General features: G+C 54.4%; 54 protein-coding genes, 1 riboswitch and 2 other annotated features. Of the genes, 47 read left to right on the top strand and 7 right to left on the bottom strand.

The genetic code is table 11. From position 1 onward, the window contains the following. Positions 1-8: 8 nt before the first annotated feature. Positions 9-689 carry a metal-dependent hydrolase gene (locus DI44_RS03320; protein ID WP_021322125.1) on the top strand — a complete coding sequence of 227 codons (681 nt, stop codon included), beginning with the start codon at positions 9-11 and terminating at the stop codon, positions 687-689. 116 nt (positions 690-805) lie between these two features. Next, positions 806-2,113 (top strand): CBS domain-containing protein, encoded by a 1,308-nt coding sequence (locus DI44_RS03325; RefSeq protein WP_011232223.1) that lies wholly within the window; start codon positions 806-808, stop codon positions 2,111-2,113. Positions 2,114-2,197: 84 nt separating this feature from the next. Here the strand turns inward: DI44_RS03325 and DI44_RS03330 are convergent, their stop codons facing one another. Beyond that, on the bottom strand, positions 2,198-2,506 hold the full coding sequence (locus DI44_RS03330) for a YtpI family protein (protein WP_013144507.1): 309 nt from the start codon (positions 2,504-2,506) through the stop codon (positions 2,198-2,200). Positions 2,507-2,606: 100 nt separating this feature from the next. Here DI44_RS03330 and DI44_RS03335 point away from each other — a divergent pair, with 100 nt between their 5' ends. Beyond that, complete coding sequence (locus DI44_RS03335) at positions 2,607-3,554, top strand: bifunctional oligoribonuclease/PAP phosphatase NrnA (RefSeq protein ID WP_021322126.1); 948 nt, start codon at positions 2,607-2,609, stop codon at positions 3,552-3,554. A gap of 321 nt (positions 3,555-3,875) precedes the next feature. On the opposite strand, the gene ytrI is transcribed toward DI44_RS03335, so the two are convergent. Next, positions 3,876-4,379 (bottom strand): sporulation membrane protein YtrI, encoded by a 504-nt coding sequence (gene ytrI, locus DI44_RS03340; protein WP_033025973.1) that lies wholly within the window; start codon positions 4,377-4,379, stop codon positions 3,876-3,878. Next, positions 4,376-4,717: a YtrH family sporulation protein gene (locus tag DI44_RS03345; RefSeq protein WP_011232219.1), complete on the bottom strand. Its 342-nt coding sequence runs from the start codon at positions 4,715-4,717 to the stop codon at positions 4,376-4,378. Before DI44_RS03345 ends, ytrI begins: the two co-directional genes overlap by 4 nt. Before the next feature lie 115 nt (positions 4,718-4,832). Between DI44_RS03345 and dnaE the strand changes: the two genes are divergently transcribed. The 6 genes from dnaE to pyk all read left to right on the top strand — a co-directional run bounded on the left by dnaE (position 4,833) and on the right by pyk (position 13,661). Then, entirely contained in the window at positions 4,833-8,114 is a 3,282-nt protein-coding gene (gene dnaE / locus DI44_RS03350) for a DNA polymerase III subunit alpha (protein ID WP_021322128.1), read from the top strand. 59 nt (positions 8,115-8,173) lie between these two features. Continuing rightward, entirely contained in the window at positions 8,174-8,857 is a 684-nt protein-coding gene (locus DI44_RS03355) for a GntR family transcriptional regulator (RefSeq protein ID WP_031206364.1), read from the top strand. A gap of 39 nt (positions 8,858-8,896) precedes the next feature. Next, a complete protein-coding gene (gene accD / locus DI44_RS03360) occupies positions 8,897-9,769 on the top strand; it encodes an acetyl-CoA carboxylase, carboxyltransferase subunit beta (RefSeq protein WP_021322130.1) in 873 nt (290 codons plus the stop codon). After that, positions 9,754-10,731: an acetyl-CoA carboxylase carboxyl transferase subunit alpha gene (gene accA, locus DI44_RS03365; protein WP_011232215.1), complete on the top strand. Its 978-nt coding sequence runs from the start codon at positions 9,754-9,756 to the stop codon at positions 10,729-10,731. Before accD ends, accA begins: the two co-directional genes overlap by 16 nt. A gap of 179 nt (positions 10,732-10,910) precedes the next feature. After that, on the top strand, positions 10,911-11,870 hold the full coding sequence (pfkA, locus tag DI44_RS03370) for a 6-phosphofructokinase (protein WP_025039132.1): 960 nt from the start codon (positions 10,911-10,913) through the stop codon (positions 11,868-11,870). 27 nt (positions 11,871-11,897) lie between these two features. Beyond that, positions 11,898-13,661: a pyruvate kinase gene (gene pyk, locus DI44_RS03375; RefSeq protein WP_014196527.1), complete on the top strand. Its 1,764-nt coding sequence runs from the start codon at positions 11,898-11,900 to the stop codon at positions 13,659-13,661. Positions 13,662-13,803: 142 nt separating this feature from the next. On the opposite strand, the gene ytvI is transcribed toward pyk, so the two are convergent. After that, a complete protein-coding gene (gene ytvI, locus DI44_RS03380; RefSeq protein ID WP_011232212.1) occupies positions 13,804-14,922 on the bottom strand; it encodes a sporulation integral membrane protein YtvI in 1,119 nt (372 codons plus the stop codon). Between the two features lie 93 nt (positions 14,923-15,015). Between ytvI and DI44_RS03385 the strand changes: the two genes are divergently transcribed. From DI44_RS03385 to DI44_RS03505, 24 genes are all read left to right on the top strand, one after another. Continuing rightward, positions 15,016-15,471 carry a DUF441 domain-containing protein gene (locus tag DI44_RS03385; RefSeq protein ID WP_021322131.1) on the top strand — a complete coding sequence of 152 codons (456 nt, stop codon included), beginning with the start codon at positions 15,016-15,018 and terminating at the stop codon, positions 15,469-15,471. A 293-nt stretch (positions 15,472-15,764) separates the two neighbouring features. Next, positions 15,765-16,883 (top strand): citrate synthase, encoded by a 1,119-nt coding sequence (citZ, locus tag DI44_RS03390; RefSeq protein ID WP_011232210.1) that lies wholly within the window; start codon positions 15,765-15,767, stop codon positions 16,881-16,883. Between the two features lie 72 nt (positions 16,884-16,955). Further along, positions 16,956-18,227, top strand: coding sequence for an NADP-dependent isocitrate dehydrogenase (gene icd, locus DI44_RS03395; protein WP_011232209.1), 1,272 nt, complete (start codon positions 16,956-16,958; stop codon positions 18,225-18,227). A 26-nt stretch (positions 18,228-18,253) separates the two neighbouring features. Beyond that, the gene (gene mdh, locus DI44_RS03400) at positions 18,254-19,192 is read left to right on the top strand and encodes a malate dehydrogenase (protein WP_014196524.1); all 939 of its coding nucleotides are present in this window, start codon (positions 18,254-18,256) and stop codon (positions 19,190-19,192) included. A gap of 84 nt (positions 19,193-19,276) precedes the next feature. Then, complete coding sequence (locus DI44_RS03405; RefSeq protein ID WP_011232207.1) at positions 19,277-19,744, top strand: MaoC/PaaZ C-terminal domain-containing protein; 468 nt, start codon at positions 19,277-19,279, stop codon at positions 19,742-19,744. Positions 19,745-19,952: 208 nt separating this feature from the next. After that, entirely contained in the window at positions 19,953-20,660 is a 708-nt protein-coding gene (locus tag DI44_RS03415; protein ID WP_015375585.1) for a response regulator transcription factor, read from the top strand. Further along, positions 20,653-22,401, top strand: coding sequence for an ATP-binding protein (locus DI44_RS03420; protein WP_014196522.1), 1,749 nt, complete (start codon positions 20,653-20,655; stop codon positions 22,399-22,401). The genes DI44_RS03415 and DI44_RS03420 overlap by 8 nt, the downstream gene beginning before the upstream one ends. Positions 22,402-22,554: 153 nt before the next feature. Further along, positions 22,555-25,191 carry a DNA polymerase I gene (gene polA / locus DI44_RS03425; protein WP_033025972.1) on the top strand — a complete coding sequence of 879 codons (2,637 nt, stop codon included), beginning with the start codon at positions 22,555-22,557 and terminating at the stop codon, positions 25,189-25,191. Positions 25,192-25,656: 465 nt separating this feature from the next. Beyond that, the gene (gene mutM, locus DI44_RS03430) at positions 25,657-26,481 is read left to right on the top strand and encodes a DNA-formamidopyrimidine glycosylase (protein WP_015375584.1); all 825 of its coding nucleotides are present in this window, start codon (positions 25,657-25,659) and stop codon (positions 26,479-26,481) included. 27 nt (positions 26,482-26,508) lie between these two features. After that, the gene (coaE, locus tag DI44_RS03435; RefSeq protein ID WP_014196518.1) at positions 26,509-27,114 is read left to right on the top strand and encodes a dephospho-CoA kinase; all 606 of its coding nucleotides are present in this window, start codon (positions 26,509-26,511) and stop codon (positions 27,112-27,114) included. Positions 27,115-27,230: 116 nt separating this feature from the next. Then, complete coding sequence (locus tag DI44_RS03440) at positions 27,231-28,259, top strand: glyceraldehyde-3-phosphate dehydrogenase (RefSeq protein ID WP_021322135.1); 1,029 nt, start codon at positions 27,231-27,233, stop codon at positions 28,257-28,259. A 314-nt stretch (positions 28,260-28,573) separates the two neighbouring features. Beyond that, positions 28,574-28,948 (top strand): adenosylmethionine decarboxylase, encoded by a 375-nt coding sequence (gene speD, locus DI44_RS03445; protein WP_011232199.1) that lies wholly within the window; start codon positions 28,574-28,576, stop codon positions 28,946-28,948. 123 nt (positions 28,949-29,071) lie between these two features. Next, complete coding sequence (locus tag DI44_RS03450; RefSeq protein ID WP_014196515.1) at positions 29,072-29,470, top strand: hypothetical protein; 399 nt, start codon at positions 29,072-29,074, stop codon at positions 29,468-29,470. Positions 29,471-29,537: 67 nt separating this feature from the next. After that, positions 29,538-29,999, top strand: a complete 462-nt coding sequence (nrdR, locus tag DI44_RS03455; protein ID WP_013144522.1) for a transcriptional regulator NrdR — start codon at positions 29,538-29,540, stop codon at positions 29,997-29,999. A 104-nt stretch (positions 30,000-30,103) separates the two neighbouring features. Further along, positions 30,104-31,489, top strand: coding sequence for a DnaD domain protein (locus DI44_RS03460; protein WP_025039135.1), 1,386 nt, complete (start codon positions 30,104-30,106; stop codon positions 31,487-31,489). 11 nt (positions 31,490-31,500) lie between these two features. Next, the gene (gene dnaI / locus DI44_RS03465; protein WP_013144524.1) at positions 31,501-32,442 is read left to right on the top strand and encodes a primosomal protein DnaI; all 942 of its coding nucleotides are present in this window, start codon (positions 31,501-31,503) and stop codon (positions 32,440-32,442) included. A 347-nt stretch (positions 32,443-32,789) separates the two neighbouring features. Continuing rightward, the gene (gene ytxC / locus DI44_RS03470) at positions 32,790-33,665 is read left to right on the top strand and encodes a putative sporulation protein YtxC (protein WP_011232194.1); all 876 of its coding nucleotides are present in this window, start codon (positions 32,790-32,792) and stop codon (positions 33,663-33,665) included. A 335-nt stretch (positions 33,666-34,000) separates the two neighbouring features. After that, the gene (gene thrS, locus DI44_RS03475; protein ID WP_033025971.1) at positions 34,001-35,959 is read left to right on the top strand and encodes a threonine--tRNA ligase; all 1,959 of its coding nucleotides are present in this window, start codon (positions 34,001-34,003) and stop codon (positions 35,957-35,959) included. Positions 35,960-36,185: 226 nt separating this feature from the next. Next, positions 36,186-36,319: a sequence feature (ribosomal protein L20 leader region), on the top strand. Then, the gene (gene infC / locus DI44_RS03480; protein WP_075261478.1) at positions 36,314-36,898 is read left to right on the top strand and encodes a translation initiation factor IF-3; all 585 of its coding nucleotides are present in this window, start codon (positions 36,314-36,316) and stop codon (positions 36,896-36,898) included. Its footprint overlaps the feature before it by 6 nt. A 13-nt stretch (positions 36,899-36,911) precedes the next feature. Continuing rightward, positions 36,912-37,112, top strand: a complete 201-nt coding sequence (gene rpmI / locus DI44_RS03485; protein ID WP_011232191.1) for a 50S ribosomal protein L35 — start codon at positions 36,912-36,914, stop codon at positions 37,110-37,112. A gap of 25 nt (positions 37,113-37,137) precedes the next feature. After that, complete coding sequence (rplT, locus tag DI44_RS03490) at positions 37,138-37,497, top strand: 50S ribosomal protein L20 (RefSeq protein ID WP_011232190.1); 360 nt, start codon at positions 37,138-37,140, stop codon at positions 37,495-37,497. A gap of 57 nt (positions 37,498-37,554) precedes the next feature. Further along, on the top strand, positions 37,555-37,806 hold the full coding sequence (locus tag DI44_RS03495; protein WP_013524295.1) for a DUF1294 domain-containing protein: 252 nt from the start codon (positions 37,555-37,557) through the stop codon (positions 37,804-37,806). A gap of 418 nt (positions 37,807-38,224) precedes the next feature. Then, entirely contained in the window at positions 38,225-38,710 is a 486-nt protein-coding gene (locus tag DI44_RS03500) for a dUTP diphosphatase (protein ID WP_011232188.1), read from the top strand. 93 nt (positions 38,711-38,803) lie between these two features. Beyond that, complete coding sequence (locus DI44_RS03505; RefSeq protein WP_011232187.1) at positions 38,804-39,892, top strand: M42 family metallopeptidase; 1,089 nt, start codon at positions 38,804-38,806, stop codon at positions 39,890-39,892. Positions 39,893-39,920: 28 nt separating this feature from the next. Here the strand turns inward: DI44_RS03505 and sspI are convergent, their stop codons facing one another. Further along, positions 39,921-40,130 (bottom strand): small acid-soluble spore protein SspI, encoded by a 210-nt coding sequence (gene sspI / locus DI44_RS03510; protein ID WP_013524294.1) that lies wholly within the window; start codon positions 40,128-40,130, stop codon positions 39,921-39,923. Positions 40,131-40,257: 127 nt separating this feature from the next. Here sspI and DI44_RS03515 point away from each other — a divergent pair, with 127 nt between their 5' ends. The 6 genes from DI44_RS03515 (at position 40,258) to pheT (ending at position 46,660) form a co-directional block, all read left to right on the top strand. Beyond that, positions 40,258-41,001, top strand: a complete 744-nt coding sequence (locus DI44_RS03515; RefSeq protein WP_033025996.1) for an HI0074 family nucleotidyltransferase substrate-binding subunit — start codon at positions 40,258-40,260, stop codon at positions 40,999-41,001. A 128-nt stretch (positions 41,002-41,129) separates the two neighbouring features. Continuing rightward, entirely contained in the window at positions 41,130-41,654 is a 525-nt protein-coding gene (gene msrA / locus DI44_RS03520; protein WP_013144533.1) for a peptide-methionine (S)-S-oxide reductase MsrA, read from the top strand. Further along, complete coding sequence (locus DI44_RS03525) at positions 41,651-42,406, top strand: RNA methyltransferase (protein ID WP_021322141.1); 756 nt, start codon at positions 41,651-41,653, stop codon at positions 42,404-42,406. The genes msrA and DI44_RS03525 overlap by 4 nt, the downstream gene beginning before the upstream one ends. A 41-nt stretch (positions 42,407-42,447) precedes the next feature. After that, positions 42,448-42,798, top strand: a complete 351-nt coding sequence (locus tag DI44_RS03530; RefSeq protein ID WP_033025969.1) for a hypothetical protein — start codon at positions 42,448-42,450, stop codon at positions 42,796-42,798. Positions 42,799-42,853: 55 nt separating this feature from the next. Then, positions 42,854-43,089 (top strand) — a binding site (T-box leader). 100 nt (positions 43,090-43,189) lie between these two features. After that, complete coding sequence (pheS, locus tag DI44_RS03535) at positions 43,190-44,224, top strand: phenylalanine--tRNA ligase subunit alpha (RefSeq protein ID WP_013144536.1); 1,035 nt, start codon at positions 43,190-43,192, stop codon at positions 44,222-44,224. A gap of 21 nt (positions 44,225-44,245) precedes the next feature. Then, a complete protein-coding gene (gene pheT, locus DI44_RS03540; RefSeq protein WP_021322144.1) occupies positions 44,246-46,660 on the top strand; it encodes a phenylalanine--tRNA ligase subunit beta in 2,415 nt (804 codons plus the stop codon). Positions 46,661-46,963: 303 nt separating this feature from the next. Here the strand turns inward: pheT and DI44_RS03545 are convergent, their stop codons facing one another. Continuing rightward, a complete protein-coding gene (locus DI44_RS03545; protein ID WP_033025968.1) occupies positions 46,964-47,887 on the bottom strand; it encodes a helix-turn-helix transcriptional regulator in 924 nt (307 codons plus the stop codon). A gap of 136 nt (positions 47,888-48,023) precedes the next feature. Here DI44_RS03545 and modA point away from each other — a divergent pair, with 136 nt between their 5' ends. The 3 genes from modA to crcB all read left to right on the top strand — a co-directional run bounded on the left by modA (position 48,024) and on the right by crcB (position 49,711). Continuing rightward, positions 48,024-48,815 (top strand): molybdate ABC transporter substrate-binding protein, encoded by a 792-nt coding sequence (gene modA / locus DI44_RS03550; protein WP_033025967.1) that lies wholly within the window; start codon positions 48,024-48,026, stop codon positions 48,813-48,815. A gap of 48 nt (positions 48,816-48,863) precedes the next feature. Continuing rightward, positions 48,864-48,926, top strand: a riboswitch (Fluoride riboswitch). Positions 48,927-48,971: 45 nt separating this feature from the next. After that, positions 48,972-49,361 (top strand): CrcB family protein, encoded by a 390-nt coding sequence (locus DI44_RS03555; RefSeq protein ID WP_014196497.1) that lies wholly within the window; start codon positions 48,972-48,974, stop codon positions 49,359-49,361. Beyond that, on the top strand, positions 49,361-49,711 hold the full coding sequence (gene crcB, locus DI44_RS03560; RefSeq protein WP_033025966.1) for a fluoride efflux transporter CrcB: 351 nt from the start codon (positions 49,361-49,363) through the stop codon (positions 49,709-49,711). The genes DI44_RS03555 and crcB overlap by 1 nt, the downstream gene beginning before the upstream one ends. A 311-nt stretch (positions 49,712-50,022) precedes the next feature. On the opposite strand, the gene DI44_RS03565 is transcribed toward crcB, so the two are convergent. Next, a complete protein-coding gene (locus DI44_RS03565; protein ID WP_033025965.1) occupies positions 50,023-51,303 on the bottom strand; it encodes an alkaline phosphatase in 1,281 nt (426 codons plus the stop codon). A gap of 277 nt (positions 51,304-51,580) precedes the next feature. Between DI44_RS03565 and DI44_RS03570 the strand changes: the two genes are divergently transcribed. The 5 genes from DI44_RS03570 to DI44_RS03590 all read left to right on the top strand — a co-directional run bounded on the left by DI44_RS03570 (position 51,581) and on the right by DI44_RS03590 (position 57,538). Continuing rightward, positions 51,581-52,033 carry a MarR family transcriptional regulator gene (locus tag DI44_RS03570; RefSeq protein WP_011232174.1) on the top strand — a complete coding sequence of 151 codons (453 nt, stop codon included), beginning with the start codon at positions 51,581-51,583 and terminating at the stop codon, positions 52,031-52,033. Next, positions 52,030-55,194, top strand: a complete 3,165-nt coding sequence (locus DI44_RS03575; protein ID WP_021322148.1) for an MMPL family transporter — start codon at positions 52,030-52,032, stop codon at positions 55,192-55,194. Before DI44_RS03570 ends, DI44_RS03575 begins: the two co-directional genes overlap by 4 nt. 359 nt (positions 55,195-55,553) lie before the next feature. Next, complete coding sequence (locus DI44_RS03580; RefSeq protein WP_021322149.1) at positions 55,554-56,081, top strand: matrixin family metalloprotease; 528 nt, start codon at positions 55,554-55,556, stop codon at positions 56,079-56,081. A 33-nt stretch (positions 56,082-56,114) separates the two neighbouring features. Continuing rightward, positions 56,115-56,741 carry a hypothetical protein gene (locus DI44_RS03585; protein WP_021322151.1) on the top strand — a complete coding sequence of 209 codons (627 nt, stop codon included), beginning with the start codon at positions 56,115-56,117 and terminating at the stop codon, positions 56,739-56,741. Positions 56,742-56,872: 131 nt separating this feature from the next. Beyond that, positions 56,873-57,538, top strand: coding sequence for a type 1 glutamine amidotransferase domain-containing protein (locus DI44_RS03590; protein WP_033010793.1), 666 nt, complete (start codon positions 56,873-56,875; stop codon positions 57,536-57,538). Positions 57,539-57,671: the final 133 nt, after the last annotated feature.

Below are 57,671 nucleotides of genomic sequence, written 5' to 3'. Positions count from 1 at the left end.
ATGTGACGATGAAAATCAGCTACCATGGCCATTCGGTCGTCCGCATTGAGACGAACGGAAAAACGATTTTGATCGACCCGTTCATCACCGGCAATACGACGACCGATTTGAACGCGGCGGATGTGAAAGCGGATGTCATTTTGTTGACGCACGGGCACGGGGATCATGTCGGCGATACGGTTGAAATCGCCAAGCGAAACAACGCCCTTGTCGTGGCCACATTTGAGCTGGCGACGTATTTAAGCTGGCAAGGCGTCGAGACGTTTGGCATGAACATCGGCGGGGCGCGCGAATTTGACTTTGGCACGGTCAAGTTCACGCAGGCGTTCCACAGCTCCGGGTTTGTGACGGACGACAAGCAAATCATTTATTTAGGCATGCCGACCGGCATTTTGTTCACGGCCGAAGGCAAAACGATCTACCATGCCGGCGACACTGGGCTGTTTTCCGACATGAAGCTGATCGGCGAGCGCCATAACATCGATGTCGCCTTTTTGCCGATTGGGGACAGCTTCACGATGGGGCCGGAAGACGCGGCGGTCGCCGCCGAGTGGCTCGGGGCGAAACTCGTCGTGCCGATCCATTACAACACGTTCCCGCCGATCGCCCAAGACCCCGAGCGGTTCGTCTCGCTCCTCCCGCCGGGCGTCGGCCGCGCGTTGAAACCGGGGGAAAGCATCGAGCTGTAACAGAGGCGCCCTTCCCGCTTCGGGAAGGGCGCTTTCTGATGGCCGGCGCGACCGTTGAATCCCCGCCGCTGCGCCCTGTATAATGGAGGTAACAATGCGTAAAGGGTGAAGAACCGTTGGCGACAAAACACGAGCAAATTTTGGAATACATCCACCGGCTGCCGATCGGCGAGAAAATTTCTGTCCGGCAGATCGCCAAGGAAATGGGCGTAAGCGAAGGGACGGCGTACCGGGCGATCAAGGACGCCGAGAACAAAGGGTATGTGAGCACGATTGAACGCGTCGGCACGATCCGGATTGAGAAGAAACGGAAGGAAAACATTGAGAAGCTTACGTACGCCGAGGTTGTCAACATTGTGGACGGCCAAGTGCTTGGCGGACGTGAAGGGCTGCATAAGACGCTCAACCGTTTTGTCATCGGCGCCATGCAGCTGGAGGCGATGATGCGCTATACGGGCGCAGGGGATTTGCTTATCGTCGGCAACCGGACGAAGGCGCACGAGCTGGCGCTTCAGGCGGGGGCGGCCGTGCTCATCACCGGCGGGTTTGACACGGCCGACCACGTGAAAAAGCTCGCCGATGAGCGGCAGCTGCCGATCATTTCGACGAGCTATGACACGTTTACGGTCGCGACGATGATCAACCGGGCGATTTACGACCAGCTCATCAAAAAAGAAATTGTGTTGGTCGAGGATATTCTCATTCCGCTTGACAAAACAGCGTACTTGCGCGTCCATGATCCGATTGAGCGGTGGTATGCGTTGAACAAAGAGACGCGCCATAGCCGGTTCCCGGTCGTCGATGATGAGCTGAAAGTGCAAGGGGTTGTGACGGCAAAAGACGTGCTGGATGTCGACCGGCAGCTGCCGATCGAAAAGGTGATGACGAAGCAGCCGATTACGGTGAACGGAAAAACGTCAGTGGCGTTTGCTTCTCATATTATGGTATGGGAAGGAATTGAGCTTCTCCCGGTGGTGGATGACTATAACCGGCTGCAAGGGATCATCAGCCGCCAAGACGTGTTAAAAGCGCTGCAAATGGCGCAGCGCCAGCCGCAAGTCGGGGAGACGATCGATGATCTCATCACCGCCCAGTTTCGTGAGTCAGGCGACAAAGAAACGCTGTTTCGCTGCACGATCACGCCGCAGATGACGAACTATTTAGGGACGCTCTCGTACGGCGTGTTTACGACGATCGTCACCGAAGCGGCGGCGCGCATGCTTCGCGCGTACAAACGCGGCGATTTGGTGATGGAAAATATCACGATTTACTTCATCAAGCCGGTGCAAATCGACAGCACGGTCGACGTGCGGGCAAAGCTTTTAGAGCTCGGGCGCAAGTTCGGGAAAGTGGATGTCGAAGTGTATAACGAAGGCGATCTTGTCGGCAAAGCCATGATGATGTGCCAGCTGATCGACCGATAAACGGTAAAGGAAAAAAAGGATGTCCACTTCCTTATGGGAACATCCTTTTCCTTTATCGTTGGCCGGCGCATACGCCAAACGGCATTACCCTTGTTTTGCCGCTTCCTTTGCCTCTTCGACCGCCTGCGGCAGATAGCAGCGGTAGGCGCGGTAGCCGGCCCAAACGCTCCCGAAGCCTAAGGCGATAAAAATGGCGCAGATGATATAGGTCACGGTTGTCTGATACAAAAACAATTGGTTGATCCCGAACAAGGCAACGAACAGTCCAAGCGCCATGCTCGATTTCGCTGAGAGAAAGCGGCGTTCCATCGGACGATGGGAGCGGACGTAGCGGATTTTATAATAGACGTAAAACGAAAAGGAAAATATAATGAAAATAACCAAGGCTGGCATGGTTGGGTCCCTCCGTTGTTCATTTCTTTTTTCATTGTACATAGAAGCAGGGAAAAATGCCAGCGGTTGAATATGACAGGTGACTAAAGGGGAAGAACGAATGAAACCGGTTCATCAACAAATTCTTGATGCGATTCGTGAATTTGACACGATCATCATCCACCGCCACGTTCGCCCGGACCCGGACGCGTACGGGTCGCAAGGCGGGTTGGCGGCGTTGCTTCGGGCGTCGTTTCCGAAAAAAAGGGTGTACGCGGTCGGAACGGACGATCCGTCGCTGTCGTTTTTGCGGAACATGGATGTCATTGATGATTCTGTGTACGCGCAGGCGCTCGTGATCGTCTGCGATACAGCTAATGAGGAGCGGATTTGCGACAGCCGCTATCGGCTCGGGCGAAAGCTCATTAAAATTGACCATCACCCGAACGACACGCCGTATGGCGACATTATGTGGGTCGATACCGCCGCCAGTTCGACAAGCGAGATGATTTATGAGTTTTATTTGGCGGGGAAAGAGGAAGGGTTGACGATGACCGTTGAGGCGGCGCGTCTCATTTACGCCGGCATTGTCGGCGATACGGGCCGCTTTTTGTTTCCGCGCACAAGTGAAAAAACGTTCCGCTACGCTGGGGAGCTCATTTCGTACGGTTTTTCGCTGACGGAATTGTACGACGGATTGTATCAGACGAGCTTGCCGCTCGCCCGCTTAAGCGGTTATGTGTTGTCGAACTTTATGATCGAGGAAGGGGTGGCGGCTGTGAAAATGCCGCGGGCGCTGCTTGAGGAATACGGCGTCACCCCGCTTGAGGCGTCGCAGCTCGTCAGTTTGCTCGGCAATATTGACGGCATTGTCGCCTGGGTGTTTTTCATTGAGGAAGAACGGGAAATCCGCGTCCGCTTCCGTTCCAAAGGGCCGGTCATCAATGTGGTCGCCAAACGCTACGGCGGCGGCGGCCATCCGCTCGCAGCCGGTGCGTCCATTGCTTCTTGGGAGGAAGCGGATCGCGTGATTGAAGACGTAAAAGCGGTCTGTCGGGCTGAGCGGTGACGGAAACGGGTGGTTTTAACATCTTTCCGAAAGAAGTCTCCCACTTCTAAACGAAGTGAAAGTGGGAGGTGAATTTCAGTAAAACCGTGGGGCACACGGGGATCGCTCGGTCAACTTCCCATCATGAGATGGGATTACCCGAGAAGCCCCCACCTCTAAGCGAAGCGTAGGTGGTGGGAGTATGTCACAAAGTTGTTGTTTCAAATGAAGCGTCATGTTGATAGGAGAAGGCGTCCCGAAGGCTTTCGGGACACCCTCTTTTCCCGCAAGACGCGCTTGTTTGGCACTCCACCGCGGCGGAATGGGGCGGCAAGGCGCGCTCTACGGAAGCGGCGTCAGTTTCACTTCGACGGCCAACAAGGTAAAGATCGTGAGTGTGTGAAGTTCAAGCCGGTATGTCTTCTCGTGGATCGTATACGTTTTGTTTTCAATTGCCCGCTCAATCAGTTCGCGGCTGTTGTACACTGTTTCGATATCTTTCGCAATCAAATGGGACAAATCTTCTTTGACGCTGTCTTCAATGCGAAACGTCGTGTATGAATCAAGTTTATATTGCTCGGCGTTGGCGAGATGGACGGAAACGTCCTGCACGGTCAGCTTTTTTTTCATTTCCTTATTGTAATGAATATAGTCTTCCTGCCAAATGCGAATTTCGTTTTGCAAATCGGCGATCTGTTCGTTGAGCTCATTGACGTGTTGCACTTGTTTTTCCTGCAAGACGCCGAACATATACAAAAAGACAAACCAACTGATGAGCGCTCCGATCGCCGCGCCGGCGAAAAAGCGCTGCCATGACGGGTATTGGTAATACGGAGGAATTCTCATGGCGAAATGTGCTCCTGCGTCAGCCACGTGATGATCGCCACTCCGGTCTGTGCTCCGCCCATGGCGGACAAAATGAGCAAAAATTGCCGCACGATGTCTTTCGTTTCCCCTAAAAACAGCCCTCGCTCAACGACGTAAAACGTGTCAAACGTCCCGCCGATGGCGGCGACGACCGCCCAAATGCGCAAATCGCCGGCAAATCGGTACATGGCCGTCAGCGGCTGGCCGCCGCTCAAAAACGCGCCGAGCGCGCCGATGATGGCGCCGCCAAGCAGCACGCCGACGGCGATAAAATAGCTTTGAATAAACGCCGGCAAGAAGGCCGCTTTTTCGTTCATGCGTTTCCCCGCCCTTTCTTTCTCTCTTATCTATGTATATCAATAGGGTGGACGGAGTATGTAGCCGAAAGAAAAGTTTTCGCCCGTCAAGCGCACGGATGAGGGAGGGATGGTCATGATGTTCGTCCACTTGCATGTGTTGAGCGGATACAGTTTGTTTCAAAGTGCGGCGGCGGTGGAGGCGCTTGCAGCGAGGGCGAAACAGCTCGGCTATCAAGCGCTCGCGCTTACGGACCGGAATGTGTTGTATGGCGCTATTCCGTTTTACCGGGAATGCAAGCAGAACGGCATTCGCCCGATTATCGGCGTGACGGCTGATGTCGCTCTTTCTGGGGAGGAAGCGTTCCCGCTCGTGCTGTTGGCCGCCAATGAAGAGGGGTATCGCCATTTGCTTGAAATCAGCACCATGATACAAATGGGGGAAACAAAGCATATGGAGGAAGCCGCTCTTGTGCGCTTAAGCGGCGGCATCATCGCCATCACTCCCGGAAGCGAGGGACGCGTCGAGTCGCTTGTGGCCGCCGACGAATGGGAGCGGGCGAAAGAGGCGCTTGGCCGCTATCATCAGCTGTTTCCAGGACGGCTGTATGTCGCCGTTCAGCGCGGCGAGCAAACGCGAGCCCCATATGAAGCCGGGTTGTTGCAGCTGGCGGAGGAAACCGGCGTCCCGATCGTGGCGACGAACGACGTCCGTTACGTGGAGCGCAGCGATGCCGTGGCGTGGCGTTGCTTGCAGGCCATCGGCCGCGGCGCGCTGCTCGCTGACATTGAGGACGATAACGGCCGCTATTTGGCGGGGCCAGAGGAGATGGCGCGCCGGTTTGCGGACTTGCCGGAGGCGCTCGAGAACAGCCTGGCGATCGCCGATCAATGCGAGTTGCAGATCGAGTTTGGCGGCTGGCGGCTGCCGGCGTATCCCGTTCCGGACGGAGAGACGGCCGACAGTTATTTGCGCCGCTTATCGGAACAAGGGCTCGCCCGACGCGTGCCGTCGGCCGATGAGCGCTACTGGCGTCGGCTTTCGCATGAGCTGGATGTGATTCAGTCGCTTCATTTCAGCGACTATTTTTTGATCGTCGCCGATGTGCTCGCCTACGCCCGCCGGCGCGGCATCTTAACCGGCCCGGGCCGCGGTTCGGCGGCCGGGTCGCTTGTCGCCTACGCATTGTCGATCACCGATGTCGATCCGATCAAGTATGGGCTTTTGTTTGAACGGTTTTTAAATCCGGAGCGGGCGTCGGTGCCGGATATTGACTTGGATTTTCCTGATGACCGGCGCGAAGAAGTGATTCGCTATGTGGCGGATAAATACGGGCGCGACCGCGTTGCGCAAATCATTACGTTCGGCACGTTCGGCGCCAAAGCGGCGCTGCGCGAGACGGCCAAAGCGCTTGGCGTCCCTGGGCGGGAGGCGGAACAGGTTGCGGCGCTCTTGCCGAGCAAACAAAGTGTGACGCTCCGCCAATGGCATGCCGAGTCCGCCGCTTTTCGGCGAGCGGTGGCAGCGGTTCCGCAAGGGAGAGAGTGGCTGGCTGTTGCGCAAAAACTGGAAGGGCTGCCGCGCCATACGTCGATCCACGCTGCTGGTGTCATCATCAGCCCGGAGCCGCTCGTTCGCTTCGTGCCGCTGCAGCCAAGCCATGGCGAATGGCCGCTGACGCAATACGCGATGGGGGCGCTTGAAGCGCTTGGATTGCTGAAAATTGATTTTCTCGGTTTGCGCACGCTCACGTTGATCGAGCAGATCGTGCGTTTGATCGAGCGGCAGACAGGAAAGCCGTTTGACATCCGCACGCTGCCGCTCAATGATGAAAAAACGTACGCGCTGCTTGGCGCTGGAGATACAAACGGCATTTTTCAGCTGGAATCAAGCGGGATGAAGCGTGTGCTCGCCGAGCTGCGGCCGTCGCAATTGGAAGATGTCGTCGCCGTCAATGCCTTGTATCGGCCAGGGCCGATGCAAATGATCCCCGTTTACATCCGGCGCAAGCGCGGGGAAGAGCCGGTGTCCTATGCCCATCCTGATCTTGAGACGATTTTGGCGCCCACATACGGGGTGTTGATCTACCAGGAGCAAATTATGCAAATCGCCGCCCGGCTTGCCGGATTTTCGCTCGGACAAGCGGACGTGCTTCGCCGGGCGGTGGCGAAAAAAGAGAAAGCGCTGCTTGCTGAGCAGCGTCAGGCGTTTGTCGCCGGCTGCGTGGCGAACGGCTATCCGAAAGCAGTCGCCGAGGAACTGTACCGACACATCGTCCGCTTTGCCGATTACGGCTTCAACCGAAGCCACGCGGTCAGCTATGCGCTGTTGTCGTATGCGATGGCGTATATGAAAGCTCATTACCCGCTTTGTTTTTATGCGGTCATGCTCACCAATGCTTCCGGCGACCGAGAAAAAGCGGCGGTATACTATTGGGAGGCGGCGCGAAAAGGGATCAACGTCCTTTTGCCGTCGGTCAACAAAAGCGGTTTTCGCTCTTCCGTGGAGGGGAGCGCCATTCGCCTTGGGCTCGCGATGGTGAAGCAAGTCGGCTCTGCGGCGAAGCTGATTGTCGAGGAGCGGAAAGCGAACGGACCGTTTGCCGACTTCTTTGATTTCGCTGCCCGCCTGCTGCCAAAAGGGCTCGGGCGCCCGGCGCTCGAGGCGCTCATTTCCGTTGGGGCGTTTGACGAGTTCGGTGCAGATCGGGCTTCGCTTCTTGCCAGCATTGACATTGCGATCGAACATGCGCAATGGGTTCAGGCGCTGCAAGCCGGAGGGCTGTCGTTAAAACCGAAATATGCTGCCGCACATTCGTGGCCTTTGTCCGAACGGCGGCGGCGGGAAGCGGAGTTTCTTGGCTTCGCCGTCACCCCGCATCCGGCGGCGGTGTGCCGCCCGTTGCTGCAAGCGGCGGGGGCGGTGTGTGTTGCCGATGTACAAGGTCCGTCAACTGTAGTCGGGGGAGCGGTCGTCCGCATACGGAAAACGAGAACAAAGCAGGGTGAAGAAATGGCGTTTTTCACCGTCGGCGATGAGAGCGGGGAATTGGAGGCGGTGGCGTTTCCGAACGTTTACCGCCGCGCGGCGGACATATTGAAAGAAGGGCAGTTTGTATTGCTTGCCGGAACGATTGAGGTGCGCGGCGGACGGCGTCAGCTCATCATTCGCCGCGCCGAGCGCCTGCTCGTGTCAGCGCTGTATATTAACGCAGGCCATGCGCTATCGGATGGACCGCGGCTTGCGGCGTTGAAGCAGCTGCTCGAACAACACCACGGAAGCATTCCGGTTTATTTATACGACGAAGCGAAGCGGAAGCTTCTCCGCCTGCCGGAACGGTATGCGGTTGACTTCACCGCGCCGCTTGTCGACGAATTGCTCTCTCTATTCGGTGCTGGGCGCGTCGCTGTCAAATAAGTCACCCTTTACTATTTCGCTATTTTGTTATATCGTATAACCATTAGGTGGTCAGACCAGTGGATGAAGCGAAGGAGAGGGGTCATTGTATCAAAGAGGAGAACGTGTATGCCGAGACGTTGAAACATATCCGCCGCATGATGGCGGAAGACAACTTAGCCCCTGGCGACAAGCTGCCGTCGGAGCGCGAGCTGGCCGAACGGCTCGGCGTCGGGCGTTCATCGGTGCGCGAGGCGTTGCGGGCGCTTGAATTTCTCGGCTTGATTGAAACGCGGCGCGGCGAGGGGAGGTATAGGCGTGAGGTCGGCAGCCACCAGCTGATCGACCTGTTGGCGATGTTTTTGTTGGAAAACGAACGGGCGAAGGCCGATTTGGCGGAAACAAAATGGCTCATCGAGCGCCTGTTGCTTGCCCTTGCGTGTCGGCGCCGGAGCGCGGAGGACGTAGACGAGTTGAAAAAAATCGTTCGTCAAAAACCGATTGATTTCGCGCGGTTTTTCGAGACGGTGGTGGAAGCGGCTGGCAATGTTTTGCTCGCCCGCATTTGGCGGGTGCTGTCGGGGTTTGCCGCTTCGTTTGCGCCCGATCCGCCCCTTGCCGACGCCGGTTATGAACAGCTGCTCGCCGCTTTGGAAAGGCAAGATCCGGCGGAGACTGTCGCCATTTGGGAGGCGCAACGGCCTTCGCCGTTGTCGAAACGGGCCGGACATCGTTTGACAAACAATGATGTCCATTTTCGATAAAGTAGTAGAGAGGCGAAAACGCAAAGGAGGGGCTCCCTCGTGTGGAAAGACTTGTTTGTGAAAAAGAAAAAGTATGCACCGCTGCCTTCAGAACAAGCGAGGCATGAAGTGCCGGAAGGCGTGATGACGAAATGTCCGCAATGCAAGAAAATTATGTATACAAAAGAGTTGATCAAAAACTTGCGCGTTTGCCTAAGCTGCGGCTACCATCATCCGATGCCGGCGCGTGAACGAATTGCAAGCCTTCTTGATGACGGCAGCTTCCGCGAGTATGACGCCGATATGATCTCGGTCAATCCGCTCGGCTTTCCGGGCTACATCGAAAAACTGGAAGAAGACCGGCGCAAGTCAGGGCTGAACGAGGCGGTCGTCACCGGCGAAGGAGCGCTTTATGGCCATCGGCTCGTCATTGCTGTCATGGATTCATCGTTTCGCATGGGCAGCATGGGCTCGGTCGTCGGCGAAAAAATCACCCGCGCCGTCGAACGAGCGCGCGAACAGCAGATGCCGTTTCTCATTTTCACCGCTTCCGGCGGCGCCCGCATGCAGGAAGGGGTGTTGAGCCTCATGCAAATGGCGAAAACAAGCGCGGCGCTCAAACGGTTCAGCAACGACGGCGGCTTGTTCATCTCCGTCATGACCCACCCGACGACCGGCGGTGTATCGGCGAGTTTCGCCTCGCTTGGGGATTATAACTTTGCCGAGCCGGGGGCGCTCATTGGTTTTGCCGGCCGCCGCGTCATCGAGCAGACGGTGCGCGAAGAGCTGCCGAACGATTTCCAGACGGCGGAGTTTTTGCTGAAGCACGGGCAGCTTGATGCCGTCATTCACCGCCACGAGCTGAAAGAAACGCTTGCGGTCGTCTTGGATCTTCATCAAAAAGGAGGGGAAGAGGGATGGTGGCGGAATTAGAATTCGAAAAGCCGCTTGTCGAGCTGCGCCGCAAAATTCAAGAGTTGAAAGAGTTCATGAAAACGGCGGACGTCGATTTATCGGCGGAAATCGAAAAGCTTGAGGCGCGCCTCGCCAAGCTGGAAAACGAGATTTATGCGAATTTGACGCCGTGGGACCGCGTGCAAATCGCCCGCCACCCGCAGCGGCCGACGACGCTCGATTACATCGAGCGGTTGTTTACGAACTTTCTTGAGTGCCACGGCGACCGCTGCTTTGGCGATGACGAGGCGATCGTCGGCGGCATCGCCAAATACGACGGACTCCCCGTGACGGTCATCGGTCATCAGCGCGGCAAAGATACGAAAGAAAACTTGCGCCGCAACTTTGGCATGCCGCATCCGGAAGGATACCGGAAGGCGTTGCGGCTCATGAAGCAGGCAGAAAAGTTTTCGCGGCCGATCATCTGCTTTATCGACACGAAAGGCGCCTACCCGGGCAAAGCGGCCGAAGAGCGCGGGCAAAGCGAGGCGATCGCCCGCAACTTGTTTGAAATGGCTGGGCTCACGGTGCCTGTCGTCTGCATCGTCATCGGAGAGGGCGGAAGCGGCGGGGCGCTTGCCCTTGGCGTCGGCAATCATATCCATATGCTTGAAAACTCGACGTACTCGGTCATCTCGCCGGAAGGGGCGGCGGCGATTTTGTGGAAAGACGCCTCATTGGCGCAGCGGGCGGCGGAAACGATGAAAATCACCGCTCATGACTTAAAGGCGCTCGGCGTCATCGATGAAATCATTCCAGAAGTCAAAGGCGGCGCTCATCGCAACGCCGACGAGCAGGCAAAAGAAATTGACCGCGTGCTGCGCCGTTCGCTCAAACAGCTGTTGGCGCTTGACGGCGAAGAGCTCGTCCGGCAGCGCTATGAAAAATTTAAACAAATGGGCCAAGTGTCGTTTTTGCCGGAAACGATTCGGGCAAGATAAGGAAAAAGCTGTCTCCGTCGCGGGACAGCTTTGTTCTATCGTGAAAAAATCCACTTTTGTAAGCCGTTTCAGCGATCGCTTCTATATTGTGTTCCGCTGTCGTTCATGGTACATTAGGGATGTTCAAGAAGACGTATGAGGTCGGACGTGTGCAATTCGATGCAAACGAGGTGGAAATGATGAAACGGATTGGTGTGTTGACAAGCGGCGGCGACTCGCCGGGCATGAATGCGGCCATTCGCGCTGTCGTCCGCAAAGCGATTTACCATGGGGTGGAAGTGTACGGAATCTACCACGGGTATGCCGGGTTGATCGCCGGCAATATCAAAAAACTGGAAGTCGGGGACGTCGGGGACATCATCCATCGCGGCGGCACCATCCTTTATACCGCGCGCTGCCCGGAGTTTAAGACGGAAGAAGGACAGAAAAAGGGGATCGAGCAGCTGAAAAAGCACGGTATTGAAGGGCTGGTCGTCATCGGCGGCGACGGGTCGTATCAAGGGGCGAAAAAATTGACGGAGCACGGCTTCCCGTGCGTCGGCGTGCCCGGGACGATCGACAACGACATTCCAGGCACCGATTTTACGATCGGTTTTGACACCGCGCTCAATACGGTCATTGACGCCATTGACAAAATCCGCGACACGGCGACGTCGCATGAGCGGACGTACGTCGTCGAAGTGATGGGCCGCCATGCCGGCGATATTGCGCTATGGTCGGGGCTTGCCGGAGGGGCGGAGACGATTTTGATTCCGGAAGCGGACTACGACATGGACGACATCGTCGCTCGCTTGAAGCGCGGCCATGAACGCGGCAAAAAACACAGCATCATCATCGTCGCCGAGGGAGTCGGCAGCGGCGTCGACTTCGGCCGGCAAATTCAAGAGGCGACCGGCTTTGAGACGCGCGTGACGGTGCTTGGCCACGTGCAACGCGGCGGATCGCCGACGGCGTTTGACCGCGTGTTAGCGAGCCGCCTCGGCGCCCGTGCGGTCGAGCTGCTCCTTGAAGGCAAAGGCGGCCGCTGCGTTGGCATTCAAAACAACCAAATCGTTGACCATGACATTGCCGAAGCGTTGGCGAAAACACATACGGTCGATCAGCGGATGTATACATTGTCGAAAGAGCTGTCGATTTAATTCCCGAGGGGAAAGGAAGAAGAAGTGATGAAGCGGAAAACGAAAATCGTCTGTACGATCGGGCCGGCAAGCGAGAGCGTAGACAAGCTCGTGCAATTGATCGAAGCGGGGATGAACGTGGCGCGCCTCAACTTTTCGCACGGAGATCATGAGGAACACGGGCGGCGCATCGCCAACATTCGCGAGGCGGCGAGGCGGACGGGCCAAACGGTCGCCATTTTGCTCGATACGAAAGGCCCGGAAATCCGCACGCACAATATGGAGAACGGCGCCGTCGAACTGAAGGAAGGGGCAAAGCTCATCATTTCGATGAGCGAAGTGCTCGGCACGCCGGAAAAAATTTCCGTCACCTATCCGGGGCTGATCGATGATGTGTCCGTTGGTTCGAAAATTTTGCTGGACGACGGGTTGATCGGCCTTGAAGTCAACGCGGTCGACAAGCAAGCTGGAGAAATTGTCACGACCGTCCTAAACAGCGGTGTGCTCAAAAACAAAAAAGGGGTCAATGTCCCCGGCGTGCGTGTCAATTTGCCGGGCATCACCGAGAAGGACCGAGCCGATATTTTATTTGGCATCCGCCAAGGCATCGACTTCATCGCCGCCTCGTTTGTGCGACGGGCGTCTGATGTGCTCGAAATCCGCGAGCTGCTCGAGGCGAATGACGCCTTACATATCCAAATTATCGCGAAAATTGAAAATGAAGAAGGCGTCGCCAACATCGATGAAATTTTGGAAGCCGCCGATGGCCTCATGGTGGCGCGCGGCGACCTTGGCGTTGAGATTCCGGCTGAGGAAGTGCCTCTCATTCAAAAAATGCTCATTAAAAAGTGCAACATGCTTGGCAAACCGGTCATCACGGCGACGCAAATGCTCGACTCGATGCAGCGCAATCCGCGGCCGACGCGGGCTGAGGCGAGCGATGTCGCCAACGCCATTTTTGACGGCACCGACGCCGTCATGCTTTCCGGAGAAACCGCAGCCGGCCAGTATCCGGTCGAAGCGGTAAGGACGATGCACCAAATCGCGCTCCGCACCGAGCAGGCGTTGGAGCATCGCGACATTTTGTCCCAGCGCACGAAAGAGAGCCGAACGACGATCACCGATGCCATCGGCCAATCGGTCGCCCACACAGCGCTCAATTTGGATGTCGCGGCGATCGTGACGCCGACGGTGAGCGGAAAAACGCCGCAGATGGTGGCGAAATACCGCCCGAAAGCCCCGATCATCGCGGTGACATCAAACGAAGCGGTCTCGCGGCGGCTGGCGCTCATTTGGGGCGTGTATACGAAAGAAGCACCGCATGTCAATACAACCGATGAAATGCTCGATGTGGCGGTCGACGCGGCAGTGCGCTCCGGCTTGGTGAAGCACGGCGACTTGGTCGTCATCACGGCCGGCGTGCCGGTCGGCGAAACGGGATCGACGAACTTAATGAAAGTGCACGTCATCAGCGACTTGCTTGCCAAAGGGCAAGGCATCGGCCGCAAGTCGGCATTCGGCAAGGCGGTCGTCGCCAAAACGGCGGAAGAGGCGTGCCGAAAAATGGTAGAGGGCGGCATTTTAGTCACCATCAGCACCGATGCCGATATGATGCCGGCGATCGAAAAAGCGGCGGCGATCATCACCGAGGAAGGCGGGTTGACGAGCCATGCGGCGGTCGTCGGCTTAAGCCTTGGCATTCCGGTCGTCGTCGGGGTGGAAAATGCCACAAGCTTGTTTAAAGATGGGCAAGAGATCACGGTCGATGGCGGCTTTGGCGCCGTCTACCGCGGCCATGCGAGCGTGTTGTAACGGACGTTGCAGCAAAACAGGGTGTCCCAAAAGCAGCGGGACACCCTTTCGCATCGTCCTATATACCCATTAAACATCTTTGTGAAACGAAAGATTGTATTCCTATTATAGAAAGCCGAGCTTTTGAGACAGCTCCCTTCGATTACGTGGTCGGCTTGCCGATAATAAAGCGCCAAAGATCACGAAAAACATTGGCGCTATGGAGCGTGCGGATGATGACAAGCGCGACGGGGCCGGCAATCAAGCCGAGAAAGCCGAGCAGCTTGAAGCCGACGAACAAGGCGATGAGCGTCGCGAGCGGATCGAGGCCGATCGTTGAAGAAAGCACTTTCGGCTCCATGATTTGTCGTTGGACGAGGACGACGACATACAGCACGCCCAATCCGATGGCAAACGGAATGTCGCCGCTAGCCATGGTGTAAATGATCCAAGGAACAAATACAATCCCCGTTCCCAAATATGGCAAAAGATCGACGAACCCGATGATCAATGCGATCGTAATGGCGTAATCGACGCGCAAAATAAGCAAGCCGATCAACACGATGACCGTCGTAATCGAAATGAGCGTCGCCTGCGCTTTGATAAAGCCAAACAGCGCCCGCTTTAAATCAAGAAACACCGTTTTTCCGCTTGTGCGGGCTTTCGTCGGCAGCCATTGCTGCGCCATGCGCATCAGACGGTGCCAGTCTTTGCTGATGAAAAACGTCGCCAACAGCGAAAAAATAAACACGGTCGCGGCATTCGGCAGCCAGGCGAGAAGCTGCGGAATGTTTTGCAGGATGCTCTGGACAAATTCACCAACCGTCGTCCCAATTTTTTTTCCGACGGCTTGAATGTTTTGCATAATCGTATCCTGTTGGGCGGCGCTTAAACTTTTAAACATCCCGGCCAAATCTTTGTAAATCGGGATGATTTGGTCGGCGACGAACGTCTCCATGTACGTGATCAATGCTTGAAATTTTTCCGGCACGACGCGGGCTAAATATTGCGTTCCCGAAACGATTTCGGCAACAAGAAGCGTGACCAAGCCGGCGACCGCGGCAAACAACATGATGAGCGTGACGCTGACCGCGAGCCAGCGCGGCATTTTCGCTTTCCGCTCCAAAGCATCGACGAGCGGGTTGATGATCATCGCGATGAAAAAGGCGATGATGAACGGATACGTCACCGTCGCGATGTAGTACATAGCGATGGCGCCGAGCGCGACAGCGGCGATGACAAGAAAAAAGCGCAAAAAGCGATCAACATAAACTCGGGACAATGTTTCACCTCCAACGACGTTCCATATTGATATATTACACGTTTTCTTACGGGGAAGCAAAAAGACAAGTTTCATAGGAAAGGACGGACGACCGTGAACGAACCGGTGTTGTTTTTATTGTTGTTGCTTGCGCTCGGCTTTCTTGCGAAAAACAAGTCGCTTATTGTCGCCGTCGTTGTGCTGTTGGCCATCAAACTTGTCGGCTTGGATCAAAAAGTGCTGCCGATCATTCAGTCCAAAGGGATCAACTGGGGAGTGACGGTCATTACGATCGCCGTGCTCGCTCCCATCGCTTCTGGGGAGATCGGCTTTCGGCAGCTTGTCGGCTCTCTGCAGTCGTTGTCGGCCTGGGTGGCGCTCGCATCTGGCATTTTTGTCGCCTTGATCGCCAAAAATGGAGTAACGCTCCTTGCCAATGACCCGCATATGACCGCCGCGCTTGCATTCGGCACCATCCTCGCGGTTTCGCTGTTTCATGGGGTGGCGGTTGGTCCATTGATCGGCGCTGGCATTGCCTATACGGTCATCAAAATGGTAGAATATTTTTGATCATCAGGCGGTGTGTGGGATCCTCCGTTTTGAGATGAATCGATTTCCATTTTATTCCTGATCATCATTTCTTTTGACGTGTGACAGCTGACAAAAGTCTGATAATTGTTTATAATAATAAACGTGAGTGAGTTTTCGGCCAAGCATTGTGCAGCTGTTGCGACGGGGCGGTTGTCGCCGGCGTCATGTAAGCACTTTCGCGCGCGCGTTTGTTTTTGCCTCCATTTCGAGCAAGCGCTCATCGGCCATCGGTCGTTATGGCCGGAACTTATGAAGAGAAGGGGAGATTGAACATGACAGTAACCCGTGGGTTAGAGGGAGTTGTGGCCACAACTTCAAGCATCAGTTCGATCATCGATGACACGTTGACGTATGTCGGTTATGACATTGACGATTTAGCCGAAAACGCTTCCTTCGAAGAAGTCGTTTATTTGCTTTGGCATCGCGAACTGCCGACGAAAGAGCAGCTTGAGGAATTAAAGAAACAGTTGGCGGAAAACGCTGAAATTCCAAATGAAATCATTGAACACTTCAAGCTGTATCCGATTGACAAGGTGCATCCGATGGCGGCTTTGCGCACCGCGGTATCGCTTCTCGGCTTGTATGACGAAGAGGCGGATGTGATGACGAAAGAGGCGAATTATCGGAAAGCCATTCGCCTGCAGGCGAAAATCCCGACGATTGTCACCGCCTTCGCCCGCGTGCGCAAAGGGTTGGAACCGGTTGCGCCGCGCAAAGATTTGAGCTTTGCCGCCAATTTCTTGTACATGCTGACCGGCAAAGAACCAGACGACATCGCCACGGAAGCGTTCAACAAGGCGCTCGTGCTGCATGCCGACCACGAGTTGAACGCGTCGACGTTCACGGCGCGCGTCTGCGTAGCCACGCTGTCCGATATTTATTCCGGCATCACGGCGGCGATCGGAGCCTTGAAAGGGCCGCTTCACGGCGGGGCGAACGAAGCGGTGATGAAAATGTTGACGGAAATCGGCACGGTCGACAACGTCGAGCCATACATCCGCAGAAAGCTCGCCAACAAAGAAAAAATTATGGGCTTTGGCCATCGCGTTTACCGAAAAGGCGACCCGCGCGCCAAACATTTGAAAAAAATGTCGGAAAAACTGACGAAGCTCGTCGGCGAGCCGCATTGGTATGAAATGTCGACAAAGATTGAAGAAATCGTCACATCGGAAAAAGCGCTGCCGCCGAACGTTGACTTTTATTCCGCTTCGGTTTACCATTGTTTAGGAATCGATCATGATTTGTTTACGCCGATTTTTGCCGTCAGCCGCACCTCGGGATGGTTGGCTCACATCTTGGAACAATACGACAACAACCGTCTCATCCGTCCGCGCGCTGAGTACACCGGCCCAGGCAAGCGGGCGTACGTGCCGATCGACGAGCGCGGCTAAAACAAGTGGACAAGGCGGTGAAGGCGCGCCTTCACGCCTTTTTATAAAAAAACTGCATTGGGGGTTTTGCTCGTGACGCAAGGAGAAAAAATTACAGTCCAAAATGGTGTGCTCAACGTTCCGAACAACCCGATCATTCCGTTCATCGAGGGGGATGGAACCGGCCCGGACATTTGGGCGGCCGCTTCGCGCGTGCTCGAAGCAGCGGTGGAAAAAGCGTACAAAGGTGAGAAAAAAATCGTCTGGAAGGAAGTGCTCGCTGGTGAAAAAGCGTACAAGCTGACGGGCAGCTGGCTTCCGGATGAAACGCTTGAGACGATCCGCGAATACATAATCGCCATTAAAGGGCCGTTGACGACGCCGGTCGGCGGCGGCATCCGCTCGCTGAACGTAGCGCTCCGCCAAGAGCTCGACCTGTTTGTCTGCTTGCGCCCGGTTCGCTACTTCCCAGGCGTTCCGTCGCCGGTGAAACGCCCGGAAGACACCGATATGGTCATTTTCCGGGAAAACACGGAAGACATCTACGCTGGCATTGAATATGCCAAAGGCACGCCGGAAGTGAAAAAAGTCATCGACTTTTTGCAAAACGAAATGGGCGTGCGCAAAATCCGCTTCCCGGAAACGTCCGGCATCGGCATTAAACCGATTTCCGAACAAGGGACGAAACGGCTTGTGCGCGCGGCGATCAACTACGCGATCGAACACGGCCGCAAGTCGGTGACGCTCGTTCATAAAGGAAACATTATGAAATTCACCGAAGGCGCGTTTAAAAACTGGGGTTATGAATTGGCGGAGGAAGAATTCGCCGACAAAGTGTTCACGTGGGCGCAATACGACCGAATCGTTGAAACGGAAGGCAAGGAAGCGGCGAACAAAGCGCTTGCTGATGCGGAAGCGTCCGGCAAAATCATTATCAAAGATGTCATCGCCGACATCTTCCTGCAACAAATTTTGACGCGTCCGCGCGAATTTGACGTCATCGCGACGATGAACTTAAACGGCGACTACATTTCCGACGCGCTGGCCGCTCAAGTCGGCGGCATCGGCATCGCGCCGGGGGCCAACATCAACTACGAAACCGGCCACGCGATTTTCGAAGCGACGCACGGCACGGCGCCGAAATACGCAGGGCTTGACAAAGTCAACCCGTCGTCCGTCATTCTCTCGGGCGTCATGATGTTTGAGCATCTTGGTTGGAACGAAGCAGCGAAATTGATCATCAAAGCGATGGAGAAAACCATCGCCGCGAAAATCGTCACGTATGACTTCGCCCGCCTGATGGAAGGGGCGACGGAAGTGAAATGCTCCGAATTTGCTGATGCGCTCATCCGCAATATGGACTAACCTTTGAAGGAAAGGGATGGCAAACGATGGCGATGAAACGGAAAAAAATCTCGGTGATCGGCGCCGGATTCACGGGGGCGACGACGGCGTTCCTTTTGGCGCAAAAAGAGCTCGGCGACGTCGTGTTGGTCGATATTCCGCAGCTTGAGAACCCAACGAAAGGGAAGGCGCTCGATATGCTCGAGGCAAGCCCGGTGCTCGGCTTTGACGCGAATATCATCGGCACATCGGATTACGCTGACACAGCCGATTCCGACATCGTCGTCATCACAGCAGGCATCGCCCGCAAGCCGGGCATGAGCCGCGACGATTTGGTGACGACGAACCAAAAAATTATGAAGCAAGTGACGAAGGAAGTCGTCAAATACTCGCCGAACTGCTACATCATCGTCTTGACGAACCCGGTCGATGCGATGACGTATACGGTCTTTAAGGAATCCGGATTCCCGAAAAACCGCGTCATCGGCCAGTCGGGCGTCTTGGATACGGCGCGCTTCCGCACGTTCGTCGCCGAGGAGCTGAACATTTCGGTAAAAGATGTCACTGGGTTTGTTTTAGGCGGCCATGGCGATGACATGGTGCCGCTCGTCCGCTACTCGTACGCCGGCGGCATTCCGCTCGAAAAACTCATTCCGAAAGATCGTTTGGACGCCATCGTTGAGCGGACGCGCAAAGGCGGCGGTGAAATCGTCAACCTGCTCGGCAACGGCAGCGCCTACTACGCACCGGCCGCCTCGCTTGTCGAAATGGTCGAAGCGATTTTGAAAGACCAGCGCCGCATTTTGCCGGCGATCGCCTACCTTGAAGGCGAATACGGCTATGAAGGCATTTATTTGGGCGTGCTGACGATCCTCGGCGGCAACGGCATCGAGAAAGTGATCGAGCTCGAGCTGACCGAAGAGGAAAAAGCGGCGCTCGCCAAATCCGTCGAATCCGTTAAAAATGTCATGCGCATGCTGGAATAGCGGCGAGGCAAAAATTCGGGCATTGCCCCGGATTTTTGCCCACAGTCAATGAAAGCGCTTTCTAGACAACGAAGGGGTGGGAACATGTTGAAAAAACGAAAGCTCGGGAGACGGATCGGGGAAATTCAAGCGGGGGAAAAGCTCGTGTTCCAAGCCGCCATCGAAGACAAAGACTTGCTTCTTTATCTTGGGCTGACGGATGATGCCAATCCGCTCTATATCCAGCATGATTATGCTTCACAGACGCCGTTTGGAAAACCGGTCGTGCCGCCGGTCATGTTGACGGGGATGATCACTTCCGCGGTCTCCAAATATTTGCCGGGCCCGGGCAGCTACATTACGCGGCAGGATCTTCGCTTTCTCCGCCCAGTTTATCATTATGAAACGCTCGAATTTTTGCTCGAAGTCGCCGATGTCGATGAGGCGGGCCATTGCGTGACGTTGTCCGTCATGGCGACGCGCGGTGCGGAGACGGTGCTTGACGGAACGCTGTCTGTCTGCCCGCCGCATACGTTGCCGCGCCTAGACGGGCGGGTGCTCGAGAACTTTTGACCTCATGTTGAAAGCAGTCCCCCACTTCGAAACAAAGGGGGAGTTTCATGCCGCTTTCCGCCAAAGGAAGCCAGCCAAACGCGAGGGGCAGTTTTCCGAGGGCAACCTGTCCGCAGGAAAACGCCCTTTTTTCTTTTTTTTGTCCGAATCAAGGCGTCAATTGTGGTATCATAAAGGCAGAAACCATTGGACGGGATGGAGGAGCGGCATGGGACGAAAAATTTTAGTTGTCGATGACGAACAGCCGATTGTGACTCTGTTGTCGTACAATTTGGAGAAAGCCGGATTTCACGTCGTGACCGCTCACGATGGCGAAGAGGCGCTCGTGAAAGTAGCGTCCGAGCAGCCGGCGCTCATTATTTTGGACTTGATGCTGCCGAAGCTTGACGGCGTTGATGTGTGCAAGCGGCTTCGCCAGCAGCAAATCATGACGCCGATTTTAATGTTGACGGCTCGCGATGATGAATTTGACAAAGTGCTTGGTCTTGAGCTTGGCGCCGACGACTATATGACAAAGCCGTTCAGCCCGCGCGAAGTCATTGCCCGCGTCAAGGCGATTTTGCGCCGCACGGAGATCGTTCAGCCGGCGGCTGAATCGAGCGAGCGGCTTGTTGTTGGCGAGCTGGAAATTTTTCCGGAACGCTATGAAGCAACGATCGACGGCAAGCCGCTTGAGCTGACGCCGAAAGAGTTTGAGTTGCTCCTTTATTTGGCTCGCCATAAAGGGCGGGTGTTGACGCGCGACCAGCTGCTCAGCGCCGTGTGGAACTACGAGTTTGCCGGCGATACACGCATTGTCGACGTCCATATCAGCCACTTGCGCGAGAAGATCGAAACCGATACGAAAAAACCGATGTACATTAAAACGGTGCGCGGCCTTGGCTACAAGTTGGAGGAACCGAAGCGGCATGAATAGCTTCCGCACCCGCCTTTTGTTTTGGCTCGTGACGCTCATCGCCACGGTGTTGATCGCCCTCGGGCTTTTGCTCGGGCAATTGCTGAAAGATTTTTACGCCGAGACGATGAACAAACGGATGGAAAAAGAGGCCCAAGCGCTTGCGATTTTGCTTGAAAATGAACCGCTCGAGCAAATCCGCGCCGATTTGCAGGAAATGGGGAATGAACTGTCGTCCCGCATCACCGTGCTCGATAAAGAAGAACGGGTGCGGTTTGACAGCGGTCGCGTCGCAGCGATCAGCGACAAAGACCATGAGCGCATCGTCCGCGCGATTTTGCGCAAAAAGCAGTTTCCCCGCTTTTCCGTGATTGAAAAAACAAACGATGTCTATTACTACATCGTCCCGTACGAGCGCGGTGAACGGAGCGGGTACGTCGTTTTAAGCACACCGACGAGCTCACTCCAAAAAGTAAACGAGCAAATTTGGGGCGTGCTCACGAGCAGCCTCGGGATGGCGCTCGTTGTCATCATCGCCCTCGTCTGGAAAATCGCCAATCAATATATGAAGCCGATTGAAGAAGCGACGAAAGTGGCGTTTGAGCTGGAAAAAGGCAATTACGCCGCCCGTGTGCCCGATGGTGAATATAACGAGGCCGGGATGCTTGTGCGCTCGATCAACCGGCTGGCCCGCCATTTGCAGGAGATGAGCAGGGCGCGGGAAATTCAGACCGATCGGCTTCACACGCTCATTGAAAACGTCGGCAGCGGCCTGTTGTTTATTGACCACCGCGGACATATTTCTCTCATCAATCGGGCGTTCCAGACTCAGTTTCATCTCGATCCGTCGGATTGTTTGTACCGTCCGTACGCCGATGTGCTGCCGCACCGCGACATCGTCCGGTTTATCGATGATATTTTCATCACCGAGACGACGATGCGCCGGCATATGCGGCTGACGATTGGCATCGAGCGGAAACATTTCGATGTATACGGGGCTCCCATCATTGGCACGAACGCCGAATGGAAAGGGATTGTCGTCGTGTTTCATGACATTACGGAGCTGAAGCGCCTTGAGCAAATCCGCAAAGACTTTGTCGCCAACGTTTCGCACGAGTTGAAAACGCCGGTGACGTCCATCAAAGGATTCGCCGAAACGCTATTGGATGGCGCTATGAAGGATGAAGCGGCGCTCGAACATTTTTTGACCATCATCTTAAAAGAAAGCGAACGGCTGCAAACGCTCGTTGAGGAACTGTTGGACTTGTCGAAAATCGAGCAGCACGGATTTCAGCTGCAACTCGAAGACGTGGATATCGCTCAAGTCATCGCCGAAGCGGCTGCTGTGTTTCGCCAAAAAGCGGCGGAAAAACAAATTGATTTGCATATCGAATCGCCATCCGGGCTTGTCATCCGCGGTGACAGAAATCGGATGAAGCAAATTTTGCTGAACTTGCTCGCCAACGCCATCACGTATACGCCGGAGCACGGACGGGTCGCTGTCGAGGCGGAAGAGACGAAGAAAGAAGTGCTGATCCATGTGAAAGACACCGGAATCGGCATTGAGGAAAAAGAAATCCCGCGCATTTTTGAGCGTTTTTACCGCGTCGACAAGGCGCGCAGCCGCGATTCCGGCGGAACGGGGTTGGGCCTGGCGATTGTGAAACATTTGGTTGAGGCTCACCATGGATATATTACCGTAGCGAGCAAAGTGGGGCGCGGCACCGTGTTCACGATCCATTTTCCAAAGCCGGGGCGGTAGCCGGCTTCTTTTTATCATCTCCAACTGAGAAGCCTGCCATTTTTCAGCGTGAGCGTAAGCACGGGATGAATCGGCGCCTCCCATCATGGTGGGAGAGCGTTCAAGGCAAGCCGCAGGCATGGTACAATAGGACAAGGAAGCATCCGAGGAGGGATGAGATTGAAAAAAAAGCTTGTTTTAATCGACGGCAGCAGCGTGGCGTACCGCGCCTTTTTCGCCTTGCCGCTTTTGCATAACGACAAAGGCATCCATACGAACGCCGTCTACGGGTTTACGATGATGTTGAATAAAATTTTGGCGGAAGAAGAGCCAACTCATATGCTTGTCGCGTTTGACGCCGGGAAAACGACGTTCCGGCATGAAGCGTTTCAAGAGTATAAAGGTGGGCGCCAACAGACGCCACCGGAGCTGTCGGAGCAGTTTCCGCTGTTGCGCGAGCTGCTGAGGGCGTATCGCATCCCCGCCTATGAACTCGAGAACTACGAAGCGGACGATATTATCGGAACGCTTGCCGCCCGCGCTGAGCAGGAAGGGTTTGAGGTGAAAGTCATTTCCGGCGACCGCGATCTGACCCAGCTCGCCTCCCCCCATGTGACGGTGGACATTACGAAAAAAGGGATTACCGATATCGAACCGTACACGCCGGAGACGGTCCGCGAAAAATACGGCTTAACTCCGGAACAAATCGTTGATTTGAAAGGATTGATGGGCGACAAATCGGACAACATCCCCGGAGTGCCGGGCATCGGGGAAAAGACGGCGGTCAAGCTGCTCAGGCAATTCGGCACGGTCGAAAACGTGCTTGCCTCCATTGACGAGATCAAAGGCGAAAAGTTGAAAGAAACGTTGCGCCAACACCGGGAGATGGCGCTGTTAAGCAAAAAGCTCGCCGCCATTCGCCGCGACGCCCCGGTCGAGCTCTCGCTTGATGACATCGTCTATCAAGGGGAAGACCGGGAGAAAGTGGTCGCTTTATTTAAAGAGCTTGGGTTTCAATCGTTTTTAGAGAAAATGGAATCGCCGTCATCAGAAGAGGAAAAACCGCTTGCCAAGATGGCATTTACGCTTGCTGACCGCGTGACGGAGGAGATGCTTGCCGACAAGGCGGCGCTTGTCGTTGAAGTGGTCGAGGAAAATTATCATGATGCGCCGATCGTCGGCATCGCTGTGGTCAACGAACATGGACGGTTTTTCCTGCGCCCGGAGACGGCGCTTGCCGATCCGCAGTTTGTCGCCTGGCTTGGTGATGAAACGAAGAAAAAAAGCATGTTTGACTCAAAGCGCGCGGCAGTCGCCTTGAAATGGAAAGGAATTGAGCTATGCGGCGTTTCCTTTGATTTATTGCTGGCCGCCTATTTGCTTGATCCGGCGCAAGGTGTTGATGATGTGGCTGCCGCAGCAAAAATGAAGCAATACGAAGCGGTGCGCTCGGATGAAGCGGTGTATGGCAAAGGGGCGAAGCGGGCCGTGCCGGATGAGCCAGTGCTCGCCGAGCATCTCGTCCGCAAGGCGGCGGCGATTTGGGCGCTCGAACGTCCGTTTTTGGATGAGCTGCGCCGCAACGAACAAGATCGGTTGCTCGTCGAGCTCGAGCAGCCGTTGTCTTCGATTTTGGCGGAAATGGAATTTGCCGGAGTGAAAGTGGATACGAAGCGGCTCGAACAGATGGGCGAAGAGCTCGCCGAGCAGCTGCGCACGGTCGAGCAGCGCATTTATGAGCTCGCCGGCCAAGAATTCAACATCAATTCACCGAAACAGCTCGGCGTCATTTTATTTGAAAAACTGCAGCTGCCCATCTTGAAAAAAACGAAAACCGGCTACTCCACTTCGGCGGATGTGCTTGAAAAACTTGCGCCTTATCACGAGATCGTGGAAAACATTTTGCATTACCGCCAGCTTGGCAAGTTGCAGTCGACGTATATTGAAGGATTGCTGAAAGTCGTGCGACCCGATACAAAGAAGGTGCATACGATTTTCAATCAGGCGTTGACGCAAACCGGACGGCTCAGCTCGACGGAGCCGAACTTGCAAAACATTCCGATTCGGCTTGAGGAAGGACGGAAAATCCGCCAAGCGTTCGTGCCGTCGGAGTCTGATTGGCTCATTTTCGCTGCCGACTACTCGCAAATTGAGTTGCGCGTCCTCGCCCATATTGCGGAAGATGACAATTTAATGGAAGCGTTCCGCCGCGATTTGGATATCCATACGAAAACAGCGATGGACATTTTCCAAGTGAGCGAGGACGAAGTGACGCCCAACATGCGCCGTCAGGCGAAGGCGGTCAACTTTGGGATCGTTTACGGGATCAGTGATTACGGCTTGGCGCAAAACTTAAATATTTCACGCAAAGAGGCCGCTGAATTCATCGAGCGCTACTTCGAAAGCTTCCCTGGCGTGAAGCGGTATATGGAAAACATTGTGCAAGAAGCAAAACAGAAAGGGTATGTGACGACGCTGCTGCATCGGCGCCGCTATTTGCCGGATATTACGAGCCGCAACTTCAACGTCCGCAGCTTTGCTGAACGGATGGCGATGAACACGCCGATTCAAGGGAGCGCCGCTGACATTATTAAAAAGGCGATGATCGATCTGAACGCCAGACTGAAGGAAGAGCGGCTGCAAGCGCGCCTTTTGCTGCAGGTGCATGACGAGCTCATTTTGGAGGCGCCGAAAGAAGAGATGGAGCGGCTGTGCCGGCTCGTTCCGGAAGTGATGGAGCAAGCGGTCACACTTCGCGTGCCGCTCAAAGTCGATTACCATTATGGCTCGACGTGGTATGACGCGAAATAAAAAGGAGTCTTGGTGTGGATCGCCGGCACCCCTAAAAGGCCGGTGATTTAAGGGGAAATACTGCTCTCCAACAGTGTTTCTCAAATTGAAAAACCTTGCAACACCATCACTTCATTCCTTGTGATTTCTCATAAATCAAGCGAATCCATTGTTTTTCATCAGCCTTCTAAGAAGGCCTGTGATGGAATGAAAAAGCAGTTTCACAACGACTCTTCTCCAGTTGAGAAGCCTTGGGACATCGAGTCGTCCTTCTCAACCAACATGACCGATTTTGCGAAAATCAGCGTTTCTCACCGGCCTTCTAGGCAGAATCTTTCGGTGCGACGATTCTCGGCTGCAACTCGATGAATTGGAGCGAAACAGCTGCCGCCCCATGGAGAATCTTTCTCTCGGCGGATGAACCGGCGTCAATGCGAAAGCGTCGGCGGGAACGATGCAGGAAAACGGAGGAAAGGGGGGATCGCCATGCCGGAATTGCCGGAGGTGGAAACGATCCGTCGTACGCTTTTGCCGCTTATTGTCGGAAAAACGATTGAGGATGTGCGCATCTTTTGGCCGAACATCATCCGCCATCCGCGAGACCCCGAGGAGTTTGCGGCAAGAATGATCGGACAGACGGTGCGTGGTTTGGAACGGAGAGGGAAGTTTTTGAAATTCCTGCTCGACCGCGATGCACTCATTTCCCATTTGCGCATGGAAGGGCGCTACGCCGTTGCTTCTGCCCTCGAGCCGCTCGAACCGCATACGCACGTCGTGTTTTGCTTCACGGACGGCAGCGAACTCCGTTACCGCGACGTGCGCAAGTTCGGAACGATGCACGTTTATGCCAAAGAAGAAGCTGACCGTCGGCCGCCGCTTGCTGAGCTTGGGCCGGAGCCGCTTTCCCCGGCGTTTTCCCCAGCTGTATTGGCGGAGCGGGCGGTGAAAACGAAACGGTCGGTCAAAGCGTTGCTCCTTGATCAGACGGTCGTGGCTGGGTTTGGCAATATTTATGTCGACGAATCGCTGTTTCGCGCCGGCATTCTTCCCGGCCGGCCGGCCGCCTCTCTCTCCAGCAAAGAGATCGAGCGCCTGCATGAGGAAATGGTGGCGACGATCGGCGAGGCGGTCATGAAAGGGGGAAGCACGGTGCGCACGTATGTGAACACGCAAGGCGAGGCCGGCACGTTTCAACATCATTTGTACGTGTATGGCCGCCAAGGCAATCCGTGCAAACGATGCGGCACGCCGATTGAAAAAACGGTCGTCGCCGGCCGCGGCACGCATTATTGCCCGCGCTGCCAGCGCTAGGCGGCGTGTAAAAAGGAGAGAGGTTCCATGACGTTGACGATCGGATTGACCGGCGGGATCGCCAGCGGCAAAAGCACGGTGAGCGCGATGATGCGCGAGCTCGGCCTTCCGGTCATTGATGCTGACGAAGCGGCGCGCGCCGTCGTCCGACCGGGGGAAGACGCCTACCGTCAGATTGTCGCCGCCTTCGGTCCGGGCATTTTGCAGACAAATGGAGAGATCGATCGGGCGAAACTCGGGGCGATCGTGTTCAACGACGAAGAAGAACGGAAAAAGCTAAACGCCATCGTTCACCCGGCGGTGCGTCAGAAAATGCTCGCGGAGAAAGAAGCGCTCGTCCGTTCCGGGGCGAAAACGGTCGTATTGGACATTCCGCTTTTATTTGAAAGCGGATTGACATCCTGGGTCGATAAAGTACTTGTCGTGTATGTTGACGATGACATCCAGCTTCGCCGGCTGATGGAGCGGAACGGGTTCACTGAGGAAGAAGCGCGCGCCCGCATTCGCGCTCAATGGCCGCTGGCGGAAAAAATGAAGCGGGCCGACGCGGTCATCAACAATAACGGAACGAGGGAAGAGACACGCCGTCAGCTGTTGGCTATTTTGAAACAATGGGACGCCTTGGAAAAATAGGCGTCTTTTTTGTTCGCTTTCAGTCATTTTGTTCTCCACATTTCCTAAAAATATGATATACTATTTATACGAATATAAGAAAATAGTATAACATATATGAGAGGAGAACAAAGTGAATGAAGGCGAAAGTGGCGATTAACGGTTTCGGACGAATCGGACGGATGGTGTTCCGGCGCGCCATCAATTCCTCTGACCTCGACATTGTGGCGGTGAACGCCAGCTATCCGCCGGAAACGTTAGCCCATTTAGTAAAATATGACTCAAACCACGGTAAATTTGACGGTGAGGTCATCGCCTTGGAAGACGGCCTGCTCGTCAACGGCAAAAAAGTGAGGCTGTTAAACTCGCGCGACCCGAAACAGCTGCCGTGGAAAGAGCTTGATATCGATATTGTGATTGAAGCGACCGGAAAATTCAACGACCGCGAAAAGGCGAGCCTTCACCTTGAGGCAGGGGCGAAGCGCGTCATTTTAACCGCCCCAGGCAAAAATGAAGATGTGACGATCGTTGTTGGCGTCAACGAGCATATGCTTGACATCGACCGCCATTTCATCATTTCGAACGCCTCGTGTACGACAAACTGTTTGGCTCCGGTCGTCAAAGTGCTCGATGAAGCGTTTGGGATTGAAAACGGCCTGATGACGACGGTTCACGCGTATACGAACGACCAAAAAAACATCGACAACCCGCATAAAGATTTGCGCCGCGCCCGCTCATGCGCGCAGTCGATCATCCCGACGACAACGGGAGCGGCGAAAGCGCTTGGCCTAGTGCTGCCGCATTTAAAAGGGAAGCTTCATGGCATGGCGCTCCGCGTCCCGACGCCGAACGTCTCGCTCGTCGACTTGGTCGTCGACTTGAAGCGCGATGTGACGGTTGATGAGGTGAACGAGGCGCTGATCCGCGCTGCCAACGGCCCATTGAAAGGCATCTTGGATTTCACGATGGAGCCGCTTGTCTCGATCGATTTCAATACGAATCCGCATTCTGCGATTATCGACGGCCTGTCGACGATGGTGATGGAAGGGCGAAAAGTGAAAGTGCTCGCTTGGTATGACAATGAATGGGGCTATTCGTGCCGCGTCGTTGATTTAGCCCATCTTGTCGCGGCCAAAATGAATGAGCGTCTCAGCGTCAATGCGTAACAGCGGTTCGATGTGAAGCGCGCCGCCTGCGCTATGGCTTTTGCGATCCGCACAAACGGATCGGGCCACGGTGCGGGAGTGGGCGCTTTTTCTCTTTTTTATGCAAAAAAATTAAAAAAGCCTGTTGCAAAAACCCCCTAAACAAAGTATACTATGTCTCGTGAACTTCTTAACGGCAAGGGTAATGTGACTACTTAAAGGGTTAGGACCTCTTAGGACTAACTTTCCCCCGTGGTAGTTATACATGCCATTTTGCAACTCACCTTCTGTTTTTTTATTTGTTTGAGAAAATTGGTTAAAGGGGGATTCTTTTCATGGACACGATGGGTCGTCACGTTATCTCGGAACTTTGGGGATGCGACTTTGACAAACTGAATGATATTGATTTTATTGAAAAAACGTTCGTTGACGCCGCATTAAAGTCGGGAGCGGAGATTCGCGAAGTGGCGTTCCATAAATTCGCTCCGCAAGGCGTAAGCGGGGTCGTCATTATTTCGGAATCGCATTTGACGATTCACACGTTTCCCGAACACGGCTATGCGAGCATTGATGTGTATACATGCGGCCATTTAGACCCGACGATTGCCGCCGATTACATTGCCGAAATGCTGGGCGCGCAAACGCGGGAAACGATTGAACTTCCGCGCGGCATGCGCCCGATCGAAGTGAAAAAGGCGCAGGCGCTGTAATTGGATAATGATAAACCGAAAGGAGCGTAAGCGAAACGCTCCTTTTTTTGCGCCCTCGGCGGTACAACAGCGGCGAAAATCATGGTATGATGGAAGAAAAAGAATGACTAGGGAGACGTGGCAATGAGCATGTGGAAAACACTCAAATACGCCTTCACAAACCATTGTGAAACGCGGGAAAATCATGAAGATGAAGAGCTAAGAAGCCATTATTACAAAGCGACGAACCGCGCCGTCATCGATGCGGTCAAGGAGCTGCTCTCGTCGCTGCCCGGCGCCGAGCTCGTTTCTGTTTCCGAAGAGCGCGGCGAAATTTGTGCGCAAACAAAGCGCGGCAAAAAGTTGTTCATCGTCGCTACCGTCATTTCCGTGCGGCCGTTTGAAACGGCGGTCGACTTTTCCGCGACGACGGAGACGAAGCTATTGCCGTTTGATTTTGGGCATAGCCGGGCGGTCATTCTCGATTTGTATCGGAAGCTCGACGCCCGCCTGCCCTATATCGGTTCCGGACTGAACAGCTAACTATATCTTGTCTGCTTTCGTCCATTCCGGTATGATAGAAAATAAGAAGATCAACGGAGTGGATGTTATGCGATGTCCTTCATGCCATCATCAAGGCACGCGCGTGCTTGACTCGCGCCCGGTTGAAGAGGGTCGTTCGATCCGCCGCCGGCGGGAGTGCGAACAGTGCCATTATCGGTTTACGACGTTTGAGCGGATCGAGGAGCCGCCGCTGATTGTTGTGAAAAAAGAGGGAACGCGCGAAGAATTCAGCCGGGAGAAAATTTTGCGCGGCTTGATCAAAGCGTGCGAGAAGCGGCCGGTGGCGCTCGAGGAGCTTGAAAAAGTGACGCAGGAAATTGAGCGCGAACTGCGCAATCAAGGCGTCTCGGAAGTGAAAAGCGAAACGATCGGCGAAATGGTGATGGAGCGCCTGTCACACATCGATGAGGTCGCCTATGTCCGCTTCGCTTCCGTCTATCGGCAGTTTAAAGATATTAATGTGTTCATTGAAGAACTGAAAGAGCTGATCAAAAAAGGGCAACGGTAAAAAGGGCTTTGGCGTTAGGCGGCAAGCCCTTTTTTCAACGTCTTTTCGGCAGGAAAGGGGAGAGCCGGTTTGAAACGAATACGGCGGAATGGAAGGTCGGAGCGATGCAGCACCATTGGAAAGAGCTGATTGCTGTCGACCGTTATACCGTGCAAAGCCGTGGGGTGTTGCAAGAGGTGGACCGTAAAGTGCTGACGCTGCTTTACCAGCCGCTCATCGGCTGCCGGGCGTTGGCGCTTTATATGACGCTTTGGGGGGAGCTTGAGCTGCTTGACGGCCAGGAAGCGACCCATCATCGGCTTATGGCGCTCATGCAGTGCGGACTGCCGGACATTTACAGCGAACGGTTGAAACTCGAAGGAATCGGGCTGCTCGACACATACGTCCACGCTCCAGAGGCGGATGAACCGAAGCTGTTTCTTTATGAGCTGCGTCCGCCGCTGGCGCCAGACCAGTTTTTCCGCGACGAGATGTTGAGCGTTTTTTTGCACCGGCAAGTCGGCCGCCACTTGTTTATCCAGCTGAGCAACTTTTTTGCCCGTCCGTCCATTGATGAAACGAAATTCACCCAGGTGACGCGGTCGTTTTCCGACGTGTTTTCGGCCGTGCCCGCTGAACAAATCGTCGCCGGCCTCAGCGAAGAAGCCGGGCCCGAGCTGCTTGAAGGGAAGGATCACATCAGGCGGGATGAGGCGTCGTATGTGCTCGATGATGATGTATTCGACTTTGAGCTGTTTTTTGCCGGCCTGTCCAAGCAGCTTGTGCCGCGCCGGGCTGTGACAGCGAAAGTGAAGGAAGCGATTAAAAAGCTGGCGTTTTTATACGGCATTCCGCCGCTTGAGATGCAAAAACTGGTCCTTGGCGTCATCGATCCGGCCTATCATATCGATATTGACGCGTTGCGCCGGGCGGCGCGCGAATGGTATGAGCTCGAACATGGCGGTGTCGAGCCGCGCCTCGTCGAACGAGTGCAGCCGCTCGCCTACCGGACGATGGAAAACATCGAACCGCGCACAAAAGAGGAGCAACTAATGAAACAGCTGGAAACAATTTCCCCGCGCCAGCTGCTGAAAGAGATTTCAGGCGGCGCTGAGCCGTCGCTTGCTGATTTGCAGTTGATCGAAGACATTATGTTCCAGCAGCAGCTGCTCCCCGGAGTTGTCAACGTGCTCATTTATTATGTCATGCTCCGGACGAATATGAAGCTGTCGAAAAAATACGTAGAAAAAATCGCCAGCCATTGGGCGCGCAAAAAGGTGAAAACCGTGAAGGAAGCAATGGAACTGGCGAAAGAAGAGGCGAAAACATACCAAAACTGGGCGAACGAAAAGGAAAAAGGGACGCGGACGGTGCGCAAAGTCGTGCGCACGGAAATCGTCCCGGACTGGCTGAACATGGATTACAGCCAGCCGGATGATGATGATTTTGACGTCGAACAGGCGCGCAAAGAGCTTGAGGAACGGCTGAAAAAATACCGTGATGAATCATAGAGGGAAAAGCCATGGAACGAGTAAACCACCTGTTGCAGCGGTTGCTTGGCAATCAACGGTTTAAACAACGCTACGAACAAATGAAACGCTACATTTTGGAGCATCCGGACGTGCAGCCGTTTTTGCGGGCGCACGAACGGCAATTGTCGGCCGATGCGGTTGACCGCAGCTTGATGAAGCTGTATGAGTTCATCGAGCAGCACGGGAATTGCCGCCAATGTCCGGGCCTTGAGCGATGCAACAACATGCTGCCGGGGTACCATCCAAATTTGGTGGTCAACGGTGGAAGGATCGACGTTGAGTACGACCGCTGCCCCAAAAAAGTGCAGCATGACGAGCGAAAACGGCAAGAGTCGCTCATTCAAAGCATGTTCATGCCGCGCGAAATCTTGCGTGCTTCGCTCTCTGACGTCGATCTCAATGACGATGGGCGGATCAAAGCGATCCGATTTGCCGAGCGGTTTGTGGCGGAATACGAGCCAGGGAAAAAAATGAAAGGCTTGTATTTGCACGGATCGTTTGGGGTGGGCAAAACGTATTTGCTCGCCGCGATCGCCAACGAGCTGGCGAAGCGAAACGTTTCGTCGCTGATCGTCTACGTGCCCGAGCTGTTTCGTGAGATGAAACATTCGCTTCAAGACCAGACGATGAACGAAAAGCTTGATTATATCAAAAAAGTGCCGGTGCTGATGCTCGATGACCTTGGGGCGGAGGCGATGTCAAGCTGGGTGCGCGATGATGTATTTGGCCCGATCTTGCAATACCGGATGTTTGAAAACTTGCCGACGTTTTTCACGTCGAACTTTGATATGCAGCAGCTCGCCCATCATTTGACGTATTCGCAGCGCGGCGAAGAAGAGAAGGTGAAGGCGGCGCGCATTATGGAGCGAATCCGCTATTTGGCCTATCCGATTGAAATCACTGGACCGAACCGCCGTGAGCAAAATATATAAAGGCGATTTGAAACGTTGCCGTTTGCACAGGCATGTTGATTAACCCATAAAAACTAGTTGAGCAGGTTCTGTTTCTAGCTTTTCTGCCGTAGTCGGCAAGCGGTTCGTTTGCCGACTGGGGCTGACCCAAAAGGGTAATTTCCCTTAAACAAAACACAACATATTGTTTCTTATTTAATTGTTTTATGCCTGTATACGGTAATAAGAAAGGGTGTCCCGATCCTTTTGGGGCACCCTCTCCTCGAACAATGAACGCCGCTAAGCTTTGTGGTTTTTTAGTCTAAACAGCCCGTTGTCCCCATATATATAAACCAAGCATTCCTTTCGGGCTAAAGGGGGGACAGCGGGTGATCGAAATCCATTTTGACGAGGCAAGCGAGGCGGAAAAATTGGTTGGGCTGCTAGATCACCGGCAACCGGATGACGGTCCGCTGTTTCATGCCGCTTATGACGGGAACAAAACCGTGGCGGTTTACATACAGGGCGAGGAGAAGCGTGTGCTTGAGGAGCATATCATCCCAGCGATGACGGCGTTTATGCAGGAGGTGATGGAAGACCGGCTGCTGCTATCCATCATTGCCAATGTTTTTTATTTCCGCGACGTCGAAGAACAGCAGCAAATTTTGGCCCTCGCTCATTCGTTTTTGGACGGCGAGCGGCGCGATTACCGGAAAAGCGCGGCGTTTGCCGCCTCGCGCACCGTGATGTTGCGCGACGCTTTTGCCTCCTTTTTGCGCGACGGCTTGTCATTTTCGTTTTCTTCGTTCGTTACGTTCCGGTTAAAGCCGTATATGGAGCGCCTCCAACATTATGTCGAGCTGGCGATTGATGAATACAAGCTGGAGCAGGAGTATCAAAATTTTGTGCAAATGCTGCGCGACTGCCTGGCTGGCCGGACGCCGCAATGGCCGCGCCTGTATTTGGTGCACGATCCGCCGCACTTCGTATTTTACGACAGCGAGCGGCGGGAGCTGTCGGCGGCGGAAGTGAGACAGTTGATCGACCGCCATCTCGTCTTCAGCCAGCCGATGTATATTGATGCATCGGTGCTCGCTCCGCTTGTCTCGCTCGCTCCGGCGGAAATTGAGCTGTACACCGATCATCCGGATGACGGCATGGTGCAGACACTGCAAAACGTGTTTCAAGAACGTCTGATCGTCTGCCGCCGCGCCGATTTTTCCCGCTTGTTTGCCGCCAACGCTGGAAATGGGGGAGAAGCTTGATTTTTCCTGCTGTTTTCGCTATAATGTCGTCATGAATATGGATGAATACAAGCGATGACGAGGACATGGGTGCATTTTTACGGTTTCCAGAGAGGGAAGGCAGCGGCTGGAACCTTCCTAACACGAAAAATGCGCTTACCCCCTCAGAGCTGCGGCAGCGAACGCAACGCCCAGTAGTTGCCGCCGGTGGACGACCGTTATTCTTGTTGAGCCATGGCATGGCGAGGCGCTGCCATGGGAAGAAGGGTGGAACCACGATGAAAACTCGTCCCTTTAGGAGGGAGGAGTTTTTTTATTTTTCCATTTTCATTATCATGACAAAGGAGTGATTGCCGATGCCAGACGTCATTCGCATCACGTTCCCAGATGGGGCGGAAAAGGAGTTTCCGAAGGGGACGACGACGGAAGACATCGCTGCCTCGATCAGCCCGGGGCTGAAGAAAAAAGCGATCGCCGGCAAACTGAACGGCCGGTTCGTTGATTTGCGCACGCCGCTTCACGAAGATGGCGAGCTTGTCATCATTACCCAAGACATGCCGGAGGCGCTTGACATTTTGCGCCATAGCACCGCCCACTTAATGGCGCAGGCGATCAAGCGGATGTATGGCAACGTCAAGCTCGGCGTCGGTCCGGTCATTGAAAACGGCTTTTACTATGATATCGACATGGAGCATAAGCTGACGCCAGACGACCTCCCGAAAATCGAAGCGGAAATGCGCAAGATTGTCAAAGAAAATTTGGACATCGTCCGCAAAGAAGTGAGCCGCGAAGAAGCCATCCGGCTGTATGAAGAAATCGGCGATGAGTTGAAGCTCGAGTTGATCGCCGATATTCCGGAAGGCGAGCCGATTTCGATTTATGAGCAAGGCGAGTTTTTCGACCTTTGCCGCGGTGTGCACGTGCCGTCGACTGGAAAAATCAAAGAGTTCAAGCTGCTCAGCATCTCGGGGGCCTACTGGCGCGGCGACAGCAACAACAAAATGCTGCAGCGCATCTACGGCACGGCCTTTTTCAAAAAGGAAGACTTGGATCGTTATTTGCGCCTGCTTGAAGAAGCGAAAGAGCGCGACCACCGGAAGCTCGGCAAAGAGCTTGAGCTGTTTACGACATCGCAACAAGTCGGACAAGGCTTGCCGCTATGGCTGCCGAAAGGAGCGACGATCCGCCGCATTATCGAACGGTACATCGTCGACAAAGAAGTGGCGCTCGGATACGATCATGTCTACACACCGGTGCTCGGCAGCGTCGAGCTGTACAAGACATCGGGCCATTGGGACCACTACAAAGAAAACATGTTCCCGCCGATGGAGATGGACAACGAAGAACTTGTGCTTCGTCCGATGAACTGCCCGCACCATATGATGATTTACAAAAGCAAGCTGCACAGCTACCGCGAGCTGCCGATCCGCATCGCCGAGCTCGGCACGATGCACCGCTATGAAATGTCTGGAGCGCTTACCGGCCTGCAGCGCGTCCGCGGCATGACGCTCAACGACGCCCACATTTTCGTGCGCCCGGACCAAATCAAAGACGAGTTCAAGCGCGTCGTCAACTTGATTTTGGAAGTCTATAAGGATTTCGGCATTGAGGAATACTCGTTCCGCTTGTCTTACCGCGATCCGCATGACAAAGAAAAATATTATGATGACGATGAAATGTGGGAAAAAGCGCAACGCATGCTGCGGGAAGCCATGGACGAGCTCGGCCTCGATTACTACGAAGCGGAAGGGGAAGCGGCGTTTTACGGGCCGAAGCTCGATGTGCAAGTGCGCACGGCGCTTGGCAAAGACGAGACGCTCTCGACGGTGCAGCTTGACTTCCTGTTGCCCGAGCGCTTTGATTTGACATACATTGGCGAGGATGGGAAGCCGCATCGTCCGGTCGTCATCCATCGCGGCGTCGTCTCGACGATGGAGCGGTTTGTCGCGTTCCTCATCGAGGAGTATAAAGGCGCGTTTCCGACATGGCTCGCCCCGGTTCAAGTCAAAGTGATCCCCGTGTCGCCGGAGGCGCACCTCGATTACGCGTATGACGTGCAACGGACGCTGAAAGAACGCGGCTTCCGCGTCGAAGTCGACGAGCGCGACGAAAAAATCGGCTATAAAATCCGCGAAGCGCAAATGCAAAAAATCCCGTACATGCTCGTTGTCGGCGATAAAGAAGTGTCTGAGCGAGCGGTCAACGTCCGCCGCTATGGAGAAAAAGAAAGCCGGACGATGGGGCTTGACGAGTTTATGGCCTTGCTCGCTGACGATGTGCGGGAAAAACGGACAAGATTAGGGAAAGCGCAATAAACCGTTGACAGGCGACATAAACGTTCAAGCGCTACAAGGAAGCAACGGTGGCGATGGCCCATGTCATGGGCGGTTTTTCAAAGAAATGGCGGCGTGAACAAGATTTTCTCTTGCCAATTGAATGTTGATCCGCTATAATAAAGGACGTTGTGTTTATCAAGATCCGCTCCTTGACATGCCATCGCCAAGGTGGTATAGTGTATAAAGTGGAATGATTGCTTGTTTGTAACAAAAGCAGAAGCACCCCGCTTCTCACCTGACCGACGCCAAGACGGCTGTTGGTAGGTTGTTACGGTTCGTCAATGCGAGTGTAAGGACGTACTGCGCGGGTGCTTTGTGCATCTGCGCTTTTTTTTGGGCTGGAAGTGGGGCTCTGCTGGCAAACAAGCCAGTCGGAAAAAACCTTGGAGGTGGCTCATTATTAGCAAAGATTTTATTATCAACGAACAAATTCGTGCCCGTGAAGTGCGCTTGATCGACCAAAACGGCGAACAGCTTGGCATCAAGTCGAAGCAGGAGGCGCTTGAGATTGCGGCAAGACGCAACTTGGATCTTGTGCTTGTCGCGCCGAACGCCAAACCGCCCGTTTGCCGCATCATGGACTACGGCAAATTCCGCTTCGAGCAGCAGAAGAAAGAGAAAGAAGCGCGCAAAAAACAAAAAGTGATCAACGTCAAAGAGGTGCGCCTCAGCCCGACGATCGAGGAGCATGACTTCAACACGAAGCTGCGCAATGCGCGCAAGTTTTTGGAAAAAGGCGATAAAGTGAAGGCGACGATCCGCTTTAAAGGTCGGGCGATCACCCATAAAGAAATTGGGCAGCGCGTCCTTGACCGCTTCTCGGAAGCGTGCGCCGACATTGCCGTTGTCGAAACGGCGCCGAAAATGGACGGGCGCAACATGTTTTTAGTGCTCGCACCGAAAAACGACAACAAGTAAGGAGGAACCTGCGATGCCAAAAATGAAAACTCACCGCGGCTCGGCGAAACGGTTCAAAAAAACGGCCAGCGGCAAATTAAAACGCGGTCATGCCTATACGAGCCACTTGTTTGCCAATAAAACGAAAAAACAAAAGCGTCATCTCCGCAAAGCGACGCTTGTCTCGCCTGGAGATTTCAAACGCATCCGCCAAATGCTTGACAACTTGAAATAACGACCGACTATAGGAGGGAACGATTATGCCACGCGTAAAAGGTGGACCAGTGACGCGCAGACGTCGCAAAAAAGTGTTAAAACTCGCAAAAGGCTATTTCGGCGCGAAACACGCATTATATAGAGTCGCGAACCAACAAGTGATGAAATCGCTCATGTATGCGTATCGCGACCGCCGTCAACGGAAGCGCGACTTCCGCAAACTGTGGATTGTCCGCATCAACGCAGCGGCTCGCCAAAATGGCTTGTCCTACAGCCGTTTGATGCACGGCTTGAAGCTGGCCGGCGTGGAAGTGAACCGGAAAATGCTCGCCGACTTGGCGGTGAACGACCAAGCCGCGTTCGCCCAACTCGCCGACTTGGCGAAAGCGAATTTGAATAAATAACAACGATGGCCATCCTTGATCAGGGTGGCCATTTTCTTATCAAGGAAAGGGATCGATATGGTACAATACGGGATAGCGATCAACCTTCTCGCTTTTTTCGTGATGGGGGTCGACAAATACAAGGCGAAGCGCCGCCGCTTTCGCACCGCCGAGCGGACGCTTTGGCTGCTGGCGTGGTTGGGTGGAGCTCTGGGGGCAATGGCGGGCATGTACACGTTTCGCCATAAAACGCGCCATCGGGCTTTTGGCTATGGCTTGCCGCTGTTGGCAGCGGTGGAGCTGTTTCTCTATTGGCGATGGATGAGGTAGAAAGGGGAGGAGAGAGTCAACTACTCCCACTTAGCTAACGCTTGAAGTGGGGGCTTGCAACTCCCCAGAAGTGCAAACGGACTTCGTCCTCCTTCCTTGACTTGGGGTTGCATCAGGGGGCAGGTTGACGACTACCCAACGACGCAGGTCATGCCTGCATCGTTACCGATTCTCTCGGTGTGTCTGTTGGCAGTACTTGGCTTCCACACACAACAGACGGACCTACGCTCGATGTTTTACGGTTACAACGTTTCCTGTAACCAACTCCATACATCGAGTAGCCGTTATTGGAGTGCCTTTATTGAACGGTTTTCTCCACGCCTTTATTATATCATACACAAAAGAAAGGGGGAACGCGCATTCCTCTCCCACTTACTCCCTTTGGTCGTTGAAGTGGGAGTCTCCTGCGCGAAATAGGATGAATTGGCCTTTGCTTTACGATATGCAGCGCATGTTGGATCGGCGCATTGAAACGGAGCATGGCTTGATGGAGGAAGATTTGTTTGCCCGCAAGCAGCTCGCCTTTCTTGTGGAGCTGGGTGAACTCGCGAATGAGACGCGTTGCTTTAAATTTTGGAGCATCAAACCGCCCGCGCCAGCCGAGCGAGTGCTTGAGGAATATGTTGACGGCTTGCATTTTTTATTGTCGCTCGGGCTGGAGTGCGGCTTGTTTTATGAAGAAAACGAAGCTCCGTCGGCGGGACGGCCGCTTGTCGAGCAGTTTCTTGCCGTGTTTCGCGCCGCCGAGCGGTTCGGGGAGACGAGAGCGCGAGGGGAATATGATGCGCTGTTTGCGGAGTATTGGCGGCTTGGCGTGGCGCTCGGTTTTTCTTCCGACGACATCGAGGCGGCGTATCGGCGGAAAAATGAAGTGAACCACAAGCGGCAAAACGAGCGCTATTGATCTTTTTTTCGGGTGGCGAATGATTCATTTTGCCAATCGTCAGCCTTTTCAAGTATAATAAAAAAGTGGACAAAACCGGAAAGGGGTGCCAAGATGGCGAAGTTGGACGAAACGTTGACGATGCTGAAAGCGCTGACCGATGCGAAAGGCGTCCCGGGCAATGAGCGGGAAGCGCGCGATGTGATGAAGACATACATAGCTCCGTATGCGGATGAAGTGACAACGGATGGCCTCGGCAGCTTGATTGCCAAAAAAGAAGGGAAATCGGGCGGGCCGAAAGTGATGATCGCCGGCCATTTGGATGAAGTCGGCTTTATGGTGACGCAAATCGACGACAAAGGATTCATCCGCTTCCAAACGCTTGGCGGATGGTGGAGCCAAGTGATGCTCGCCCAGCGCGTGACGATCGTGACGAAAAAAGGCGACATCACCGGCGTCATCGGTTCGAAGCCGCCGCACATTCTGCCGCCGGAGGCGCGCAAAAAACCGGTGGAAATCAAAGATATGTTCATCGACATCGGCGCGACAAGCCGCGAGGAAGCGATGGAGTGGGGCGTCCGCCCGGGCGATATGATCGTGCCGTATTTTGAATTTACGGTATTGAACAATGAAAAAATGCTGCTCGCGAAAGCATGGGACAACCGGATCGGCTGTGCGGTCGCCATCGATGTGCTCAAGCAGCTGAAAGGCGTCGACCATCCAAACACGGTATACGGCGTCGGCACGGTGCAGGAAGAAGTCGGCTTGCGCGGCGCGCGCACGGCCGCCCAATTCATTCAGCCAGATATCGCGTTTGCTGTTGACGTCGGCATTGCCGGCGACACGCCGGGCGTGTCGGAAAAAGAAGCGATGGGCAAACTCGGCGCCGGCCCGCACATCGTCTTGTACGACGCAACGATGGTGTCGCACCGCGGCTTGCGCGAATTTGTCATCGAAGTGGCGGAAGAGCTCAACATTCCGTACCATTTTGATGCCATGCCAGGCGGCGGTACGGACGCGGGAGCGATTCACTTAACCGGCATCGGCGTTCCGTCGCTCACGATTGCCATCCCGACGCGCTACATCCACTCGCACGCCGCCATTTTGCACCGCGACGACTACGAAAACACGGTCAAGCTGCTTGTTGAGGTGATCAAACGGCTTGACGCCGACAAAGTGAAACAACTGACGTTTGACGAATAAAAACACCGGCCGATTCGGCCGGTGTTCGTCATTGTTTAACCGCCTGCTCGAGTGTTGTGAGCATCATGTCTTTTTGTTGCTCATTGGCATGCGTCCAAATGGCTTCAAAGAGGACACCGAGGCCGGGCAAATATTTTTCCTCGCCTCGTTGGATCGCATCTTCGATCGTATGTTCCAGCTGCTCTTTCGAGTTGTTGGCTACGTTGTGCATAATGGCTTCCCGCAAGTTCAAATCCATTTGTCTCACCTCGTTGGCCGTATTGTACACCGTTATCGTTTGCCAATGGCGGCGGATTTATACATGGAGCGGCTCTCGTATATGGTATAATAGAGGAAAAACTAGACCGAAATGAGTGATGGCGGCGATGGACGAGAAACCGCTCTATGGATTGGAACGAACGGTATTTCGCCAACTGCTCCATCTATTTTCCCGTTATGCTGATGTCATTGAAAAAGTCATTTTGTTCGGCTCAAGAGCACGAGGCGATTACAAGGAAGGATCGGATATCGATTTGGCGATCCAATTTCGAAAACCGGGAGGCCCGCTGTACCTCCTGCAATCGGACTTGGATGAACTTCCGATCATTTATCCGATCGATGTTGTTGATTACAATCAAATTCACAACGAACAGCTAAAAATGAATATTGACCAAGAAGGAAAGACGATTTTTCAAACGAACGAGCACGGGAAGGTGATGGTCACAATGAGCCGGCTGATGGATCGATTTTACGATTTCGAACGGGCGCTCTCCAAACTCCGGCAAAGTGCCGCAAGAGACGCCCAAACGGATGACCTTGTTGTTGATGCGACCATTCAACGCTTTGAATTCACGTACGAACTAGCATGGAAATGGATGAAACTTTATTTGGAGCATCAGGGATACGCTGAAGTGACGAGTCCGAGGAAAACGATTCGCGAGGCGTTTCGGGAAGGGTTGATTCAAGACGGAGAGACATGGCTTCGCATGCTCGAAGACCGCAACCGGACGTCCCATACGTATGATGAAGAAACTGCCATGGACATGTATGAACGCATTCGCACCCCCTATATCCCGCTGTTTGACCGCTTGCTTGACGAAATGAAACAACGGCTTGACTCGGCGACATGAGCGGCCGGCGTGCGGAACGGAACGCGCTTGGCTTTGTGAAGGAACTTGACTTTGGTCGTGAAAGATGACAACGGCACACATTTTGCTATAATCAAAGGAAGAAACTTGATGCATGAGGTGACGACACAATGGAGAAAGCGACATTCGCCGGCGGCTGCTTTTGGTGCATGGTGACGCCGTTTGAGGAGCTCGATGGCATTTACGGCATCGTCTCCGGCTATACAGGGGGACATGTGGAAAATCCGACATACGAGCAAGTGAAAACCGGCACGACCGGCCACTACGAAGCGGTGCAAATCACCTTCGACCCGGACGTCTTTCCGTATGAGCGGCTCTTGGAGCTGTATTGGTGCCAAATCGACCCGACCGATGACGGCGGCCAGTTTCACGACCGCGGGCCGCAATACCGGACGGCGATTTTTTACCATAACGAAAAACAGCGCCAGCTTGCCGAGCAGTCAAAGCGGGCGCTCGAGGAAAGCGGGCGCTTCTCCAAGCCGATCGTGACGAAAATTTTGCCGGCCACCACGTTTTATCCGGCGGAAGAGTACCATCAAAACTATCATAAGAAAAATCCGGAACATTACAAGCAAGATCGAGCCGCCTCGGGGCGTGACGAATTTATCGCCAAACATTGGGGGACGAAGCGGTGAAGCGGATCGAATCGCCGAAAAATGCGCGCGTCAAACAATGGAAAAAGCTGCTGACAAAAAAAGGGCGCGATGAGACCGGATTGTTTTTGCTTGAAGGGTTTCATCTTGTCGAAGAGGCCATAAAAAGCAACGCGCCCCTTGTCGAGCTGATCGTTGATGAGCGGACGGCCGTCCCGCCCGGCTGGAACGTCACAGGTGTCCCGGTTACGATCGTGACCGAAGCGGTGATGAGGGCGATCAGCAGCACGGAGACGCCGCAAGGCATCGCCGCGGTGTGCCGGCAGCTGTCGACCGAGCTTGAAGGCGTGAAGACCGCCTTGCTTATTGACGCCGTGCAAGATCCGGGCAATCTTGGGACGATGATCCGCACCGCCGATGCCGCTGGGATCGATGCCGTCATCCTCGGCGAGGGATGCGCCGACTTGTACAATCCGAAAGTGGTGCGGGCGACGCAAGGGTCGCTGTTTCACCTTCCGGTTGTCAAAGGCGATCTGGCACAATGGATCGCGCGTTTCAAGGAGCAGGGCATTCCGGTGTACGGCACCGCCTTGGAGAACGCCGTCGATTACCGCACCGTTCCACAATCGTCTTCGTTCGCCTTGCTCGTCGGCAATGAAGGAAGCGGCGTCCGACCCGACCTGCTGCGCCTAACGACAGAGAACGTGTACATCCCGATTTACGGCCGCGCCGAGTCGCTGAACGTCGCCGTTGCGGCCGGAATTTTGCTTTATTCCTTGCAGGCGGTGCGGTAAAATTAGAATCGAAAATCAATAGGACAAGGGAGCGGAGACAGATGGATGGCGAACTGCGGGCGTTATTGAACGCTGTGCTCGAGCGTCTTGATGTTCAAGGGGCCTACATCGAACAAATGCGCATGGATATCGTCAAGCTGCAAGGAAGCGTGAAACAACTCGAAGACAAAGTCGATCGCCTTCAAAGTGATGTGGACGCCATGAAAAAAGACATGGACGCCATGAAAAAAGACATGGATGCCATGAAAAAGGACATGTTGGGGGTCAAAAAAGATGTCGCCGCGCTCAAGGAAGGGCAAGTGCGGCAGGAAAAAATTATGGAGCGCCTTGCCATCCGCTCGATTGAACAGGAAGCGGAAATCGATGAGCTGCGCAAAGAAATTTCGGCCTGACCTTGCCTTTGCCCACTCATTTGCGTATAATGAATAGCGACAATTTCCCATACGGACAACAACGATGACGGAGAAAAGTAGCTTGCTGTTCGCCATCCAGGGAGAAAACGCCATAGACTGGGAGCGTTTTTATGGCCGGCGCAAGTGAAGTTCACCTCCTGAGTTGACACCGGGACCATCCCGACGAGGGATGTAAAGGTGTTCCGGCTTTCGGCCGTTATCGCAATGAAGTGAACAGCACGCTTATGCTGTTAACAAGGGTGGTACCGCGAGCAACAACTCGTCCCTTACCGGGGCGGGTTTTTTTTATCATCTTAAACCGAGAAGCCCCCCCGCTTCTACGCGTGAGCGTAAGTGGGAGAGCGTTCAACTGAAATGAGGAGGGATTGATGTGAAAGAACGGCTGTACGAGCTGAAACGCCAGGCGCTCGAACAAATCGGCCAAGCCCGCGACTTAAGAATGCTAAACGACGTGCGCGTCGCCTATTTAGGCAAAAAAGGGCCGATCACCGAAGTGCTGCGCGGCATGGGGGCATTGCCGCCGGAAGAGCGCCCGAAAATCGGCGCGCTTGCCAATGAAGTAAGAGAGGCAATCCAACAGGCGCTGGAAGCGAAACAAGCGAAACTGGAACAGGAGGAAGTGGAGCGGAAGCTGGCTGCCGAGGCGATTGATGTGACGCTGCCGGGCCGGCCTGTGAGTCTTGGCAACCCGCATCCGCTGACGCGTGTCATTGAAGAAATTGAAGACTTGTTTATCGGCATGGGCTATACGGTCGCCGAAGGGCCGGAAGTGGAGACCGACTATTACAACTTTGAGGCGCTCAACTTGCCGAAAGGCCATCCGGCCCGCGATATGCAAGATTCGTTTTACATCACGGAAGAGATTTTGCTTCGCACCCATACGTCGCCGATGCAGGCGCGGACGATGGAAAAGCACCGCGGGCGCGGCCCAGTGAAAATCATTTGCCCGGGCAAAGTGTATCGCCGCGACACCGATGATGCGACGCATTCGCACCAGTTTACGCAAATTGAAGGATTGGTTGTTGACCGGAACATCCGGATGAGCGATTTGAAAGGGACGCTGCGCGAATTTGCCCGCAAGCTGTTCGGGGAAGGGCGCGACATCCGCTTCCGGCCGAGCTTTTTCCCGTTCACGGAACCATCGGTCGAAGTTGATGTGTCCTGCTTCCGCTGCGAAGGGCGGGGCTGCGGCGTCTGCAAAGGCACCGGTTGGATCGAAATTTTAGGAGCCGGCATGGTGCATCCGAACGTGCTTGAGATGGCCGGTTTTGATTCGAAAACGTACACCGGCTTTGCGTTCGGCATGGGGCCGGAGCGGATCGCGATGCTGAAGTATGGCATTGATGACATCCGCCATTTCTATCAAAACGATCTACGTTTCTTGCGGCAATTTTTGCGTGTGTAACAGAAAAAGGAGGAGTTGGGAATGCTCGTTTCTTACCGTTGGCTAGGGGAATACGTCGATTTGACGGGCATCACCGCCAAAGAGCTCGCGGAGCGGATTACGAAAAGCGGCATTGAAGTCGAGCGGGTCGAAGCGCTTGACCGGGGAATGAAAGGAGTCGTCATCGGTCATGTGCTCGAGTGCGAGCCGCACCCGAACGCGGATAAACTGCGGAAATGCCTTGTCGACTTGGGAGAGGACGAACCCGTGCAAATCATTTGCGGCGCCCCGAACGTCGCCAAAGGGCAAAAAGTCGCCGTCGCCAAAGTCGGGGCGGTGCTGCCGGGCAATTTCAAAATCAAACGGGCGAAGCTGCGCGGGGAAGAATCGAACGGTATGATTTGTTCGCTCCAAGAGCTTGGCGTCGAAACGAAAGTCGTGCCGAAAGAATACGCGGACGGCATTTTCGTCTTTCCAAGCGACGCGCCGATCGGCGCCGATGCCATCGAGTGGCTCGGCTTGCATGACGAAGTGCTTGAACTGTCCTTGACGCCCAACCGCGCCGATTGTTTAAGCATGATCGGCGTCGCCTATGAAGTCGCCGCCATTCTCGGCCGCGATGTAAAACTGCCGGAAGCGGCGGTCAAGGAAAACAGCGAACATGTCCATGAATACATTTCCGTGCGCGTTGAGGCGCCGGAAGACAATCCGCTGTACGCCGGGCGGATTGTGAAAAACGTCCGGATCGGCCCGTCGCCTCTTTGGATGCAAGCGCGTTTGATGGCGGCCGGCATTCGCCCGCACAACAACGTCGTCGACATTACGAACTACATTTTGCTTGAGTACGGCCAGCCGCTTCATGCGTTTGACTACGACCGCCTCGGTTCGAAGGAGATTGTCGTCCGCCGTGCAAAAGCGGGCGAAACGATCATCACCCTTGATGATGTCGAGCGGAAGCTGACGGAAGAACATCTCGTCATCACCAACGGCCGCGAGCCGGTCGCCTTAGCCGGCGTGATGGGCGGGGCGAATTCGGAAGTGCGCGACGACACGACGACCGTGTTCATTGAAGCGGCGTACTTTACAAGCCCGGTCATCCGCCAAGCGGTGAAAGACCACGGGCTGCGCAGCGAGGCGAGCACCCGATTTGAAAAAGGGATCGATCCAGCGCGGACGAAAGAAGCGCTCGAGCGCGCCGCGGCGTTGATGTCGGAATACGCCGGCGGCGAGGTCGTCGGCGGCATCGTCGAAGCGAGCGTGTGGCGCCAAGACTCAGTGGTGGTGACGGTCACGCTCGAACGCATCAACGGCGTCCTCGGCACGGCAATGTCGAAAGAGGAAGTGGCCGCGATTCTTTCGAACTTGCAATTTCCGTTTACGGAAGACAACGGAACGTTCACGATCCACGTCCCGTCGCGTCGGCGCGACATTGCAATTGAAGAAGATATCATTGAAGAAGTCGCCCGTTTGTACGGCTACGACCGCCTGCCGGCGACGCTGCCGGTGGCCGAGGCGAAACCGGGCGGACTCACGCCGTACCAGGCGAAGCGCCGCCGCGTCCGCCGCTATTTGGAAGGAGCCGGCTTGTTCCAAGCGATCACGTATTCGTTGACGAGCCCGGACAAAGCGACGCGCTTTGCGCTTGAGACGGCCGAACCGATCCGCTTGGCGCTGCCGATGAGCGAAGAGCGGAGCGTTCTTCGACAAAGCTTGATTCCGCATCTGCTCGAAGCGGCGAGCTACAACCGCGCCCGCCAAGTCGAGAACGTCGCCTTGTACGAAATCGGCTCTGTCTACTTGTCCAAAGGAGAACACGTCCAACCGGCGGAAAACGAGCGGCTTGCCGGCGTTCTCACCGGCTTATGGCACGCCCATTTGTGGCAAGGCGAGAAAAAAGCGGCTGATTTTTACGTCGCCAAAGGCGTTCTTGACGGGTTGTTCGACTTGCTTGGGCTGTCCAAGCGCATCGCGTACCGCCCGGCGAAACGCGCCGATTTGCATCCCGGACGGACGGCGGACATTGTGCTTGACGGCCGGGTCATCGGCTTTGTCGGCCAGCTCCATCCGGCCGTGCAAAAAGAGTACGATTTAAAAGAAACGTACGTCTTCGAGCTCGCCTTGGCCGAGCTGTTGAACGCCGAAAGTGAAGCGATCCGCTACGAGCCGATTCCGCGATTCCCGTCCGTCGTGCGCGACATTGCCTTGGTCGTCGACGAAAACGTCGAAGCTGGCGCCCTCAAGCAAGCGATCGAAGAAGCCGGGAAACCGCTTGTCAAAGACGTCTCCCTCTTTGACGTCTACAAAGGCGACCGCCTGCCGGACGGGAAAAAATCGCTCGCCTTCTCGCTCCGCTACTACGATCCGGAGCGGACGCTCACGGATGAAGAAGTCGCCGCCGTCCACGAGCGGGTGCTCGCCGCGGTCGAGAAACAATTTGGCGCGGTGCTGCGCGGGTAAAACGAAAAGCTGTTCCAAAAAGCGACTCGCTTTTGGAACAGCTTTTTTTGGATGGATGGCATAGAATCGGAGCAAGGAAATAGGATTTGGAAGGTTCCGCTGAATCATCGCCTGATGTCCAAAACATGCATATAGATGCCATTTGAAGCTTTAAGATTCGTCGCTTTTCCTAAGCATTGGATCGACTGCCAAGACGTGATGGAGGCAAGCCTTGGCAGTCGAAAAAATGGACAAGCGGCTTTTCCATTAAGGAGATGGTAAACGTTTTCGTTGCGTCGATACAGATGCGGTTGTGCTGCCCTGTCAGCCGCGTTCGGCGATGATTTGCCCGGTTTGCGACACATCGTATCCGCCAAGCGCTTCGAGTTCGGTGCGGAACGAATCGGAGCGAAGCACGTTCAAGACGGCGGCGATGAGCGGTTCGTTCTCCCGCGTCCGCAGCATGACGACATCATACTGCTCTTTCATCAGCGGAATGAACTCGACGCCGGCCATTCGCGCCACTTTTTCCGTGCCGATGCCGACATCAGCGAGACCCGCCGCCACCGCGGAGGCGACGCTCAAATGGCTTGTCTCCTCACGCTCATAGCCGCGAATAGCGGACGGTGACAGCCCATGCAGGCGCAGCTGTTCATCCAAGAGCACACGCACCCCCGCTCCTTTTTCCCGGTTGACGATCACGACGTCGCTCCTTCCCAAGTCGCTCCACGTTTGGATGCCGCGCGGATTGCCTTTTTGCACGTAAAACCCGATCGGCCTGCGCATCAAGTTCACCATGATGTACGTATGGCCTGTCAACAGCTTTTCAACATAGGGACGGTTGTACTCACCCGTTTGCCCGTCAAACAAATGCACGCTGACGATGTCACATTGCCCTTTGTATAGAGCGATCAATCCGTTGAGGCTGCTCGTATAGGTGCGAAGCGATTGATAAGGGCCGCCTTTCTCGAGATGGGCGCCAAGCAAATCGAGCGCCATATCTTGACCGCTGATGATGATGGGGCGAAAAGCGGTTTCGGTCGGCCGTGAAACGGCGGGGGAAACGGTGCTTGCCTCCCCTTTTTGCCCGGCGATGTACCGCTTGAGATCATCCGCGGTGATCCGCATTTGCCGCCCAACGCGAAAGGCGGGCAGCTTCCCTTTTTTCACTAAATCATACACCGTTAGTTTTGACACCTTTAATAAGGAAGCGATTTCTTCAATCGTGTATGACTGCGGCTCCGGCATCATGCAATCCTCCTTTCTTCCATTGTAGCGCAAAGAAAGGGAGGTGAAAAAATTTTTTCTTTCATAACTATTTATCATTATTTATAATTAGATATCATTACATATAAAAATCTAAATGGAGATAAGGGGGATGTAGATGCGAAAAATGGCATGGCTTGTCGCGGTGGTCTTGTTGTTCGGCTTGTATGGCTGCGACAGCGGTTCGAAAGAGGGGGCTGGGCAAACGAAATCGGCGGACAAAGTGGAGCTCACTATCTCCGCCGCGGCCAGTCTGCAAGAAGCGCTGGAAGAAGCGAAAACGGCGTTTGAACGAAAGCACCCGAACATCCGCATCCAATATAATTTTGGCGCGTCGGGCGCCTTGCAAAAACAAATTTCCGAAGGGGCGCCGGTCGATCTCTTTTTCTCCGCGGCTGCCGAGCCATTTGAGGAACTGAAAAAGGAAGGGCTGATCGATTCCAAACACGAAAAAACCGTGCTCGCCAACGAGCTGGTGCTCATCGTTCCGAAACAAGGAGAAGAGGCGATTCAGTCGCTCGATGACATCACCCGCGCCAAACGAGTGGCGATCGGCATCCCCGAGTCGGTGCCGGCCGGCATGTACGCCAAACAAACGTTGGAGAAGGCGGGGCTGTGGGAGCAGGTGAAAGCGAAGCTTGTTTACGCGAAAGACGTTCGTCAAGTGCTGACGTACGTGGAAACCGGAAACGTCGACGCCGGGTTTGTGTACCGGACGGACGCGCTCGTGTCGGACAAAGTCAAGATCGCCGCCTCCGTGCCAAGCGGCATGCACGACCCGATCGTCTATCCGCTTGGTGTTGTCAAGACGAGCAAACATCTCAAGGAGGCGCGGGAGTTGTATGATTATTTGACGAGCGAACAAGCGCTCCAAATATTCGAACAACACGGGTTCCGACCAAGCCGTTGAATCTGCTTCCCATTGGGAGGGGATATATGGTAAAATAAAGGCGATGCCAATCGAATAGGCGATGGAGTTCGCCATAACCGCCGGCTTCCGGCTGATGACTCCTGCTGCAAATTGAAGCGGCAGGAGTCTGTTCATTTTTGGAAGGAGGGGTCCTTATTGGTCTATCTCGCTGTCGGCATCGCCGGCATGATCGGCACGCTTGTCCGCTATGGCCTCGGTTTGGTTGTTCCGGCCGCCGCCGTCGGCGGCTTTCCGCTCGGGACGCTTTTCATCAACTGGACAGGCTCGTTTTTGCTCAGCTGGTTCACCGTGATGTTCACCCGCCGCCCCGCGTGGCCGCCATGGCTGAAAACAGCCGTAACGACCGGGTTCGTCGGTTCGTATACGACGTTTTCGACGCTTAGCGTTGAATGTGTGGAATTGATGGAACAAGGGCGCTTTGGCATGGCGGCCGTTTATATCGCTGCCAGCCTGTTTGGCGGGTTGCTCGCCTCATGGGCTGGATATGCCGCCGCTCAACCGGAACGGAAGGAAGGGATAGGATAATGTACGCACCGCTGTTTGTGGCGATCGGCGGTTTTTTCGGCGCCATGGCCCGCTATCTCGTCAGCCGCTGGGCGGCTCGGCGTTCGCCGCGTTTTCCGCTCGGGACGCTCATTGTCAACTTGCTTGGGTCCTTCTTGCTCGGCTGGCTCGCCGGAAGCGGCGCCGCCGATGCCGCAAAACTGCTTGTTGGCACGGGCTTTATGGGCGCGTTCACCACGTTTTCGACCTTAAAATGGGAAAGCGTGCAAATGATGCAGCAACGCCAATGGGTGAAGGTTGTCGTTTATTTGGCGGCTACGTATTTGTGTGGCGTGTGGCTCGCGTGGCTTGGCTATCACGTGGGGCGGTGACCGCAGCGCCGAAAAACAAGCATTGTTTCTTAATTAGTTGATTGTGAAAAAGAACGTTCTTGGCTTGCTTTTAGAGGGCTGGTGATTGAATGAAAAATGTGAATCAACAACAGTGTTTTTCAATTTGATAAGCCTTGTAAAATCTGTTTTTCTCTTTGATCAAAAATGACCGATTTGCAGGAATGATTGTTTTTTCATCGCCCTTCTAGGCAATCAGTATGGATGAATGGATAGAAAAATCTTCCCCGCAAACGATTCGTTCGCGGGGAAACGGAGATCGATGAAGGACAACGTTCGAAACACGGATGGCGTTATCTTCTGCTTTTTCCAAACAATAATTGTTCGAGAATGTCATGAATGCGCGTATTTTCATAAATGCCGGTGAATCGCTCCGCTCCCGGGCCCATGGCAGTCAGCGGCACATCGGCGGCGGTGTGGCCTGTTGTCGTCCAGTCGAGGGCGAACGTTTGCGTAGAGCGGGCAATTGGAAACGGACCGTCTTCGCCGGAGATCGTTTTGCCGTCTCCCGACTCATCCGTGCCGCCCGGCGTTTCGATCGTCAAGCCGCCGCATTCATGGTCAGCGAGCACGAGGACGAGCGTATCCCGATGGCGCTTGGCGTACTGTTTCGCTACGGCGACCGCTTCGTCAAGCTGCTGGCCCGCTTTGATCATGAGCGATCCGTTGTTTTCATGGCTCATTTCATCAATGGCTTCTTCTTCGACAACGAGGAAAAAGCCCTTTTTATTTTGCGACAGCACGTCAAGCGCTTTTTTTGTCATATCGGGCAGCGGCACAACGGGATTGTACACATCTCCTTCTCCTTCGGGGCGCTGCTGGAACATTTCTTCGTTGGCAAACAGTCCAAGCAGCTTGCGGCCGGACGCTTGTTTCAGCTCATCGGCGGTGCGGACGTACGTGTAGCCGAGCTGCTTGGCGCGTTCAACCAAGTTTCCTTGCGTGCCTTTGCTTGCTTCTTCCGGATCTTCGGCTGGATGGTCGGGGTAATAGCCAGGATTTCCAGCAGGATACCAGTAATCTTCCCCGCCGCCCAAAATGACATCCACTTTCGTTTGTTCGATGTATTGCTTGGCGATGTCGCTTTGGGCAGAGCGATTGGCGGTGTGGGCGGCAAACGCAGCCGGCGTGGCGTCCGTCACTTGGGCGGTCGTGACAAGCCCTGTTGCCTTGCCGGCTTTTTTTGCTTGTTCCAAAATCGTTTCCACTGGTTTTCCTTGCAGATCAACAGAGATGGCGCCGTTGTACGTTTTCACGCCTGAGGCGATCGCGGTCGCCGCCGCAGCGGAGTCGGTGATGAATGACTTCGAGTCGGCGGAGTTCGTATGGACAAGCCCGCTGTATGGCATATCGTCCATCTCCAATTCTCCAGCGATCCCTTTTGTGGCAAGGCGAATGGTGTTGCGATGCGCTGTGCCCATGCCGTCGCCGACAAAAAGGACGACATTTTTCACCTCAGACGGCTTCGATTGTTTCGCTGGGGCGGCCCATGCATCTTGTTCGGCTTGATGCAGCGCCAGTCCGGCGCTCAGCCCGGCGATGAGCAAAGCCGTGCGGCGTTTCGATTGGAACATCGTTCTCCTCTCCCTTTTCAGATGATTTTGTCATCTTTATCGTACAAGCTGGATGTTAAGTGTTCGTGAATGCCATGTAATCGTTTTGAAAACATTTCCTTATTATTCGAATGGGGCGACAGAATGGGTTCTCTTTTGCCAACATTCCTCGTTGACTTTTTCTTTTTTCCTTGGTATCGTTACTAATAGTTCAACAGTTGAACTAAATGGACAAATGCCGCCGTGCAAGAGAGCATCTGGTTGATTGTGCAATCATGAAACAAACGGAGGTGAATCAATGCCGGGACGAAACATCGATGAGTGGATTGACCGCTATTTGTCCGTGTCGTTTCTCGTGATGAAACGCGGAGCGGCGCTTGTCAAAGGCAGTCTTTGCGAAGAGATGACGCACGATCAATATTATTTGCTTCGCTACATCCGCAGGCGGGGGGCGTGCACGTCAACGGAGCTCGCTGCGATGTTTGGCGTGAACAAAAGCGCGGTGACGGCGATGACAAATCGCCTCGTCGACAAAGGCTGGCTGCGCCGCGACCGTGACGAGAACGACCGGCGCGTCATCGTCTTATCGCTGACGGAGCAGGGGGAAGCATGGGTAGAGGAAATGGACCGCAGCGTCTATCGGCTCGTCGAAGAAGTGATCGCCCGCTTTCCAGAGGAGGAGATCGAAACGTTCATCCGTACGTATGAACGGTTGGCCCGCGTGCTGCAGGAGGTGGAAGAAGCGAAATGAGGGCGATGATCAAAGGAAGATGGTTTGTGCTTGCGGCGTGGATCATCATGGCGGCGGTGCTTGTGATGACCGCGCCGAACATGGGCGAGCTTGTCAGGGAAAAAGGGCAGCTGAGCGTGCCGGACGGCTACTCGTCGTCATTGGCGGCAAAATTGATCAAAGAGGCAAACGGCCAGGAAAACAAACAAAATGAACGATCCGCGGTGCTTGTCTTTTACCAAAAAGGCGGGCTGACGGCGGACGATAAAAAAGAGATTGAACGGGCGGTAAACGCGCTCGAAAAGAAAAAAGAGGAACTTCATGTCACGAACATCGTCTCGCCGTTTGCCAACCGGGAGCTGGAAAAAGAACTCATCTCCAAAGATGGAACGACGATGCTCATTTCCGTCAGCATCGACCCGGCCGGGCGGACGGCGAAGCAATTGACCGACGCCCTGTATAAAGCGGTCGATGGCGTCAAGGTCGAGCATTATTTCACCGGCGGCTGGATGATCGATGAAGATGTCGTGACGAGCTCGCAGGAAGGCGTGAAGAAAACGGAAGGGATCACGGTCGTCTTTATTTTAATTGTGTTGCTCGCCGTGTTCCGCTCGCCGGTGGCGCCGCTCATTCCGCTGCTCGCGGTCGGGGCGACGTATGTCGTCTCGCAGTCGGTCGTTGCGTTTTTAGTAGATAAAGTGAATTTCCCGCTGTCGACGTTCACGCAAACGTTTTTAGTCGCGGTGTTGTTTGGCATTGGGACCGACTATTGCATTTTGTTGCTGAGCCGGTTTAAAGAAGAACTGGCGAAACGCGGCGATCGGGTGGAAGCGATCGTCGCCACGTACCGGACGGCTGGGAAAACGGTGGCCGCAAGCGGCATTGCCGTCATGATCGGCTTTGCGGCGATCGGTTTGTCGACGTTTAAGCTGTACCAATCGGCGGCGGCCGTCGCCGTTGGGGTAGCGGTGCTGCTTTTGGCGCTCGTGACGCTTGTGCCGTTTTTCATGGCCGTGCTTGGCGAGAAGCTGTTTTGGCCGGTGCGGGGGAAGCTCGAGCATGGGCAAAGCCGGCTTTGGCTCGCGGCTGGCCGATTTGCGTTCGCCCGTCCGCTTTTGGCGCTGGCGATTGTTGGGATTGTGACGGTGCCGGTGCTCGCGACATACAACGGCAAGCTGTCGTTTGACTCCATGGAGGAGATCGGCGATCATTATCGTTCGGTCAAAGCGTTTGACATCATTGCCGATCATTTCAATCCGGGAGATGCCATGCCGACGCAGGTGGTGGTAAAAAGCAAAGAGCCACTTGATTCGGAAGAAGGGCTGGCGTTGATAGAGAAAATGAGCCGCGAGATCGAAAAAGTTGATGGCGTGGCAAGCGTCCGCTCGGCGACGCGTCCGACCGGAGAGCCGATTCAGGAGCTGTATGTCACCGAACAAGCGAAACAGCTCAAAGACGGCCTCGGCGCCGGCAAAGAGGGCATTGAGAAAATCGGCGCCGGACTTGAGACGGCAAGCGAAAAATTGTCCTCGTCCGCGCCGCAGCTCAAGCAGGCGTCATCCGGCATCGGCCAGCTCGTCTCTGGAACGGAGCGGCTTGAAGACGGTCTGCGCCAGCTGCAAACCGGTCTCAGTCAAATTGAACAAGGCGTGCGCCGGGGAGCGATGGGCGCCGGTGAGCTGAAAAACGGCTTAGTGACGCTTCGCGACAACGCGAAAAAGCTGCAGGAAGGCGCCACGCAGCTGCTTGACGGCTACAAGCAGACAGAACAAGGGCTGTCGGCGCTAAGCGGCCAGTACCGGCAAATCGAAGCGGGATTAAAAGCTGTCGCCGCTCAGCTCGCCGCCGTGCAAACGATGCTTGCGCAAGTCGAGCAGTCGCATCCGGAACTCACGCAAGACGCGCAATACCAACAAGCGAAAATGACGGTCGCCGCCTTGTCCGAAAAGACGAACCAAATGGCGGACGGCCTCACGCAATTGAACGGGGCGCTTGAGCAGGCGCGCGCCGGTTTGGCGAAAGCCAACGAATCGTTCGCCCAACTCGCGGCTGGTCAAGCGGCGGTCAACGGCGGCTTGGACCGGATCATCGCCGGGCTTTCGGAGCTCGAAGCCGGGTTGACGAAAGCGGCCGACGGCCAGAAACAGGCGGTCGACCAATTGCCGCAATTCTCCCGAGGGCTTGAGCAAGTGAACGGCGGCCAGCGCCAATTGCTTGAGCATTTCTCCGCCCTTGGCGGCCAGCTCGACCAGCTTGTAAACGGCTTGGACCAAAGCGCGTCCGGCCTTCAAAAAGTGGCGGACGGCCTCGGAACGGCGGAAACGTATTTAGCCGATTTGTCATCGGCCCCGGAGAAAGAAATGGCCGGCTGGCACATGCCGAAAGAGGCGCGCGAAAGCAAAGACTTTGCGCAGGCGAAAGACGCGTATATGTCGAAAGACCGCCACATCGTGACGTTCGACGTCGTTTTAAAAGAAAATCCGTATTCAACATCGGCGCTCGGCCGCATCGATGACATTCGCGCCGCGGCCGAACGGGCAGTGAAAGGAACGAAGTGGGAAGACGCGACGATCGCTGTCGGCGGCGTCACCAGCACGTACGCCGATTTGCAGGCGATTTCGAACGCCGACTATCGGCATACCGCGGTGCTTATGCTCATTGGCATCGCCATCGTGTTGGCGGTGCTGCTCCGTTCGCTGATCATGCCGCTTTATTTGATCTTGTCGCTCGTGTTGACATATTACACATCGATGGCCGTCACCGAACTCATTTTCGTCAACGGCCTCGGCTATGCCGGCTTGAACTGGGCGGTGTCGTTCTTCGCCTTTGTGTTGCTGTTGGCGCTTGGCATCGACTACAGCATCTTCCTCATGGATCGGTTCAACGAATACCGCGGCCGGCCGGTGAAGGAAGCGATGCTGTCGGCGATGGGCCATATGGGGACGGTCATCATCTCGGCCGCCGTCATTTTAGGCGGAACGTTCGCCGCGATGTATCCGTCCGGCGTCTTGTCGCTCTTGCAAATCGCGACGATTGTGCTGACGGGGCTTCTCCTTTACGCCCTCGTCGTTCTGCCGCTGTTTGTGCCGGTCATGGTCCGCACGTTCGGCCGCGCGAACTGGTGGCCGTTTCGGCAGCCGGCAAGCGAGACAGCTGGACTGGAACAACAAAAAATCAGTTAAGAAGGCGAGTCAACAAGGGTGTCCTAAGAGACCGGGACACCCTTTCTTGTTCCTGTATGAAGCAGCAAAATGGTCGATAAAAATCAATATGTTGTGTTTGGTTTAAGGGGCATTACCCTCTTGGGTCAGCTCCTTTTTCCTTAGTCCTTTACGCACGCATAAAAAGAAAGCAAGGCGCTCTGTTTGATTCAACAGAAACGTATATTCCACGTGCTCTGTATAGTTGTTTTCCTTGATTCTTTCCCCGTGAATGTGGATCGTATGGCGCATGGAGAAAAGAGTTTTTGTTTGAATATATTGAATGTTATTTATTTTTTTGTTAACATGGTTACAAAATATTGAATGTTGGAGTGATGAAAATGAAGTTGAGGAAAATCGCCGTCCCATTCTCGGTAACGTTAGCTATTTTGATAGCTCCCTTAATGGTGCGCGCCTATGTTTTAGAACCTTACTATTGGAAGGATGGAGTAAGCGGCCTCACGTATAAATGGGGAAGCAATCTTCAAACGTCCGGCACGGTGATTCGGACGGCTTTTGAAAATGCCCTCTCCGATTGGAATGGAACGCCAACCCCTGTTTGGTTTTCCTACAGCAGCCGTTCTTCCAACACGCTCAACTCCTACTATGTTTCCGATTCTTCCGAATATGGTGTTTGCAACATCACGTATTCAGGCAGTGAGATACTCCATTTTACAGCTATGGTTAACGCAGGGAATATTAATATCGGAAAAAGCAACGTGGCTCGAAGTGCAGCCGGGCATGAATTAGGGCACGGAATTGGATTGGATCATTCGACAGCGATAGCGATCATGAATTCGAATCGTGATCGGACGCGCATCTATACTCCACAGCAGGATGACATTAATGGCGTAAATGCAAGATATTAATGGGTTCATCTATCCAAGGGGAGGAAAAAGAGGATGAAAAAAATGGTGCTGTTCGCCGTGACGATTGGTGTTATATTTGTGGGCGGAGCCGTCTATTTCATAAAGGATGAAGGGAATATCCATAAACAAATAGGGACTGCCAAAGTAACTCGGCATATCCATACCATCAGTCATTCTGATCGTCCAAAATATACAAATATAAAGGATTTGAGCAAGGCGTCTGACTGCATCTTTATTGGAATCGTCGAAGGAGTGGCTGGTACGCGAAATCTTGCGCGTAATCCGAACGATCCAGCACAAGAAGATCCGAATATTTATATCGAAGGAGTCGACTATGATGTAAAAGTGATTGAAGTTTTAAAAGGACACGCAAATGCTCATGTTCTTGTCACTGAGCAAAAGCAAATGCGGTTAGACAAAGATGGGCCCATGGTTCAAGATGAGCATTACATCGGTTTGGCATCCGGACAAACCTATATCTTTTTTGTCAAAAAATCGAATTTGACCGGCCGTTATTACAGTGTTGGAGATCCGTTTTTCTTTGTCCTTGAGAACAACCAAGTGGTGCTAAAGACGAAAGAAAAGGATTTGCTGGAGATTTATAAACCTGAAGAAGTAAAGGCGTTCAAAGCGAGAGTGAAAGCAGCAGTGGAGGAATGATGTTTTCGTTTCCTCCACTTATTTTTATCAAGAGCGATTCGATTTCACAAGCATATTTTTTCCGCTTTTGCCCAATGTAAAGTATGATGAATGGTAGAGAACATGCTAAAACCTAAAGGAGGAATGCGGGCATGACGAAACGAGTGCTCATGGTGGTGACGAACCATACGACGATCACCGACGACCATAAAACCGGGCTTTGGCTTGAGGAGTTTGCCGTACCGTATTTGGTATTTAAAGAAAAAGGGTATGACGTGAAAGTGGCGAGCATTCAAGGCGGCGAGGTGCCGCTTGACCCGCGCAGCATCAATGAAAAAGACCCGTCTTGGGCGGAGGCGGAAGCAGTGCTGAAGAACACAACACGTTTAAGCAAGGACGATGCACACGGGTTTGACGCCATTTTCCTTCCCGGTGGACACGGGACGATGTTCGATTTTCCCGACAATGAAACGCTGCAATACGTCTTGCAGCAGTTTGCCGAAGACGGGCGCATCATCGCCGCTGTCTGCCACGGTCCGTCAGGGCTGGTGAACGCCACATACAAAGACGGCACGCCGATTGTGAAAGGAAAAACGGTCACGTCATTTACGGATGAAGAAGAGCGTGAAGTCGGGCTTGATGTGCATATGCCGTTTTTGCTCGAGTCGACGCTGCGCCTGCGCGGTGCAAATTTCGTCCACGGCGAGAAATGGACCGATTTCTCGGTGCGCGACGGTAACTTGATCACCGGGCAAAATCCGCAATCAAGCCGAAGCACGGCGGAAAAAGTCGTCGCCGCGCTGGAAGAGCAGGCGTGAGCGATAAAGGCTGAATGTGCGGCAAAGGGGTGTCCCAAGAGAACGGGGCACCCTTTCTTCATCAGGCATTCGTGAAAAAACAGAACGTGTACGTATCCATGACCGATATGAAGCCGTATCGTGGGCGTTCTAT

The organism is Geobacillus sp. CAMR5420 (assembly GCF_000691465.1).
In the GTDB taxonomy this organism is placed as follows: domain Bacteria; phylum Bacillota; class Bacilli; order Bacillales; family Anoxybacillaceae; genus Geobacillus; species Geobacillus thermoleovorans.
Note: the sequence above shows the minus strand (reverse complement) of the source record. Positions and strands in the feature narration are given on the sequence as shown.

Coding starts and splice junctions, on each gene's coding strand:
- DI44_RS03320 (WP_021322125.1), top strand. CDS start 9: ATGAAAATCAGCTACCATGGCCATTCGGTCGTCCGCATTGAGACGAAC.
- DI44_RS03330 (WP_013144507.1), bottom strand. CDS start 2,506: ATGCCAGCCTTGGTTATTTTCATTATATTTTCCTTTTCGTTTTACGTC.
- DI44_RS03335 (WP_021322126.1), top strand. CDS start 2,607: ATGAAACCGGTTCATCAACAAATTCTTGATGCGATTCGTGAATTTGAC.
- ytrI (WP_033025973.1), bottom strand. CDS start 4,379: ATGAGAATTCCTCCGTATTACCAATACCCGTCATGGCAGCGCTTTTTC.
- DI44_RS03345 (WP_011232219.1), bottom strand. CDS start 4,717: ATGAACGAAAAAGCGGCCTTCTTGCCGGCGTTTATTCAAAGCTATTTT.
- dnaE (WP_021322128.1), top strand. CDS start 4,833: ATGATGTTCGTCCACTTGCATGTGTTGAGCGGATACAGTTTGTTTCAA.
- accA (WP_011232215.1), top strand. CDS start 9,754: ATGGTGGCGGAATTAGAATTCGAAAAGCCGCTTGTCGAGCTGCGCCGC.
- pfkA (WP_025039132.1), top strand. CDS start 10,911: ATGAAACGGATTGGTGTGTTGACAAGCGGCGGCGACTCGCCGGGCATG.
- pyk (WP_014196527.1), top strand. CDS start 11,898: ATGAAGCGGAAAACGAAAATCGTCTGTACGATCGGGCCGGCAAGCGAG.
- citZ (WP_011232210.1), top strand. CDS start 15,765: ATGACAGTAACCCGTGGGTTAGAGGGAGTTGTGGCCACAACTTCAAGC.
- mdh (WP_014196524.1), top strand. CDS start 18,254: ATGGCGATGAAACGGAAAAAAATCTCGGTGATCGGCGCCGGATTCACG.
- DI44_RS03405 (WP_011232207.1), top strand. CDS start 19,277: ATGTTGAAAAAACGAAAGCTCGGGAGACGGATCGGGGAAATTCAAGCG.
- DI44_RS03415 (WP_015375585.1), top strand. CDS start 19,953: ATGGGACGAAAAATTTTAGTTGTCGATGACGAACAGCCGATTGTGACT.
- DI44_RS03420 (WP_014196522.1), top strand. CDS start 20,653: ATGAATAGCTTCCGCACCCGCCTTTTGTTTTGGCTCGTGACGCTCATC.
- polA (WP_033025972.1), top strand. CDS start 22,555: ATGAGATTGAAAAAAAAGCTTGTTTTAATCGACGGCAGCAGCGTGGCG.
- mutM (WP_015375584.1), top strand. CDS start 25,657: ATGCCGGAATTGCCGGAGGTGGAAACGATCCGTCGTACGCTTTTGCCG.
- coaE (WP_014196518.1), top strand. CDS start 26,509: ATGACGTTGACGATCGGATTGACCGGCGGGATCGCCAGCGGCAAAAGC.
- DI44_RS03440 (WP_021322135.1), top strand. CDS start 27,231: ATGAAGGCGAAAGTGGCGATTAACGGTTTCGGACGAATCGGACGGATG.
- speD (WP_011232199.1), top strand. CDS start 28,574: ATGGACACGATGGGTCGTCACGTTATCTCGGAACTTTGGGGATGCGAC.
- DI44_RS03450 (WP_014196515.1), top strand. CDS start 29,072: ATGAGCATGTGGAAAACACTCAAATACGCCTTCACAAACCATTGTGAA.
- nrdR (WP_013144522.1), top strand. CDS start 29,538: ATGCGATGTCCTTCATGCCATCATCAAGGCACGCGCGTGCTTGACTCG.
- DI44_RS03460 (WP_025039135.1), top strand. CDS start 30,104: ATGCAGCACCATTGGAAAGAGCTGATTGCTGTCGACCGTTATACCGTG.
- dnaI (WP_013144524.1), top strand. CDS start 31,501: ATGGAACGAGTAAACCACCTGTTGCAGCGGTTGCTTGGCAATCAACGG.
- thrS (WP_033025971.1), top strand. CDS start 34,001: ATGCCAGACGTCATTCGCATCACGTTCCCAGATGGGGCGGAAAAGGAG.
- rpmI (WP_011232191.1), top strand. CDS start 36,912: ATGCCAAAAATGAAAACTCACCGCGGCTCGGCGAAACGGTTCAAAAAA.
- rplT (WP_011232190.1), top strand. CDS start 37,138: ATGCCACGCGTAAAAGGTGGACCAGTGACGCGCAGACGTCGCAAAAAA.
- DI44_RS03495 (WP_013524295.1), top strand. CDS start 37,555: ATGGTACAATACGGGATAGCGATCAACCTTCTCGCTTTTTTCGTGATG.
- DI44_RS03500 (WP_011232188.1), top strand. CDS start 38,225: ATGAATTGGCCTTTGCTTTACGATATGCAGCGCATGTTGGATCGGCGC.
- DI44_RS03505 (WP_011232187.1), top strand. CDS start 38,804: ATGGCGAAGTTGGACGAAACGTTGACGATGCTGAAAGCGCTGACCGAT.
- sspI (WP_013524294.1), bottom strand. CDS start 40,130: ATGGATTTGAACTTGCGGGAAGCCATTATGCACAACGTAGCCAACAAC.
- DI44_RS03515 (WP_033025996.1), top strand. CDS start 40,258: ATGGACGAGAAACCGCTCTATGGATTGGAACGAACGGTATTTCGCCAA.
- msrA (WP_013144533.1), top strand. CDS start 41,130: ATGGAGAAAGCGACATTCGCCGGCGGCTGCTTTTGGTGCATGGTGACG.
- DI44_RS03530 (WP_033025969.1), top strand. CDS start 42,448: ATGGATGGCGAACTGCGGGCGTTATTGAACGCTGTGCTCGAGCGTCTT.
- pheT (WP_021322144.1), top strand. CDS start 44,246: ATGCTCGTTTCTTACCGTTGGCTAGGGGAATACGTCGATTTGACGGGC.
- DI44_RS03545 (WP_033025968.1), bottom strand. CDS start 47,887: ATGCCGGAGCCGCAGTCATACACGATTGAAGAAATCGCTTCCTTATTA.
- modA (WP_033025967.1), top strand. CDS start 48,024: ATGCGAAAAATGGCATGGCTTGTCGCGGTGGTCTTGTTGTTCGGCTTG.
- crcB (WP_033025966.1), top strand. CDS start 49,361: ATGTACGCACCGCTGTTTGTGGCGATCGGCGGTTTTTTCGGCGCCATG.
- DI44_RS03565 (WP_033025965.1), bottom strand. CDS start 51,303: ATGTTCCAATCGAAACGCCGCACGGCTTTGCTCATCGCCGGGCTGAGC.
- DI44_RS03570 (WP_011232174.1), top strand. CDS start 51,581: ATGCCGGGACGAAACATCGATGAGTGGATTGACCGCTATTTGTCCGTG.
- DI44_RS03575 (WP_021322148.1), top strand. CDS start 52,030: ATGAGGGCGATGATCAAAGGAAGATGGTTTGTGCTTGCGGCGTGGATC.
- DI44_RS03580 (WP_021322149.1), top strand. CDS start 55,554: ATGAAGTTGAGGAAAATCGCCGTCCCATTCTCGGTAACGTTAGCTATT.
- DI44_RS03585 (WP_021322151.1), top strand. CDS start 56,115: ATGAAAAAAATGGTGCTGTTCGCCGTGACGATTGGTGTTATATTTGTG.
- DI44_RS03590 (WP_033010793.1), top strand. CDS start 56,873: ATGACGAAACGAGTGCTCATGGTGGTGACGAACCATACGACGATCACC.